Origin of the sequence: Pantoea nemavictus (assembly GCF_037479095.1) — a bacterium.
GTDB classification, from domain to species: Bacteria; Pseudomonadota; Gammaproteobacteria; order Enterobacterales; family Enterobacteriaceae; genus Pantoea; species Pantoea nemavictus.
The window spans coordinates 57,672-115,342 of the sequence record NZ_JBBGZW010000002.1; the positions used below are offsets into that span (position 1 = coordinate 57,672).

Here is a 57,671-nt window from a genome sequence, read left to right on the forward strand (position 1 = left end):
CTGAAACCGGCATCACGCATTGCCGCAATCTGCGCATCAGTAAAACGTCCTTTTGACTGGCAGCCGACCAGCGCCAACATCGCCATCAACAGCAAAATTCTTATCTTCATATCCGTACCTTACTCATTCCCTTGTTTTTGTACATGTTCATATCGGCGCGCTCCAGAATCGACTCTACCGTGTCGCCGTGCTGCGACCAGGCGTAGCCAATGGTCACCGATGTGGTGATCGGCGTGCCTTCCGCAATCACAATCTTATGCTTGATGCTTTCGTGAATCTCTTGCATCAGCAGTTGCAAATGCGCCTCGCTGGCCCGGCTGCTTACCAGCATGGCAAACTCGTCTCCACCTAAGCGGGCGACCAAATCCTGCTGATAAGCCAAAGAGGAGAGGCGTGATCCAATGGCTTTCAGCACTTCATCGCCGGCGGCGTGGCCCCAGTTATCGTTGATGCTTTTGAAGCGATCGCCATCAAGAAACAGCAAGGCAAAACGCTCTTTGGCAAATTGTTGATCGAGTAATCGAGTGAGCTGAGCGACAAACGCCGTGCGGTTCGCCAGACCGGTTAACGGATCTTCCAGCGCTTTGGCGGCCAGCGAGCGATTATCTCGCATTAGCGAGGTCTGCAGCGTCTGCATTTCGCTCAGCAGCGAGTTGAGGTCATCAGAAAATAGCTGGAATTCGCGGGTCGGGCTCTCCGGAATACGTAAGGAAAAATCGCCAGATTGAATCACGTAATGAATCGAGCTGGTGATGTTACGCAGCGTGGCGAGAATGCCGCGATGCAGGAATTCACTCAGCAGGAAGGAGATAATTAAAACGCACAACATACCGCTGGTCAAAATCATCAGCGAGTAGCGAATAAATTCGGCAGCGCCAGTCACGGTGCCTTCCAGCGTCAGCATGCCGACGGTGGCTTCAGAGTGGTTGATATTAACGGTGAGCGGTTTGAGATAAATCCACTCGCGCAATAAACGCGAGAACCAGCCGGTTTGTTCTTGTTGATCATGCCAGTCGACCAGCACGGTATTATCGTCCGTTACCAGTTTCGCTGAGTCGAACATTCCTTCATTGCCCAATCGCGCGATTTTATTATGCGCATCGTAGCTGTCTTCAAATACCGTGGCGGCAGTCAAAGTAGTGCTGAGCGTGGCGGCAATCAACTCGAGATTTCTTTTCTCGTAGCTTTTAATAAACAGCAGGGAAGTAGACGAGAGCAACAGCCAGCACAGCAGTAAAATAACCGCAGAGTTAATGGTGCTAATTTTGCGCAGCGTATTGCGGATCGATGATTTTTCATGACTTAATTTTTCGAATTTCATCTTATTTGCTTCCATTGCGCGACAGCAACAGCACATCCGGACTCACCTTGACGCCGCTGCGGGCAAGCGAATCAAGATTGACGGAGAACAGCGTGTGATCGGTATTGAAGATCAGGCAGAACGCGGCGCCAACAGTACAGTCTGCGTTGTTCTCCGCGAGCGTCAGCACGGCTTTACCCTGGAATTGTTTCGCCAGTTCTAACTGTTGCTGCGGCGACTGGTCGCCGAAATAGACCGCGTCGCAGTGTTGTAACGCCAGTTCGCTTTCATTGGTCAAATAGACCACGCTGAAGGGTGTTGCCGCAGGCGCAGCTTTGGGCAGCAAGGAGAGATGCTGGGCCGAAGAGAATACGCAGAGTTGCGGGGCACGGGTTAATTGCGGCCAATGGGTAAAGCTAATAATGCCGCTGACAATACGGTTGGCTTTATCGTCTTTTATTTCAGCAAAAGCCGCATGAGAAATAAACAACAGCACAAAAACGGCATTAATTAAAATCTTGCAGGCGTGAAGCAGGGAGAGGAGCAAGTCAGCTTGCCGATGATGAAGTTGTTTACATAACATACTGCGTTCCCGAAAGTTCTTCGCAAGGATCAGCGCCTGATTAAGCGCGTAAATATTAACATCGCTGCGCTTAAAAATGTACTGATGCTTCCGTTTGCCATTACTGGCGAACGTTCTTCCTGCGCTGTCGCTTTTACCAGGGAGATTTATGCGCGAAATTATTTTATGGATAACCAGAACAACAGGGCGGGTTGCATCAAAGTGTGATCCAGTACACATTTATTTGCCTGATAACTGATCCCTGTTTCCCACAGGTGAATCGGCGGGTAGTGGGCATTTTAGCCGCTAATACGGGGCTCATCAGGCTAACTCCATTAGCCACGCTTACGTTTCATCCGTGCTAACAATGCGTTTGATGAACATGTTTTTCGATTACGAAACAATTTGACGTATTTATCGGGGTGAGGGTTTTTTACATTCTGGCAGGATACGCAACATTCAGTACATCCTGGTCTTTGTGTCATGCAGTGGTTTTCAAAAAACGCCGTTTTTTTTGCTGTAAAAACCTGTCTGGCCGCCTTTCTGGCACTCTACCTCGCCCTGGAACTCAACCTGGATAAACCCGCCTGGGCCGTCACCACCGTGCTGCTGGCTTCTCAGCTCTATTCAGCCTCGACCATCTCTAAATCGGTGTTTCGCCTGCTGGGCACCTTATTGGGCGGCGTATTCATCTTCTTTATTTTTCCACCGACGGTACAGCATCCGTTGCTGTTCTGTTTCTGCGTCTCGTTATGGGTCAGCGTCTGCTTATATTTGTCGCTGCATGACCGTACGCCAAAAAGTTACGTGTTTATGCTCGCCGGTTACAGCGCGGCGATCATGGGTTTCCCGGAAGTCGCTACGCCGCTGTCCATCACCAGTACGGTGATATCACGCATCGAAGAGATCACGCTCGGCATTGTCTGCAGCAGCCTGGTGCATGCGCTGTTGTTCCCGGTATCGATGCGTAGCCTACTGGAGCAGAGCGTCAGTCACTGGTATCTCAATGCGCGCAAGCTCTGCAGCGACCTGCTGTCCGGTATTCCGGGCGATAATTCGCCCGAGCGCGATGACATTCTGATTCGTATGGCGACCCATCCACAGCAGGTGGAAGTGCTGATTACGCACTGCGTGTATGAGGGCGATGCCGCGCGGCGGTTGATTCGTTTGGTGAGCGTGCAATACCAGCATCTCTCCTATTTAATTCCGACGCTGACGGCGATCGAGATGCGCCTACAGCGCCTATCCACCCTGCAAATCACCTTTCCCGAAAACGTCGCGCACACTTTCCAACTGTTTCTGCACTGGCTTAACGACGGCGAAGCGGTAGGAGAAACCAGCGCGATCCAGCAGACGTTGAGTGGCTGCCAGGCTGAACTCAACGCCGCATGGCAGCAGGGCGCGTTGCCCACGGAAAATTGGCTGCTGTTCACTGGATTAATAGAGCGGCTGGCGGATTTCGTGCGTATTGCCGGGGCGTATCAAAGTGTCGGGGGATTGGTGAGCGATCTTTCTGGCGACACCACGCTGGCGCGCGGCAAACGCACCCACCGCTTTTTCGACAAAGGGCTGATTAGACTTTCGGCGTTAACCGCGTTTTGCGCCACCTTTGGATCCTGTCTGTTGTGGATGGCATCGGGTTGGCGTGATGGCGCATCAGCGCCGGTGATGGCGGCGATTCTCTGCTCGCTTCTGGCGAGCCAGGATACGCCCCTGACATCGATGAAGCTGTTTGTACGTGGCGTTATCGTCGCAATTATTATCAGCGTGATTTATGTGGCGCTGTTGCTGCCACAGGCCACCTCGTTTGAAGCGTTGATGATCTGCCTCGCGCCGGGCCTGATGATGCTTGCATTGATGATCGCCCGTCCCTCCACCAATATGATTGGCCTAAGCGTAGCGATTCAAATTCCCGGCTTTATTGGGCTGGGTCACCATTTGAAACCCGATCTGGTTTTACTGATCAACAATGCCATCGCCACGATGGCGGGCGTGCTGATCGCCGCGATCATCACCGCCATTATGCGCAATAAACGGCCGTCCTGGACCGCGCGCCGTGCGGTGCGACAAGGCCTGCGCGAGCTGCTGCGCTTTATTAAAGAGACCGAGCGTAATGGTTCATCGCTGTTGGGACGACAACGTTTTATTAGCCTGATGCTGGATAAGGTTAACGTGGTGTTGCCGCGTTTACGGCTTGATCCGCATCCGGATATGCGTTCAGCCGGGATGTTGCTCAAAGAAGTGTGGCTGGGCGTCAACAGCTTTGATTATTACGCACGGCATAAAGCGCTGCTGCAGCACTATCAGCTGGATAGCGGACAGATGTTTCATGAGCTGGCGCTGTTTCTGAAGCGACGTCTGAAATCGCTACAAACGCCGCCGCATGCGGATTTACAGGATGAACTGGATTTGCTGCTGCTAATGCTGGAGCAGCTAGCGAAGCGCGATGAACGAGTACTGACGCCGCTGTTTCATCTGTTCAGTATTCGGCTGTATCTGTTCCCGCAGCAAGCCTGGCCAATTGCCACGCCGCGCCAGGCGGAAATCCTGCAGCGACAGCGTTTTGTCGTTGGAGGGGCTTGATCGGGATCTGTAGGGTGCTATGAATAGCCTCCATGTGCGCATCCATGCGCACCCGACAAAATCCTCGTTTATACCCGTAATTAAATCGATTCCAGATTACGTCCGTTGCTGGCGATCACCTGCTTGTACCACCAGAACGATTTTTTGCGAATGCGTTGCAGGCTGCCGTTGCCTTTGTCGTCGCGATCGACATAGACAAAGCCGTAGCGCTTACTCATCTCTCCGGTCGATGCCGCCACTAAATCGATACAACCCCAGGTGGTATAACCAATCAGCGGAATGCCGTCGGCAATCGCTTCACCCATCGCCTGAATATGCTGTCGCAAATAGCTGATGCGGTAATCATCATTAATTTCGCCGTCGGCGTTGATTTCATCGTGGGCGCCTAAACCGTTTTCCACCAGGAATAGTGGCTTTTGGTAGCGGTCATACATCATGTTCATGGTGATGCGCAGGCCGAGCGGATCGATACCCCAGCCCCAATCGCTGCGCTTCACGTGCGGATTGGTCAGTGATTTCACCACGTTGGCGGCGCTGCTATTTTGCTCATTCATTTCTGCCGATGCACAGCGTGAGGCGTAGTAGCTGAAGGAGACGAAATCGACCGTATGCCGCAGCGTGGCGGTATCTTCCGGCTCCATGGCGATCTCAACGCCTTTTTCGCGAAACACCCGAGCCGCATAAGATGGGTAAGCACCGCGCGCCTGCACATCGATAAAGAACAGATTTTCGCGATCTTTCTCCAGTGCCGCCCAGACGTCTTCCGGCTTGCATGACCACGGATAAAAATTACCGCCCGCCAGCATGCAGCCAATTTGATTGTCGGGGTTAATCTCATGGGCGATCTTCGTTACCAGCGCGCTGGCGACCAGCTCGTGATGCGCTGCCTGATATTTCACCTGCTCCGGATTCTCGCCCGGTTCGAACACCAAACCGGCGCCAGAGAACGGGCTGTGCAGCAGGATATTGATCTCGTTAAAGGTCAGCCAGTATTTCACCAGGCCATTGAACTCTTCGAAGCAGGTACGCGCGTAGCGGCTAAAGAACTCAATCATTTTACGATTGCGCCACGAGCCGTATTCCGTCACCAGATGCATCGGCACGTCAAAGTGACTTAGCGTGACCAGCGGCGTGATGCCGTATTTCTGACACTCTGCAAATAGGCTGCGGTAAAAGGCGATGCCTTGCGGGTTCGGGGCTAATTCATCGCCCTGCGGATAAATGCGGCTCCAGGCAATGGAAGTGCGAAATACGGTAAAGCCCATTTCCGCCATCAGCGCGATATCATCTTTATAACGACGGTAAAAATCGATGGCGTCATGACTGGGATAATATTCATCGCTGCGTAACGCAAAACGCTTCTCCAGTCCCAGTTTTACCGGCATGCGGTGCTCACCGTGCGGAATCATATCCACTGTGGTTAAGCCTTTACCGTCTGCCAGATAGCTCCCCTCTGACTGATTGGCAGCTAACGCGCTGCCCCACAAAAATCCTGCTGGAAATGTCACTTCAGACATAAAATTACACCTTGGATAAATTAACGTTGGCTGGCTTGGTCTCATCGACGGCCGCTTTTGGCTGTGCGGCATCCGTGACCGGAATATCTTCGAAGCCAAGAATCAACGTGAGAATGAAAGAGAGCACCACCGACAACACCATGACGCCGCCGACCCAGACAATGCTCATCGGATTGCTGGGATCAAAAAATTGCACGCTGGTAAACAAACCGGGCGAAGCCATTGAGTGGCTGGCCAATCCACCGATACCGGCCACCGCGCCGCAGATAAAGCCGCTGATCAGGCTGGCGATGAGCGGGCGTTTCAACCTTACCGCCACGCCATACAGCGCGGGCTCGGAAATACCGGCGACAATCGCCGAAGCCGCGGCGGCAAATGCCGTCTGGCGCAGCTCAGGGTTTTTGGTTTTAAACGCCACGGCCAGGGAAGACCCGCCGAGCGACAGGTTGGCACCGATTTCCGAAGGCATCACCATGCCTTCTTTGCCGGTTTCGGCGATGGTCTGAATAATGGTGGGGGTAAACACGCGATGCATGCCGGTCATTACCAGCAGCGGCCACAGCGCACCCATGATCGCCACCGATAACCAGCCAAGATAACCGTGAATGGTATACACCAGCGCGGAAATACCGCTACCAATCCAGATGCCGAGCGGGCCAATCAGCACAATGGCGATTGGCGCGGCCACCAGCACGATCAGCATGGGCTTAAGGAAGTTTTTGGTCACCGCAGGTGTGATGCGATCAATCCAGTATTCGATGTGTGACAAAATCCAGGTCATGACCAACGCCGGGATAACCGTGTAGGTGTACTTCACCGCGGTTACCGGGATAGCGGCAAACTCCACCGCCTGGCCTTGCGCCGCTTTGGCCATCAAATCAACAAAGTTTGGATGCACCAGCACGCCGGCGATGGCAATGGCCAGCGACATATTGGTTTTGAATTTCAACGCTGCCGAAGCTGCCACCATAATGGGCAAGAAGAAGAAGGCACCGTCGCCAATCACGTTGAGGATAATGAGCGTCGATGAACCTTTCTCCAGCACGCCGCTCATTTCCAGCATCATCGCCAGCAGCTTCACCATCGATCCGCCGATAATGGCTGGAATCAGTGGCGACATGGTGCCAACCAACGCGTCAAGAATGCCAGCACCGATGCTGCGCAGGGTGATTTTGCGTTTCACCGGCGCGGCGCCATCGCTGTTTGGCGTGCCGAGCTTCAGCACTTCCTGATAGGCGAGGTTAACGTTGTTGCCAATAATCACCTGACACTGTGTGTCGGTGTGCACCACGCCCATGACGCCGGGAATCGCTTTCAGGCTGGCGTTATCGATCTGGCTGCTGTCTTTCACCACGAAACGCAGGCGCGTCATGCAGTGCGTCACCGCTTCAATATTGTTTAAGCCGCCGAGCGCAGCCACGATGGCGCGTGAGACTTCCGCATAATTTTTAGCCATGGATTTTGGGTCTCTGATTTTTTTAAGTAGAGGTACAGCGGTTTTCTGCGCGATTGTTCGCCATGAGAAACCGGTTTCACAAAATCATGAAGATGCCAGATGCATCAGGCAAGAAATTTAAAAACTGTTGGATGAAAGTGTGAAGTTGATCGTTTAACAACGGCAGGGCATGAATCCGTGAGGGTAGAAAAATTGCCGAATAATTCGCAGCTTAGGTAAACTGATGCCATCAGCATGGAAAAAGAGTGAAACATGGCGACCATACTTGAGGTGGCAAAAGTAGCAGGCGTATCGAAAGCGACGGTTTCCCGGGTGCTGTCCGGCAACGGTTACGTGAGCCAGGAAAAGCGTGAGAAGGTGTACCAGGCCATCGCCGAAACCGATTTTCGCCCTAATTTGCTGGCGCGAAACCTGGCGACCAAATCCAGCCAAACCATCGGATTGGTAATCACCAATACCCTGTATACCGGCAGCTATTTCACCGAATTGATGCAGCACTCCGCACGCCTGATGGAACAGCAGGGGCGGCAGTTGTTACTGGTTGATGGCAAACACAGCGCCGAGGAGGAGCGCGCCGCGATCCAGTTCCTGCTCGATCTGCGCTGCGATGGTGTGATTATCTATCCGCGTTTTCTCACTACCGATGAGATGGATAGCATCATTGCACAGCACAAACACCCGATACTGGTGATCAATCGTCGCCTGCGTCAGCACCACAGCTATTGCATCTACTCCGATCAGCAGCGCAGCAGCGCCGCAGCGGTTGAGCAGTTGATTGCCCTCGGACATCGCGAGATAGCTTTTATCACCGGCTCGCTCGATTCCCCGACGGGACGCGAACGACTGGCGGGTTACAAAGCCGCGTTGGAAAAACAGGATATTGCGGTTGATGACGCGTTAATCGTCGAAGGCAAATGGCAGGCGCAAAACGGCATGGCGGCGGTGGAACACCTGTTGGCACAGGGGCGTGCATTTAGTGCGCTGGTAGCGAGTAACGATGATATGGCGGTGGGGGCGCTGAAAGCGTTGTCCGATCACCACATTGCCGTACCGGCACAAGTCGCGGTAATGGGCTTTGACGATATTCCGCTGGCTCCGTTTACCATTCCGGCGCTATCCAGCGTGAAGATGCCGGTGACCGAGATGATTCAGGAAACTATCGAACGCCTGATCTCAATGCTGGATGGTGGCGAAATGCGTAATGATAAAACCTTTGCGGGTGAGTTGATGGTGCGTGAATCGGTAGGTCCCGGCCCTCATAACAAATTGTGATAGTTAAAGCAGAAATTCCGCAGGGATTAATTTTACAGGCGATATTTCTCTCCAGGCCATCTAATGCTTAACTCATAAATGGCCTATTTTATTTTCGCTATCTTAGAAAAAATCATTTAAATGCAATGAGCCTTCTCAATTCGATGCCATAAAAACAAGTTTATCAATGCCACTTTTCAGTGTGAATAACTAAGGCTATTTATTAGGTCTGCTGTTTATTCATGATGTCGTTAATCAGAATTAGTCTTATTGCTTGTAAAACTGCGTCAGGTTAATTTGAGTTATCTTTTTCCGGTCATCTTTCCTGAGGGAATTATGCACGCACGTATAACGCATCTTGATGGAATGCGCGGCTTAGCGATTCTGCTGGTTATTGGTTATCATGCTTATGCGCGATGGCCGGAATTATTACCCTATGTCACGGCAACTCAACATTTTCCAATATTTAACTATGGCTGGCTCGGCGTAGAGTTATTTTTCATGATCTCAGGTTTTGTCATTTTTATGACCCTGGATAAATCAGAGAGCTACCTCAGTTTTCTAAAAAAACGCTGGCTGCGCCTGTTTCCCGCCATGTTTATTGCCAGTATGCTGCTGTTCGCGGTGGGGGGCTTCTTCCCGGAATGGTCGGTGATGACACCGTATGTCAGGAATCTGTTGCCTGGGCTGATATTCACCAATCCAGAAACCCTGACGCAGTTAACCGGGATTGAATTTAAATCAATGGCGGGATCGTTTTGGTCGCTGTATGTCGAAGCGGTCTTCTATCTGATTATCGGTGCAGTCTATTTTACGCTCGGCAGGAAATATTGCTTACCGGCATTATTAGTACCGATGTTGCTGCTTTCCGCGTCCTCGGTTCTTAAATCCTTAGGCCACCCGCTGTTAATCGACATTATATCCAAGTTTGGCTTCATTCATTATGCGTGGTTTATGGTTGGCTGCCTGGTTTATGAGCGCATGCATGCACGCGATAAACTGTTTCATTACGCCATTGTAGGGTTGGCGCTGCTGATTAATTTCAGCTACTTCGTTAAGAATGCGGGAGTCATCACGCTTATTCCTTTGGTGCTGGTGATGCTGTTCTTTATTGTGAGTTTCTACTCTAAGCAGCTGGAGCGCATTCTCTCGCTACGTTTTTTCACCGCAGTCGGCTTCGCAAGTTACGCTTTTTATCTCATCCATGAAAATCTGATGATCGCTACGCTGATTAAGCTCAACGTGCATATTAAAAATGAGTTTGTAATGATGCTGATGCCAATTGTGGTGGCTACCGTGCTGTACTACATCGCTTTCTTAATCACTAAATATGCCGAACCAGCGTTGAGAAATATATTGAAAGGGAAACGTGTTCCGACGGCACCGCAATCGGGGGCTGGAGCATAATCTGTCAGGTGCGCATCACTGCGCACCTGAGCAAAGGATTTAAAACACTTCATCCAGCAGTTGATACATACGTTTGAAAGCACGTTGGGTGACTTCCGGATAGTACTGCGCCACACCTGCGTTATTGGCTTTTGGATCGGTGAACGAGTGTACCGCGCCAGCAAAGCTTACCAACTGCCAATCAATACCTTTGCTGTTCATCTCATTGGCGAACTCTGCCAGTTGCTCACGCGGTACCAGCGGATCGGCAGCGCCATCCAGCACCAGTAGTGCAGCCGTGATGGTGTTGCCCGCATAGCGGCCTTGCGTATCCAGCGTACCGTGGAATGAGACAGCGGCTTTGATATCGGCACCGCTGCGCGCTAACTCCAGCGCGCAGTGTCCGCCAAAGCAGAATCCGATTGCGGCCACATTAGCGGCATCAATTGCCGCGCTGGTTTGCGTCCGCAGCGCGTTAAGCGCGGCCTGCATGCGCGCGACTTCGGCAGGCTGATCTTTCACTTTCATCATCATGGCGCCGGCTTCATCGCCGCTAGTCGGACGCTGGCCATGGCCGTAAAGATCGGCCACCAGCACCACATAACCGTTGGCGGCGATTGTTTTGGCCTGCGTTACCGCATCTTCAGTGGCACCCATCCAGTTTGGAGCAATCAAAATACCCGGCAGCGGCGCATGCTGGTCCGCGTCATACACTAAATACCCTTCGAAAATGTCGTTGCCAACCTGATAAGAAAGAGAAGAAGCGCTGATATTGCTCATTATGTAAACCCGTCGATCATCAATTGAGGAATATTAAGAAGTTACAGATAAATAGTGTTTAAGCAACTGGCGATGAAGTGGACCGCATAAAAGGTTTCGCGCGGTTAAAGCTGATCCTGCAAATAGGTAAAAATCAGGCTGAAATTAATTGCGGATATAAAAAAGCCGGACATTGTCCGGCTTGATTTCGTTCTGGCGTGAATTACAGCGCCATATCCTGCTTGCCTGATTCCGTACGCGGTTTAGCCTGCGTCGGTGCAACAGTCTGGTCGCCCATGTCAATCACTGGCGGTTTGGTCAACTGCAGCGTGGCTGCGGTGTTATCCCAAACTTGCTGCGTCAACGCGGTGTTGCCGTTCAGCTTCTGGCCAAAGCTTGGCACGATAGCGCGAATCTTCTGCTGCCACTCCGGTGAAGCGAACTGTTCTGGGAACAGCTTTTTCATCACATCGAGCGTGATTGGCGCGGCAGTTGATGCACCCGGTGATGCACCGAGCAGAGCGGCCAGCGTTTTCTGCTGATCGGTCACGATTTCAGTGCCCAGTTTCAGCAAGCCACCTTTTTCTGCATCTTTCTTGATGATCTGTACACGTTGACCGGCCTGAATCAGTTTCCAGTCTTCTTTACGTGCGTTCGGGTAGTACTCTTTCAGCGCCGCAAAGCGGTCATCATCATTCAGCATTACCTGACCAATCAGGTATTTTACCAGGTCAAAGTTGTCGATGCCAACATGCGTCATCGGCATGATGTTGCTGGTGGTGGTCGCGCTCAGCAGATCGAACAGCGAACCGTTCTTCAGATACTTAGTAGAGAAGGTCGCGAACGGGCCAAACAGCACCACTTTCTTACCGTCGAGGGTACGTGAATCAATGTGGGGAACCGACATCGGTGGCGCACCCACAGAAGCTTGACCGTACACTTTTTCCAGGTGACGGTTAGCGATTTCTGGGTTTTCGGTCATCAGGAATGAGCCGCCGACCGGGAAGCCGCCGTAGTTGTCTGCTTCCGGGATACCGGTTTTCTGCAGCAGCTTGATCGCGCCGCCGCCCGCACCGATAAACACGTATTTCGCATCAACCGAGCGCTTATCACCGCTCTTCACATCTTTAATGGTCACGTGCCATGAGTTGTCGCCGTTACGCTTAAAATCAGTCACTTCTGCAGAGGTTTCCAGCTTGAAGTTCTGATCTTTTTTCAGGCTACCGATCAGCTGACGGGTGATTTCACCGTAGTTAACATCGGTGCCGACTGGCGTCCAGGTGGCTGCAACTTTCTGATTCGGATCGCGACCTTCCATCACCAGCGGAGCCCACTGCTGGATCTGCTGATGATCGGTAGAAAACTTCATGCCCTGGAATAGGGTGGTTTTCTGCAGCGCATCATAACGTTTGGTCAGGTACTCGACGTTTTTGTCGCCCCAGACGAAGCTCATGTGCGGCGTCGAGTTGATGAACGAACGTGGATCGTGCAATACGCCACGCTGCACCTGTGAAGTCCAGAACTGGCGCGAAATCATGAAGGATTCGTTGATTTCCAGCGCTTTGCTAACGTCGATTGAACCGTCTGCACGCTCAGGCGTGTAGTTCAGCTCCATGTTAGCCGAGTGACCAGTACCGGCATTATTCCAGCCGTTGGACGATTCCAGCGCTACGCCGTCGAGCTTCTCAACCATCAACTGTTTCCAGCCCGGTTGCAGCTCTTGCAGCCAGGTACCGAGCGAGGCGCTCATGATACCGCCGCCGATCAGCAGAACGTCAGTTTTTTCCGGTGCGTCTTCAGCACGTACCGCTGAAGAGACAAGCAGCGCTGCCAGCGAAAGGGCAGACACGATCTTTTTGGTGTGAGTCATTCCAGTCCTACTTATTATGCAATGCAGGTGAACGTTAAAAATTCGGTTTGCACATTAAGAGATTGTTACGAAATGATTAACTTGTTTTTAGTTAATAAAGTATTGGTGTTAATTAATTAACTTACAAAAAAGAAAATAGCGTGAAATATAGGCAGAAGAGGAAATAAAACCGGGATAAACCGCTTAAGCAGCGCGGTTATTCTTTATATCGATAGACGCGACTTAGGTCAAATAAAACCCTCAGACAAATTCATTGATGAGCCGCTAACTAAGCCGCTATGAATGACGGCCCAACAAGATTCAAGGCGATTGTCAGTCGTTCTGCACATTTCATAAAACATCACTCCACGGAGCGTGTTCATTCCCCGCCGACAAACTGTATTACCCTAACGTCTCTAATGACTTGTTTTACACTTTCGCGTGGGCAACGACATGGTTAACAAAACACTGTATGAAAAGCTGATCGATCAGCATCTGGTTCGCAAGTTAGATAATGAAGGGCATGTGCTGCTCTACATAGACCGCTCGATTTTGAATGAATACACCAGCCCGCAGGCGTTTAGCGGCCTACGCGATCACCAGCGTCCGGTGCGTAATCCGGGCACCATTCTGCTCAATGTTGATCACGTTAACCCCACGCGTCCCGCGCGTGATGAAGCGATGACCGATGCCGGCGGGCAATTACAAGTTGATTACTTCCGGCAAAACGCCGCGCATTTCGGTATCGAACTGTTTGATGTGATGGACCCGCGCCAGGGGATTGAACATGTGGTGGCACACGAGCAAGGTTTGGTGATGCCAGGCATGGTGATTGCCGCTGGCGACAGTCATACCACTACCTACGGCGCGTTTGGCGCGCTCGGTTTCGGTATCGGCACCTCAGAAATCGAACATCTGCTTGCCACGCAAACCCTGATTTATCGCACCCTGAAAACCATGTTCGTCACGGTGAGCGGCGAGCTGCCGTTTGGCTGTTCGGCGAAGGACATCATCATGGCGCTGATCGAAGAGATTGGTGCTTCAGGCGCGACCGGTTATGCCATCGAATTTGCCGGTGCAGCGATTGAGGCGCTGAGCATGGAAGGGCGCATGACGCTGTGCAACATGGCGGTTGAGGCCGGAGCGCGCGGCGCGATTATTGCGCCGGATGAAAAAGTTTTTGCCTACATCGCGGGTAAGCCGCAGATGCCGACGGGCGCATTGTGGCAGCAAGCCCTCGCGGAGTGGCGTACGCTGCGCAGCGATGCTGATGCACAGTTCGACAGCCGCATCACCATCGACTGTAGCGATCTCGAACCCAAAGTGACCTGGGGGATTAGCCCGGATCAAGCCAGCGCGATTACCGGCTGCGTTCCCGATCCCGCGCAGGAGAAAGATGCGGTTAAACAGCAAACGCTGTGTACCGCGCTGAAATATATGGGACTGGAACCCGGCACGCCGTTAGCGGAAATTGCCATTACCCACGCCTTTATCGGCTCCTGCACCAACGGTCGCATTGAAGATTTACGCGCCGCCGCCGCGATTGTTGAAGGACATAAAATCGCGCCGCATGTGCGCGGGATTATCGTGCCGGGATCAACTCAGGTACGTCAGCAGGCGGAAGCAGAAGGTTTGGCCGCGATTTTCGTTGATGCCGGTTTCGAATGGCGCCAGTCGGGCTGCTCAATGTGCCTGGCAATGAATGAGGATGTATTAGCGCCCGGCGACCGTTGTGCTTCTGGCACCAACCGTAATTTCCCTGGCCGCCAGGGCGCGGGTGCCCGTACACACTTAATGAGTCCGGCGATGGTTGCCGCCGCCGCGATTGCCGGTCATCTGGTTGATGTCCGCCGTTTCATGACAGAAGAGGTTTAATATGGAAGCTTTCAACCACATAACAGGCACGCTCGCGCCGTTACCGGCGGCCAATATTGACACGGATGTGATCATGCCAAAGCAGTTTCTCAAAGGCATCGATCGTCAGGGTTTAGATCGTGGTGTGTTCTTCGATCTGCGCTTTTTGCCTGACGGCAGCCCGAATCCCGATTTCATCCTCAATCAGCCCGGCTGGGAAAAAGCCTCTTTCTTGCTGGTGGGCGCCAATTTCGGCTGTGGTTCCAGCCGGGAACACGCGGTGTGGGGGCTGAATCAGCTGGGAATTCGCGCCATTATTGGTACCAGTTTCGCCGGCATCTTTGACGACAACTGTCAGCGCAATGGCGTTCTGACGCTGGCGTTAAGCGCAGAAGATTATCAGCGCCTAAGCGAGGTGGCGAACGATCCTGCTAACAACCGCATTACCGTGTCGCTGGAAGAGCAGACCATCTTCTTCAATAATCAACGCATTGCGTTCTCGGTTAGCGCCTTAAAACGCGAAATGTTGTTGGGCGGTGGCAGTGCAGTGGACTGGACGCTGCAGTATGAAGCGGATATCGCGCAGTTTGAAGCACAACACTTTGCACAACGTCCGTGGTTCAAACGCGGCAATACAGTGAAGGATGAACAGCATGAGTGAGATAACAGCGCGCGGCGATTCACCTTTTATCGCAGGCTTTACGCTCAGCGATGTGCGTTTAGCGAACGGCATAACTTTGCGCGTCGCGATGGGGGGCGAAGGTCCACCTTTGCTGTTGCTGCACGGTCATCCGCAAAATCATCTGGCGTGGCGTAAAATTGCGCCGCAGCTGGCACAGAAATACCGTGTCATTCTGCCGGATTTGCGTGGTTATGGTGATAGCGACAAACCGCCGAGCGACGAGACGCATCGTCCCTACTCGAAACGGGTGATGGCAGAAGACATCAGCCAGCTGATTGATGCGTTAGATTTGGAACGCGTCGCCTTTGTTGGCCACGATCGCGGCGCGCGCGTGGGTCATCGCCTGGCGCTCGATCATCCGGAACAACTCTCCAGCTGCGTATTTGTCGATATTGCGCCAACCGCCACCATGTATGCGTTAACCAATAAAGAGTTCGCCACGCGTTATTTTTGGTGGTTCTTTCTGATTCAGCCTTCGCCATTACCGGAGACCATGATCGGTCACGATCCGGCTTTATTCCTGCGTAAGCACATTAATGGCCAATTAAAAACGCCTGGCGCGACGTCAGAGGAAATTTTTAACGATTATCTGCGCTGTTATCAAAATGAAGCGATGATTCATGCGGTGTGTGAAGATTATCGCGCGGCGGCCACCATTGATTTAGAACACGATGCGCAAGACAGCGATAAACGGATTGAATCGCCGTTATTGCTGTTATGGGGAGAGCAGGGCACGGTGGGGCAGCTCTATAACGTGGTTGATACCTGGCTAGATAAAGCGCGTCATGTGCAAGGCCACGCCTTACCTTGCGGCCACTCACCGCATGAAGAAGTACCGGAACTGTTTTTAAGCCAGCTTCAGCGCTTTCTGGATTCTGTGTTATAACCAGCAAAATTTCTCTAACGCTGTGATGGTTATGAAGATACTGCTTGCCGGGAAGAGTTATCAGAAGCCGCTGCAGGGCTGGCCTTCGGTCGAAGATCTGTATGTGTTTATCAGCGTGGCGCGCTATGAAGGCTTTGGCCGAGCCGCCACGGAGCTGGGCCAGTCGCCATCGTATATCAGCAAACGTATTGCCATCCTCGAAAAGCAGCTGGAAACCCGGCTGTTTTTCCGCACCAATCGCGTGATGCGCCTGACGCCCGAAGGTGAAAAGGCGCTGGAGGGCGCGCTGCAGGTGGTGCACGAGATGGACGCTTTCCTGAATAACTTCCAGCAGTGGCGCGGAGAATTAACCGGCGATTTGACCGTCACTTGCTCATTTGGCTTTGGGCAGGATTATTTATCCGATGCGGTGGCAGAATTCATGACGCGCCATCCTTCGCTTAACATCAAACTGATTCTCACCGATCGCGATATCGATTTATTGCAATCAGGAACGGATGTGGATATTCGCGTGGGTGATGATGTCAATCACTCCTATATCGCCAGAAAACTGGCGTCGAATCGGCGTATTCTTTGTGCATCCGCCCGCTATTTAGCGCAATCGCGTCCGCTTGAGACGCTGGATGATTTAATCGATCACAGCTGTCTTATCATTAATGAAAATAACAATACCTTTGGTCATTGGACCTTAACCGATGGCGATAATAAAATCGTTTGTCGGCTGAATAGCCATTACGCATCGAATAGCGGAAAAGTCATTCTCAACTGGGCATTAAAATCACACGGCATTGCATTACGTTCTGCCTGGGATGTGACGCCCTATTTGGCCGAAAATAAACTGGTGCACGTTTTACCGCAGTGGTATCAGGAAGCAAATATCTGGGCGGTTTATACCCAACGCGCTTCTGAATCACCGCGCATTAAGATCTTTATTGATTTTCTCGCTGATTACTTTGCAGAAAAAAGCCTGCCGAAGATGAAAGATTAAGAGTTAATACCCTAAATAATTCCAGATGCAGGAAGGCGGCAAGAACGCGAATCCCCGGGAGCTTATTTTAGTAAGTGACCGGGGTGAGCATACGCGGCTATCGCACCTGCAGCTTGAAGAATGACGGGGATTAGCCATAAGCCACTTTGCTATTGATATGATAGAGAGTCGCTGTGGCTGCCATAACATGTTGACCATCGTGCGCCGGTTCGTGTGACTCGACGTCGGTGATGTGATAACCCACCGCGCCAGCAGCAAGGGCTTTTTGCACGAAAGCGTCATTCAACTCTTCCATCGAGGTGGCCCAGCTGACGGACGTAAATCCTACCGGATGAATCGAAGAAAGTTCACGATGGGTTAAATCAGCGCGAATTAAAACGGGTTTAACAGATTGCGGTGTAAAAATAGAAATTACGTCATTAATTAATTGTTTCATGGCCATTCTCCTCGGAAATAATAGCTGAGCCAATGGCTAAAGCTGCGAATTGTTCAATTGTTGATAAAGCGCTTCACATTCCCTCAATGCTCACGGCAGGTGATGATTGCCGGTAGAGCTAATAAACACCTTTTGAGGTTAAGCGTTTTAGCTTTAATTGCTAATTAGATGTTAAGAAATCTTCAGCCACAACTGACGCAAAGTCTGCGAATATTTTTGCATCTGGTTACATATGGCGGGTTAAAAAAACGGTCGCCATGAATGGCGTAATGACGGCCAGTGATGCACGTTATTTCCTCATCGAAGATTCGGTAGCGGCGCGATTTATCGCGCAATAAATTGCGCCGCTACGATGTGTGCGGATAACTATTTCTGCGTTAAAACTCGCGCTGCCCACCCAACTCGATCACCCGATTTGGTGGAATATTAAATTGTTCATGCGCACGTAACGCATTGCGCTGGCAAAAGTGGAAGATACCGCCTTTTACCCGCATCAATCCTTTGCGCTTTTTCATCACCAGCGTGTCGTGTGAAGTGAAAAATGAGGCTTCATTCACGGTGCAGCCAAATCCTTCCAGCCCGCATAGATGCAGGATTTCTGCCATTGACGGCGTTTCGCGCCAGCCATAATCAGCGGTGACTTGCCAGAACGACGGCGACAGCGGCTTGATGCTTAAACGCTTCTGATTGTAAACGCGCGGCGTATCGGTGGTGCGAATATGCAGCAGCACCACGCGCTTATGCAGCACACGATTGTGTTTGAGGTTGTGCAGCAGCGCCTGTGGAATCTCATGCTCTTTGCGCGCCAGAAAAATGGCCGTACCGGCGACGCGACTGGGTGGATTGGTCTCCAGCGACCGCACCAGCGCCAGCAGGCTGTCAGGATCGTTATTCAGTCTGCGGATCAGACGATTACGCTCGCTGCTCCACACCAGCATTAATCCCATCATACTCAGCGCCAGTAACACTGGCACCCAACCGCCAGAGAGCAGTTTCATTAGGTTGGCGCCGAATAACGGCACATCAATACTCAACATACACAACAGAAAAATCAGCGCCATCGGCAGCGGCCACTTCCAGTTACGCAGCGCCACCACGCCCGCCAGACAGGCCGTGATCACCATGGTTCCGGTTACCACGATGCCGTAAGCAGAGGAGAGCGCCGACGATTGTCGGAAGGCCAACACAATCACCGTCACCGCCACGAACAGCAACCAGTTGACTAACGGAATATAGATCTGACCGGATTCGGTATGCGAGGTGAAGATAATGCGCATCGGCGGCAGGAATCCCTGACGAATCGCCTGATGCGTTAAGGTATACACGCCGGAAATCACCGACTGGGCCGCAATCACCGTTGCCAGTGTCGACAGCACAATCAACGGAATCTGTCCCCAGGCTGGCGCGAGATTAAAGAACGGATTATTGAGAGCCTGCGCATCGGCGATGACCAATGCGCCCTGACCAAAGTAGTTGAGCACCAACGCGGGCATAGCGATCACCAGCCAGGCCAGCCGAATCGGTGCCTTGCCTAAATGCCCCATGTCGGCATACAGCGCTTCCGCACCGGTTACCGCCAACACCACCATGCCGAGCGCAGCGAACGACAGCGCTTTGTGGCTGAGCAAGAACGTCAGCGCATAAGAAGTATTGAGCGCGTAAAGCACGTCAGGATTGAGCAAGATGCCGCGAATGCCTAACAGCGCAATCGAAACAAACCAGACAAACATCACCGGCCCGAATACCTTACTGACCTTTTCGGTGCCATGTTTTTGAATCATGAACAGTAAGGTAAGAATCACTACCGCCAGCGGCACCACATATTTGCTCAGCGCCGGAGAAACCACTTCTATGCCTTCAATCGCTGATAGCACAGAAATCGCCGGCGTGATGACGCCATCACCGTAGAAGAACGCGCCGCCGATTAATCCGGCCAGTACAATGATGTGGGCTGCCTTCGGGCCAACATGCTGGCGAGCCAGTGACATCAGCGTCAGCACGCCGCCTTCACCATCATGGTCGGCACGCATCACGAAGCAGACATATTTCAGCGTCACGATCAGCGTTAAGGCCCAGAAAATCAGCGACAGGAAACCCATCACCGCCGTGGTTGACACCGCGCCATTAGGTAAAATTGAAAGGCACTCTTTGAGGGTATACAGCGGGCTGGTGCCGATGTCGCCAAACACGATCCCCGCAGCCGCCAGCATGCCCGCAGGCAAGGACTGTTTTTCGCTCTGACTCATAAATTTCCTGTTGATGATCAGGTTTGTGGCTAATGAGGGCGAACATACCTGTTTGCGACCTGAGCGAACAGGGGGCGGCGAATTAATAGACAGCATTTTTACGCCGCAGGTCGATATTTTTACGCCATTTTTATATCGCCGCTCATTTTATGATCTGAGCGTAGCTGATTAATCAATGAGGAAGTGAGAAGGATAAGTTATTGCGGAGGGCGGGAAGTCAAGGAAGCCGCGCAAGGTCAGTTTGCGCGGCCTTTTTAGTGGGCGATTACCAGCCTTTAATAATATCGCCTTTGTAGATTTCGTTGGCTTTATCTAACACTTCCTGCGACTGGAAGGCCTGTTTCAGCTTCTGCACATTGGCGCTGTCTTTATTATCATCACGTGCCACGATGGCGTTAACGTAAGGCGAGGCTTTGCCTTCCATAAACATGCCATCACGCGAGGCGGAGAGATTAACCAGCGCGGCAAAATTGTTGTTGATGATCGACACATACACCTGCGGATCGTCCAGCGTGCGCGCCAGCTGCGGCGTATCGACTTCCACGATTTTCAGCTTCTTCGGATTATCGGTGATATCCAGCGTGGTCGGCAGCAGGCCCGCTTCCGGCTTCACTTTGATCAAACCCTGCGCCTGCAGCAGCAGCAGGCTGCGGCCCAGCGTGGTGGCTTCATTGGAGATGGTCACGGTGGCGCCATCCGGCAGCTCTTTCAGCGACTTAATCTTGCGAGAATAGCCAGCGATCGGGAAGACAAAGGTGTTAGTGACCACGGCAAAGTGGTAACCGCGCTCTTTTGATTGCATCTCAAGATACGGCAGGCTCTGGAAGGCGTTAGCATCAACATCTTTATTGAACAGCGCTTCATTCGGCTGCACATAATCATTGAAGGCCACCACATCGACATCCAGCTGATATTTGTCATGCGCAACTTGCTTCACGGTTTCCCACAACGCCTGATCAGGTCCGGTATTAATGGCCACTTTGATTTGATTTTCATCATCTTTATTACAGCCACTAAGCAGTGCGACGGACGCAGCCAGCAGCGTCGTGAGTAAAATTTTCTTCATTGCCCGGATCCCCTCTTAACGTAGGAAACGGACTATAGTGGATATCTAGACGTCTGTACATCCATCGGCGGTGCGTTTGCTTACAATTCGATCAGCCATCCCTTTTTATTGCAGGCAGGAGAGATATCTCTCCGCCGACTGCCGGACGACATGTTGCGCATGCGCGAGGATTTCACGATGCTCAAACGCACCGTAAATCTGCTCAAACGTTAGGGGGGCAAGGCGATGCAGGATGTCGTTCACCGTCGCCGCCGACAGCGGCAGCATATTCGGGTAGCTCCACATAAATGACACGGCATTAGCGCCCGGCGTAACTTGCACAATATCGCCGCTTAGCAGCACGCCGTTGCCGTGCGACCAATGCAACACGCAGCCGCCGGAGAAATGCCCGCCCAGGCGTATCAGCTTCACCTCGGGCACAATTTCCTGCTCATCATTCTGCCAGAGTTTGATATGCGGGCTATCACGCATAATCCATTGGCTGTCGTTAGCGTGCAGATATATCGGCGCATCAAATGCCTCCGCCCAATCTTGCATGCAGCTGTAATAGTGCGGATGGGAAATAGCGATGGCGTGAAGGCCGCCGAGAGCCGTCACGATCGCCTGAGTGGCGTCATCCAGGTTAGCGATGCAATCCCACAGAATATTGCCGTGCGGCGTGCGCAGCAGAAACGCGCGTTGATTAATCGCAAAGGCAGGCACCGTTTGCAGGCTAAATAAGTTGGCGTGATGCTGCTGCCATTTATTGCGATGCGTGCTGAGCAGGCTTTCCAGTGACATCCATTGCTGTCCAGCGGGCGGTACAAATTGCCGCTCGTCTTCACATATTGTGCAGCGATCAATGATGACGCCTTGATCATCATAAGAGGTGCTGCATGCCGTGCAGACTTTGATCATAGTGAACTCCGTGATGGGTTCCGCTAACGGATAAATTCCTATCAGGAGGATAGCAGTGCTTACTCAGATAGTATGTGTTGCAAGCAATGCATTTGAGTTGAAAAAGATAAGGGCGCATGACCCTTTATCAACATGGGCGCGATTAAAGCAACGCTGGAATACTGGCGACTGGGAAGAAGAACTTCAGTTCGTTATCTTCAGGCAGTACTCATGGTTGCATTTACATTGGAGCTTTTCACTGTTGCGGCTGCAGCTGATAAATCCACGCCGTTAAGTGGTCTCCATCGCTGGTGGTGACATCAACGGTCACCCGATCGTAGCCCTCTTCAAACTCATCCAGCATCGGCCAGTGCGGTTCAAGTTGCTCAGAGATGAACAGATAACCTGGCACCTGTGGCCCATTTTGCTGCAAAACGATGCCGGGAAAATCGGCCGCCGCGCCCCAGCCACGCGCGTAGAAGGTCCCGCTAACCGATCCGGCTAGCCATTCACCGCCGATACTTTCCAGAATATGCGCATTGGCGTGGCCTGGCTGCAGTGTTCCATAGACAAATAAACGTTTCATTTTCCCTCGTAAATTCAAGCAAAACAGTCACTCTAATCGTCTGCAGGATTGATGTCATGCGCAGTTAAACGCCAGCACAACACCGCCCAATATGCGATGTGCAAAGCAATGAAAGTGGATATTCTGAAGCACCCGCGATCAGAGGTAAAAGATCAATGTTGAATAGTTCGAGCATTTCTCGCTGCAATATTAAAAGCTATCCGCAATCGACGCAGTTTGATGGCAAAAGGTTTAACAATAAGGTTCCACGCCAGCAGCTGGGATTGGGGAAATTCATTAAGCTGTTCTGGGATTTCACCTTTAACAAGCCGAAAAATACCGTTCCGGATGACGCACTTCCGCTGATCAAGCTTGACGCGCAGCAGCTTGACGCCGCCGCGAATAATAGCGTTTATCGTCTCGGACACTCTTCATTGCTGTTTAAAATGCAGGAAAAGTATTGGCTAATCGATCCGGTATTTACTGAGCGCGCATCGCCATTTAAACGCTTCGGACCGAAACGCTTCCAGCCAACGCCCATTCAGCTGGAAGCGTTGCCGCCGATTGAAGGGATCATTCTTTCGCATGATCATTACGATCATCTGGATTATCACACCATCATGCAGCTTAAAGATCGCGTGCGTTATTTCCTGACGCCGCTCGGCGTGGGCGATCTAATTACCTCGTGGGGCGTAGCGCCGGAGAAAATCACCCAGCTGGATTGGTGGGAGTCCAAAAATATCGCGGGTATTCAATTTGTCGCAACACCCTCCCAGCATTTTTCCGGACGCGGCATATTTGATGGCAATAAACGTTTATGGTGCTCATGGAGCATCATTAGCGAGGAATTTCGCCTGTTCTTTGGCAGCGACTCGGGTTATTTCGATGGGTTCAAACAGATTGGCCATAAATTCGGTCCTTTCGATATGGCGTTTCTGGAAAATGGTGCTTACGACCGCCGCTGGGCCGACATTCACATGCTGCCGCAAGACACGATTAAAGCCTTCTTAGATCTCAACGCGAAATGGCTATTCCCGATTCATAATGCGACTTTCGATTTGGCGTTTCATCCATGGAACGATCCGCTTAATCAAATCGTCGCGTTAGCGCAGCAACAGCAGGTAAAACTGTCGATGCCGAAAATTGGGCAGGGCGTGCAATTTTTGCAGCCGCAGGTAGCGGAAAAGTGGTGGTAAAAGCGCAACCCGATTGCCAGGCAATCGGGTTATTGGGTGAGTTCGTCGTAGAGATTACGCAGCCGCGTGCGTAAAAACAGTACCGCTTTGTGTTTACGCGATAACAGTGCCTGTACGCTGCAACCGCTCTCCTGCGCCAGTTCGTTATAGCTGTAACCGAGCAGTTCGGTTTTCTCGAACACCTCACGCTGCGCGTCGGGCAATTCCGCTAATGCTTCCTCTAGCTCTTCCCACAGCAGCGCCTTGAGATACTCATCTTCAGGCGTTTGCGGCACGCCAAATAAGGTTTCGGCCAGCTCATCTTCAGGAAAATCGCCATCTTCGCCGCCGCTGAAAAAATCGGCCAACGGCAGCTCACGCTTTTTCCGCGCCCGATCGGTCATTTCATTGCGCGCCGCGCGGAACAGCCAGGCGGCGACATTCTCCACCGGCTGCTCCAGCTGCATCAGTTTAAACGTGACTTCCTGCAAGATATCGTCAGCATCATCACGCACTGCGGTACGACCGCGGATAAACGCTTTCAGCTTAGTTCGACAGGCGGTGATCGCCGACATCAGCAGTGAATCCTGCGCCATCACAACTACTCGGCATCGCTGGGTTTGGCAGTATTCGCCTCTGGCTGCGGACGATCGCCGCGATCATCACGACGATCGTGCCAATCGCAACGTCCGTGATGTCCACGGTGATCAAAGCGATCGCGGCGATGCTGCATAAACTCTTCACGCTGCTCCGGCGTCATTTGCATCCAACGCTCGTGCATGCGACGACGCGCCATGCCGAACATGCCAGGACGAAAACCTAAGCCACCAAACAGAATGCGGCACAGTGCCAACAATCCCAGCGCCTGCCAGAAGCCGATGCTTTTGACACCGACAATACCCGGCAGTAGCGCATTCCACAGCGACATCACCAGCAAACCAAGCGCAGCGATAATCACCGCACCCAGCAATAGCGGTTTCGCCAGGCGGTGTCCGCCAAAATGATCTCCACGATGGTGTCTGCGCATATCAAAATCTCTCATTGTTTGTTCCTCATTACATTAACGGATAATCGCTTGTGATGAGGTAGACGAATGAGCGGTGAAGATATTGCTAACTTTTTTTAAAAAAGAGCGTGCTGCCGTTTAAGACGTTCTGCGCTCACGCCAGAAAGCATAGCCACAGACGAGAATAATAAGCGCGGAGGTTAAGGTGTTAATGGACCAAAAGAGGTTTACCAGATACTCGCTAACCATATTCTGCTCTCCACCCGAAAAAGGCGGTGGGTTACTGATTTTAAAGGTAATGATCCACATTACGCTGACTATGACAAAGCGGCCAATTAACCAGGCGATGAGCGGCAGAATAAGTGAGTTAATTTTGCTGAAGTTAGCGTTACGCGTAAGTAATATGAAACAGCCCAACGGCAGCAAATCAGGCACTATATTTGTGGCATAGGAAACAAATAGCTGCCAGCCAGGGATCTCATAGTGTTGGATGACCTGCCACGACAAAATCACCTCGGCAAGTAATGTCCGATAGAGCAATAAAAAGCAAACCAATCCCCATATCGCTGCAATCTTGTATTTTGTGTACATCAGTTAACCATTCCTTAGTTATCGAGCAGGCTACTTTACCTTTATGCTGGATAATCAGTCACGGTTTGATGCCAAATCCTTCCCTGGATTAAGATCCTAATCACCGTTTCGCTTTATCGCGGCGCGGACGAATAACGATATCGGCAATTTGCGTATCCTCAGGACTGTCGACGATAAATCTGACCGCGCGCGCCACGGATGAGGCGTCGAGATACTCTTGCGGATTGATCGGTGCGTGGTTACCGGCGCGTGCGCGTGAAGCCTGATTCATCGGCGTATCGGTTGGACCGGGCGCAACTGTTGCCACGCGCACGCCATGCTCGCTCTCTTCGCTACGTAGCGCATGCGCCAGCGCTGTGAGGGCAAATTTTGACGCAGAATAGACCACGTGTCCGGCCAGCGCCAATGTGCCCGAACCGGAGTTGATAAACACCACTTTACCCTGAGATGCGCGCAGGGCGGGCAAGGTCACACGCGTGAGTTCAGCCGGTGCAATGACGTTAATATTTAAGTGCTGTTGCCACAGTTCTGGCGTAGCAGAGAAGGTAGTACTGAGAATTGATATGGCAGCCGAATGTACCAACACATCGACCCGCTCAAGCGTCGCGGCAAAGGCAGCCACGGCGGCAAAATCCGTGATGTCCAGCGTCAGTGGAATCACATTGGTTATCGACTCTAACGCCTGTAACGTTTGCGGATTACGTCCGATGGCATACACCTGATGATCGCTCGCCAGTAGTTTTACGGTTTCCAGACCAATGCCGCTGTTGCCGCCGGTAACAATCGCAACCGGTAATGTTGATGTTGTCATAAGTCCCTCTCTTGTCATTAATTTCAGGCTAAGGAAAACATCCTGTACAGGCAAATGCCTAAATTGACTTTGTTTATCCAGGTGCACCGTTTAGCGCACCTGTCCAGAGATTCACACCTTTGCTAGCGCACCAAACGTCTGCTTGCCGTTATTGAAGGTCGCCATCACCGGTGCGATGTGCGCCACGGCTTCGGCGGAGCAGCTGGCGTTGACTAACATCATCGTCGCCTTGTCTTGCGCTTTCGGCCATTGCCGCTCGCCCTCGCTGTTCAGCGGTAACACTTCGTTGGTGGCGATGCCTAACGCGCGGCTAAGTGAATACTCATCCGGGCCACGATACAGCTGCGAATAAACGTTGGCCTTTTCCAGCATGCTACCGCTGCCAAAAGGCTGCCAGTGATCGGCGATGGTGTCGGTGCCAGACCACACCGGTACGCCTGCCGCACGCAGCTGGGGCAAGGGCATGATTACGCGGCCAATCGGTACCGTGGTGGCGATGCTGAACTGATGCTCCTTCAGTTGCTCAATCATGGCGGCCAGTTCGTTACCCTGTAACGTGCCCAGTGCGAAGGCGTGGCTGAGGGTGACTTTGCCTTTCAGCTGCGGATTTTCCTTAACTGTTTTCAGCATATAGCGGATCGCTGCCACGCCGTGCGGTTCGGTTTCGTGCAGATGAATATCGATCGGTGCCGCAAAATCGAGCGCAATTGAAAACAGGGTATCCAGCGACTTCTCCATCGCGCCGTCAACGTTAGTGGGATCGAGTCCACCGACATAATGTGCGCCCATTTTCATCGCTTCTCGCATCATGCCTTCCACTTTTGAACGTAATAAACCGTGCTGCGGGAAGGCGACAATGTTGGCGTGAAAATCGTCGCGATGATGGGCAATCGCCTGCTGCAAGTGTTCCAGACCTTGTAACTTACTGACCGGGTCGATATTGCAATGACTGCGCGCTGCGCTGCTGCCTTTGGATTGCAACAGACCGATCAGCTTCTCGGCACGGATTTCAGAGGTGGGCACCAGCTCAGGCAAAATCTGCTCTTCCTGATGAATCATATCGATCACGCTGTGACGCGGCAGCGGCGCGCGCCAGCTTTCACCGTAGAACGTTTTATCAAGATGAATATGCATGTCACGCGTGGCGGGCAGCAGCAGATAACCGGCGGCATCCCACGTGGGCAGACTGCGACTGACACCCGCAGCATGAATGGCGGCAATGTTTCCGGCACTCACTTCGATGTCATACAAACCGGTGCGTGTGGCCGTAATTACCTCATTTTTGCGTATAAACGCCTCTTCCAGTCGCACGTTGCGCAGAAGATAGTGGCTGGCATCAATGCGACTGAGATTGACGGTTTGGCAAGTCTCGGCGGCGAGGGCGCCGCTGCTCATGCCGGCACTGAGTAAGGTGCCAGCTGCGGTAAGCTTCATGCCCGCTGATAGAAAATCCCGGCGATTTCCGGGAGATAAGATGCTCATGGCTAATTCTCCTTGTAGGGGAGAATTACCCTAAAATAGCCGCTTAGCGCGTGCTGCACTATTTTCCACTGCTAGCTATGGCAAAAACTAATGAGTCGAGTGATGGTTACCGTCCGAGATAATCCTCACCTGATGGTGTCCGGCTGCGCTGCTCAAGGTGATCTGGTCGGCGGCACAACGCTCATCATCCAGCCACAGTTGGTAATCCCCTGACGCACGCGTGATATCAATTTCATAAACGCCTTCACCCTCGCGATAGATCACTTTTGCGCCCGGCCACGCCGCCGGTAGACGCGGCCGCAGCTGCAGCTTATCGCCATGGCGGGTGATACCCAGCAGGCTCTCGATGATGAGCTGATAGGCCCAGCCCGCAGAGCCGGTGTACCAGGTCCAGCCGCCTCGGCCTTCATGATTCTCGGCGCTGTAGACATCGGCGGCCATCACATAAGGTTCCACCTTGTAGGTTTCTACATCAGCGGCATTCAGGCTGTGATTGATTGGGTTGATCAGCGCCAGCAGCGCCCAGGCGCGGTCGACCTGGCTCATTTCGGCAAATGCCATGATCGCCCACAGCGCGCCGTGAGTGTACTGGCCGCCGTTTTCCCGAATGCCCGGCAGATAACCACGGATGTAGCCAGGATTGGGGCCAACGCCGTTAAATGGCGGCGTCAGCAGCCTAATCAATCCGTTATCGCTATCGACCAGTTGACGATCGAGCGCCTGCATCGCCGAGGCAGATTTGGCTTGATCGCCCGCGCCCGACAGCACTGACCAGCTCTGGGCGATGGCATCGATACGGCACTCGGCGTTGCTGTGCGACCCCAGCGTTTCACCGCTGTCGAAGTAGCCGCGCAGAAACCATTCGCCATCCCACGCAACCTGGTTGAGCGCGGTTTTTAACTCATCGGCCTGGCGCTGACACAGGCTGGCGGTTTCGGTTTTCCCAAGGCGTTCTGAGAGTGCAGCAAAGCGGGTAAGCACGGTGTAGAGGAAAAAGCCCAGCCAGACACTTTCGCCTTTGCCAGCGATGCCGACCGCGCTCATACCGTCATTCCAGTCGCCAGATCCCATCAGCGGCAGCCCATGCTCACCAAAATTCAGGCCATGCTTGATGGCGCGTAACGCATGATCCCACAGGTTTTCACTCTGTTGGCTGATGTTCGGCAGGCTATACACCGATTCCTCCTCAGCAGGCAGAGGTGGCGCTTCGAGATAGGCAACCTGCAGTTCGAGTAGCGCCAGATCGTCCGTGGCGCTGATGTAATGACAAAGCGCAAAGGGGAGCCAGAGGTAATCATCCGAACAGCGCGTTATGACACCGCGTCCTGAAGGTGGATGCCACCAATGCTGCACATCGCCTTCAATAAACTGTCGCGAGGCACACAACAGCAATTGATCGCGCAGCAGCTGCGGTGCGGCATGGGTGAGAGACAGCGTATCCTGCAACTGATCGCGAAAGCCGAAGGCGCCACCCGACTGATAATAGCCGCTGCGTGCCAGTAATCGGCTGGCCAGGGTTTGATACAGCAACCAACGATTCGCCAGCAAATTCACCGCGCGATCGGGAGTAAACACTGCCACTTTATCTAACAGGCCGCGCCAATGTCTTTTGACTCTCTCCAGCTCGGCTTCCGCGCGATCGGTCGGCAGGAACTGCTGCATTAGCGCCAAAGCCGATCCGCTATCTTCTGCCGCGCCTAAAACAAAGACGAAGGTGCGCGTATCGCCATCAATGAGCGTGGTCAGCGTCTGCAGGCTGGCGCAGGGATCCAGGCCTGCACCGGTATTACCCGAAAGTCCGCGCGCTTGCATCATCGCCGGGTTACGCGTCGAGCCATTACGGCCGAGGCATTCAAGACGATTGCCGCTGAAGGCGATTTGATTGCCCGATGCGGCAAAGAACGCAGTGCGAGTCGAGCCAGCACTGACGTAAGGATTCACCGCAAGGATGGTGCTGCCAGACTCAACGTTCGCCGAGGAGGTCTGTACATGGCGTGCAGACTGGCTTACCAGTTCACCTAACACCCATTCAACGTAGCCGGTAATCGACATATAACGGGTTCTGCCGGATAGGTTGCTGAGCTGAATCAGGGTAATTTTCGCCGCATCTTCACCGGCGACAAAGGTGGTGACGCTGCTACAAATGCCTTGCTCCTGGTGCATAAAGCGGCTGTAACCCATGCCGTGCTGGGTTAAATAATCGCCTTTACCGCGTAGCGGTAGCGGCATCGGCGACCAGACATCGCCGCTCTCTTCATCGCGCAGATAAAAGGCTTCGCCCGAGGTATCGCTTACCGGATCGTTATGCCACGGCGTCAGCCGATACTCATGCGCATTTTCATACCAGCTGTAAGCCTGGCCACTTTCAGAGATCACGCTGCCAAACTGCTTGTTGGCCAGAACGTTACACCAGGGAGCAGGCGTCTGATGCTCCTCAGGCAACAAAATATGATACTCGCTGCCATCCGCGTTATAGCCGCCGGTGCCGTTAAACAGCTGCAGGGTGTCAGGCAGCGTGAGGCTGACGGGCGCAGGCGCGGCATGTTTAGCGGGCAGGAAGTGAGCGGATGGCGGCGTGGGCTGAGGTTTTAATAGCACCGTGAGCTGATCGGCTAAACTGCCGTGACGTCCTTCCAGCACCACGGCCGCCACGCTGAGTAACAGCGTGATGTCCTCAAACACCAGGTGATCGCTTTGGCGGATGAAGATGCCGCCAGGTTTGTCGGTGAGCTGCTGGACATCTCCGCTGGCAATCATCTTAACCAACTGGTTTTGCAGCAGTTGCTGATAGCCTCCTTGCTCACCGTTGAGGATGACTAAATCCACCGTTAGCCCTTTTTGCCGCCAGTATTGATGCGCCTTAATCAAGTTACTTACCAGACTGAGTTGCGTACCGTTTTCAATGCGCACCAGCACAATAGGCAGGTCGCCCGACAGCGAGTGGCGCCACAAGGCGGTCTGGCCCAGACGATTCTGCAGCAAACGTTGACTGTCGCCGCGCATTTCAGGACTGGCAAAAATCACCGCGCTGGCGAGTTGGTTATACAAACTGGCATCTTCAGCGGCAATATTGAGCTGACGCAGCGCCACCTGGCTGTGCGACGCCGCCATTTCAAACACCCGATTGGCGTAGACGTTGTTGCGATACTTCTCAATCAGCGCCAGGCAGGCGGCACGCTGCTCGGTGACGCCATACAGCAGATCGAGCGTGATGGATTTACCGGGCCTGAGCTGAATTTTCTGGCGAATGGAGAGCAGCGGATCAAGCACCGATCCCGCACTGCCGCTGAGGACGCCGCCGGGCGCAACGGCTTGTGGATTGGCGGTGGTATTGCCACGGCCAATAAACTGCGCGCGATCGGTTTCATAGTGGGTGTCGCGCTCGCTCGCGCCATGAATCAGCAGGGCGTGAAACATCCACACCGGCTCGGTTTTGGCTTCGCGCGGACGGCGATGCGTTAGAATCGCCTCAAGCTCGGCAACAATCTCGGTCTGCACGAACAGGTTGCTGAACGCCGGATGCGCCAGATCGCTGGCAGCAGGCGCCAGCACCACTTCGGCATAACTGGTGATATCGATCTCGCGCAGCTGGCGTGAATGGTTGGTCAGAACCAGGCGGCGGATTTCCACATCATCTTCCGGTGATACCACCACATGCAGACGTGCGCTGAGGCTTTCACTGCGCGCCTCAAACTCCGCGCCGGCGTTGGTGAAACGCGCCAGATGCTGCGCCTGTGTAACCCCGCTCGGCTGGAATGTTGGGCTAATTACCTCGCCGGACTGGCGATCGCGGATATAGCAGAAGATACCATGCTGGTTGCAGGTGCCATCCGCGCGCCAGCGGGTTAACGCCAGCCCTTTCCACAGGCTATAGCCGGTGCCGGATTGCGTGACCATCACATGGTAATTGGCGTTCGACAGCAGTTGCAATTGCGGCAGATGCGCGGCCGCACCGCTAAATTCGCGCAGTTCGGGCGCGTCAGAGCGCGGCTTATTATCTGAATTGTCGACAAACTGACGACGCGGCGTATAGAGCTCAATGTCGTCCGGCACTCGCTCTTGCAGCAGTAAGTATGAGGACTGGAAGCGTGCACTCGACATGAAACGCGCCACCATCGGCGCATTGAGTAGCAGATGCGAAATCGCCAGTAATCCCATGCCCTGGTGATGCGCCATGTAGGTTTTAACGGCGACAAATTGCTGACCGCGCGCCAGCCGATGAGCAGTAAAGTCGAGCGCCTCATAAAATCCATACTTACCGCAGGCACCCATTTTTTTCAGCTTCATCAGGTTATCGATGGCCTGAAGCGGCAGCACCATTAACGCCAGCATCGATGCGTAGGGCGCAACGACATGATCATCGCTCAGGCCGCGCTTCAGGCCCAGTTCCGGCGTACCAAACGCTTTGTATTGGTAGTTCTGACTATCATCAAAGGCGGCGTAAGCCGATTCTGACACCCCCCACGGAATCTGCGCGGCTTCGCCAGAGGCGATTTGTTGCTTCACTGCGGATAAGGCCATTTTTTCCAGCAGCGTATCCGGGTACACCGGCATCACCAGATGCGGCATCAGGTACTCGAACATCGATCCGCTCCACGACATCACCGCCGGTTGGTTATCAAGCTGCGTGAATAAACGGCCCAATACGAACCAGCTTTTTACCGGAAGCTGATTGGCTGAGATCGCATAGTAGTGTGTAAGCCGCACTTCGGAGGGGAAAAGATCATAGCTGCCTTTATCGAGCAGGCCGCTGTCGAGGCTATAACCGACGCTGAGCAGCGCGGTGCTCTCAACATAGAGAAAGCGGAAATCCATTTTGGCGTGATCGTCCAGTCGACCTTCCAATTCCAGTAAGGTCGCCATACGTTCCCGCGCCGCCCACATCACCGGAGCCGATTGCTGCGCGTCCAGCTCAGGATAATGCGTACCTAATTCGCTCAGCCACAGAAGTGAAGGCAAGGTGGCAGGCAGCGTATGTTCAGGAGTGATCCAGCTGAAAAACAGCGCCCACTCTTGCTGAAAATCGAGAAGCTGACGGATGAACAATTCAAACCATTTCACCTGCAGCGGCGGCATCTTCATCTGCGCCAGCAAAATTTCACTCAGCGTAATCAGGGCGGAGAGTTGATGAGTGATGGCAGCAGGTGCAGCCTGTTGCAGCACCACAAACTGTTCGGCCACTTCATCCCAGCGGTCATTGCGTTCGGCACCGAGCTGCGTTTTAGCCAGTAACAAGGTGTCGTTTAAGCCAGCCATGATTATCGCCAATGACAGCAGCGGCTGCTGTTTCCACTGCGCCAGTCCAGCCTGCAAGGTTGCCAGATGCGCCGCAAGGTTGCCGCTGTCCACGGTGGAGACGTAGCGCGGCTGCAGCGGTTTAAGCGTGTAGGTGTCATACCAGTTGTAGAGATGCCCCCGAAAATGCTCCATGCGATCAAGACTGTCGAGCGTGGCGAGGGTGCGCGAAATCACCTGTTTCTGCATCACGTAACCAAAATCCCAGGCCGTTAACGTGGCAAGCAGTGACAGGCCAATATTGGTTGGCGACGTGCGGTGCGCCACGGTGGGCTGCAGCACCTCCTGGAAATTATCCGGCGGTAAGTGGTTATGCTCGGCGGTGACGAAATCTTCAAACCACGCCCAGGTATGTCGGGCGCTAGAACGTAAAAACTGCTGCTGCTCAACCGAGAGCTTTTTCTGGCGGGCTTCGGCCGGTTTACTTAAGCGCCATAACAGCCACGGTGTTGCCAGCCAAAGCAGTGCCAGCGGCACGACCAATGCGGTCAATGAGGGGTTAAGCAGGACGGTCAAAAGTGACAGTGCAACGCCGGCCAGCGGATTAATCCACATAGCGCGATAGAAATGACGCAGGGTCGGGACATTTGCGGCACTGCCAGCCGAGGCGCTTTTCCATTCATTCAGAAATTGCCCGCTCACGTTGAGTCGCCACAGCGTGATAATAATCGCTTTCAGCGACCAGTAACTTTCATGCGGTATGGTCGCCAGGGTGAGTCCCGCTCTGCTCAGTCGCGTCAATGCATCGGTGGCGAGGATAGATAAATGATGTTGCCAGGCGCGCTTTTTACTTTTGCGCATGCCCTCAATGCCCAGCGCCAGAATACCAGGTAGTAGCAGGAAGAGGACAATACAACTGAGCCAAAACAGGGGATTAGCTACAGTGGTGAAGCTCAGGCAGATCAGCATCAGCAATGCCGGTGCCACCAGGCTACGTCGCAGGTTATCGAACAATTTCCAGCGCGAAAGCGCGCTGAGCGGATTAGCCTGATGGCCGCCATCTTCAAGACGCACCTGCAGCCGCAACCAGTTAAGTAGCTGCCAGTCACCGCGCACCCAGCGAAAACGGCGCGCGACATCGCTCAAATAGTTGTCAGGGTAATGTTCATACAGCACCACATTGCTGACCACGCCGGATCGCGCATAACAGCCCTCAAGCAGGTCATGACTGAGCACCAGATTTTCCGGGCAGGTATTACGCGTCGCGCGCGAAAACGCTGCCACATCATAGATTCCCTTGCCGACAAACGAGCCTTCGCCAAACAGATCCTGATAGATATCTGATGACATTGAGGAGTAAGCATCATTTCCGGGCACGCTGCTGGAAAGGCGCGCGTAGAGGCCTTGCCCGAACGGTGGAATCTCTTCCGCCAGGCGCGGCTGAAGAATGGCATAACCTTCCACCACGCGGTTTAAGCGCTCATCGAAAACGGGGGCATTCAGCGGGTGCGCCATGATGCCAATTAGCTTGTGGGCGGTTTCACGCGGCAGGATAGTGTCGCTGTCGAGGGTGATGACGTATTTCACCGTGCGCATTTGCGCCTGATTGGCACCGACGATGACGTTAAACATCTCCGCTTCACCCTGCAGCCAGCGATTCAGCGCATGCAGTTTGCCGCGCTTGCGCTCGTATCCCATCCATACGCCCTGCGACGGGTTATGTACCCGATTGCGGTGCAGCAGGGTAAACAGCACATCGTGGTTGGCTTTACTGCTGTAGCGTCGGTTCAGCGCCTCAATTTTCAGCACCGCATAGCCAATGACTTCATCATCCTGCACCTCATGTTCGGCCACGCTGTCGGTGAAATCGGCCAATAGCGCAAACGAAATGTTGTCGAGGGCATTGCCGAGATAGCTGGTTTCCAGCGAGCGTAACAGGGTATCCGTGCCGGTTTTTGTGCTGATCAGACAGGGAATCACCACCAATGTGCGGTCGCCATCGGGCACCGCCTGTTCGAAATTGAGGCGTGGCAAAGGAACCGGATGGCGGGTGCGTGTCGTGACCTCGCTCAGCAGCTGCAGGGCGAGCTGACTGCTGATTAAGATCACCGCTGGCACTAATAAGATCCACAGCACCACAGACATACCGGCGTGATGGGTGACCAGCAGTGTTTCGGCGCTAAAGGCAGTGGTGAGTAGCGTCAGGCTGCCTAACCAGGAGAGAAGCGGCGTCTGACTCAGGTGATGGCGTGCCTGACTCAGCAAGGAACTGCGCGGCTGCAGCTGTTGCTCAAGCTGCGTGCGCCCTTTATCCAGCAAGAAATAACCGATATGTTGCTGGCGCGGCGGCAATCCAGCCTGACGACACAGCGTCAGTGCCTGATTGGCGACGGCAAGCTCATCAAACTGGCTCTGTCGCGCCAACTCCTCTATCACATGGCGATATTGATCGCGGCTGTCAAAGTGCATCTGCGGATAAATCCCCGCCGGATCCTGCACCAACACCTGTTCCACCAGACTCAGCGATTCAACAAAATCCTGCCAGTTGATTTCACCCAGCTGACGGAGTCCGGTAATACTGTTGCTGACGGAAAGCTGGCTCAGCGACAGCTGGCGGTTAAATTGTTCAATCACATCCGCGGTATTACGGCCGGTATTAAGCAGATGTTGTTCAACCCAGGTTAGCGCCAGTGAGTGATTCTGGCCATTGAGCTTGCGCGCCAGTTCAGCGACAAAGGCTCCGGACAACTGCTCATTTTTGTGCGCCATCTCAGCAATTACCTGAATGACGCGGGTGGCATCTTTGGCCGAATGATGAACGATCTCATCAATCCACGCACCCGCCTGGCTTCTTTCCAGATGAATTTCGGCTACGCCCTGGGCAATGCGCGCCAGGTTATCGAGTAATGCAAAGCGCAGCATGGCTGGCAGCGCCCAGAGCTCACCCATTAGCAGCGGGGTAACGCGCTGATAGGCCTGAATAAAGCGTGATAACACCGCCGATTCCAGACGACCGTCGCTGTGGCTGATCATCTCATCAGCAATCGCCTGAATGCGCAGCGTGTGGCTAGGTTCAGTCAACGCGGGCAATCCCTGACCAAATTTGGTCGGCAGTAGTTGGCGCACCATGCGAATCTGCTCTTCGATAATATAGAAATTATCCAACAGCCATTCGCCGGCAGGCGTCAGATTACGCTTATCACCGGTACTTAATATTTCCGCACTTTTTATCAGCGCCTGCTCGTTCTCTGCCAGACGTTGCAATAATTTATAACTTTTCTTCGCTGTAGAGAGGTGATGAGTTTTTGCTAATCGCGCGCCATAATTTTCCATTTGCTGCTCGGAAAAAACATCTGGCCGGTTCGCCTGATAAATGCCGCTTTCATGTAAAAATTCAATACTGGTACGTTCCGTTGCCGGCAGCGTACTACTGTTTATGATCAACCCGGTGGGAAGTTTATTTTTCATAATGGCATCACAAAAAAAATCCAATGGATTATAAAAGCCAACACTATCAACAGGAAATTGACGGCATGAGGGAAGGTGAGGGAAATTAATGATTCTATTGGAAGTATAGCGTTAAATGCATTTAACGTCTGGTTTAAAAAGTAAAACTAAATTTAAAACATTTAACTGAGCGTATTGATGGAGTTGAGTGGTTTTAATCTTAACGTAAAGGGTTTGTCGGCGTGAAAAAAATCTGGTGTGTTAGAATGAGTTATCTGAAAAAGGAAAATAATTATGAGCTGGTTAAACCAATTTTTAGAAACGCTGGGACGCCGCGAGGTAAAAGCGCAATGTCCAGTGTGTAAAAAGTTTTGCTCACAATCCTCAATCAAACAAGCACGCGGTCAGGCAATGTTGTGCCCGCACTGTAAATCGTTATTTATCATGGAAGAATAAATATTATTGCTTCGTCACTTCTGCATGTTAATCGATGAAATGATTCGGCCTGGTATTCAAAATATTGATGAAAAGGTTAAAGCTATGCGCCATATCCTTGAATGGATTGATTTAAATGAACAAGCACCAGGCTATAAGCAGGAGTGTATTGTGCAATTTGAAAGCGGCGAAGTGCAGGGCGGCTGGCTGTATGGCGGCCAGTCGCGTAGCGGTGAGCATATTTTTCTTGAATCGCATGCTGAGTATGAAGTGAGTATGGATGTCGCTTTCTGGATGTCACTGCCACCTGCGCAACCAGAGCAGTTAGCGGCTTTTCCTCCAACGATATGAATATAGTGAAATAATTATTTATCATATTCGATAAATGCACGCTGCGCTTCAGCCTTGTCGACAAATTGAAATGATTGCGGATGTATTAATTTCTCATCACAATACCAAATGTCATTTATACGTTTAAACTTGTCACCCTGATGAAATGATTGATCATTGTCTAAACGCATTACGGCATATTTACCGCTGGTAAAGGCAACTTCATACAAAGAAATTAAACTGAGTGACGATAGAGATCGTTCATGAACGATCTCGCAGCACAGTTCAGGAATGCTACTCTTTTTCATTGTTTCGTCTCCAGATTCGCTTTACCTAAGTCTGGCAATAATTTTAATAATGTGGCGAGTTTATTTTTCAGGCTTCGCTTGTGAATTAACAATTGTTAACCATGATTAAGTCAGGCTTATGTGCCAGCGGGAATGAAGATTATCCCGCACCCACAATTTTATCTGACGATTTAAACGATTATAAAAGGTAATAATATGACGATTAAAACATTACAAGATCTGTTCGTGCATGATTTATCCGATATTTATAGTGCAGAAAAACAGATCACTAAAGCGCTGCCAAAAATGATTCGCGCGGCGACCGACCCCAATCTTGTCGCTGCGTTTAAACAGCATCTGGAAGAGACGCGTGGCCAAATTGAACGTATTGATCAATTGGTTGAGCTTACCGAAGGTGTGCAGATTAAACGCATGAAATGCCATGCGCTGGAAGGATTAGCCGAAGAGGCGCAGGAAATTATTGATGAAGTTGAACAGGGCCCGGTGAGAGATGCTGGCCTGATTGGCGCGGCGCAAAAAGTCGAGCATTACGAAATCGCTACCTACGGGACGTTACGCGCATTAGCGCTGAAACTCGATTATCAGGATGCGGCTAAGTTGCTGGGTGAAACGCTGGAAGAAGAAAAAGCCACCGACGAAAAACTGACGCTGATTGCTGAAGAGCAAGAGTGATTTTAGTGAAAGATAGCTTGCCTTACGCACCTCTGCGTGAGGCTTCTTGCCTTAGATAAAACCCTCGACGCTCCTAACATCGCATGCTGCTAATGACAGCCCTCTCATTGACTCTATCTATGTTCCATCTCCGCTACTTGCGCGATCGTAACGGCATTACTGGGCATATCCTTATTTCACGTGTTAAATAAACTTCCGGTAAAGCCTGATTCAGATCAAGGTATGGCAACAGCGGGTAGCCTACTTTACGCTTCGTAAAGAAATGTCAACCCGGTTGGCACGCAATGACTACGGGAGTGAGAAAAGTGATCAATACAAAATTTTTACGGGGTGCACTGCTGCTGATGGCGATTATTGCAGTTAGCCCGGCACAGGCTATCAGCGCTGCGCATCGTTCTGCCCTTGAACGTTCGGGATGCGACATGCAAACAGAGGCAACCTGGTGCGATATTCACAAAACCAAAGCGCAAAATGAGGCCAATCGTCCTGCTGCTGAGCAGAAAAAAAATACGCAGGAAGCTGAGCGCCCCAAGATCGTTTCCTTTCTGGAATCACGTGTTGTGGCACAACCTAAAGCGCGTGCTTTTGCGGCACTGGTGGAACAGGGTTTCATGCGTGAAAATGATGGCGATTATTTCAAAATTACCGATCGTTCAGCGTGGCACGTGTTGATGACATTCAACGCGGATGGCAAGGTTGCTACCGCAACGCTCAAGTAAGTACCCAAATTCTAATCAGCCAGTTGAAAAATTCGGTTGCGAATTAATGCGTTAATAACTCACTTAATCTCAGTATGCTAATCCTTATTTTCTAAAGCTCAATTCAATTACTGCTGTCGGAACTAAGGATTTACATGCCTGCTAAAGAACACGCCTCCGAGCCCAAAACGTTTTTACGCGCAGGGCGCTTCTTGCTGATGCAGAAACTATTGCGCCGCGATAAAACGCCTGTCGCATTACTGTCATTGGCGGCGCTGGTTGGAATGTTAACCGGGCTGGTGGGGGTTGCCTTTGATAAAGCGGTCAATTATGTGGTGCAGATGCGATTGAGCTTGCTTGATGGCCTGAGCGGCAGTCCGATTCTTACCTTTATCGGCGCTTTTCTGTTATCAGCAATACTTGGTGGAATAGGATATTTTCTGGTGAGACGTTATGCGCCTGAAGCCGGTGGCTCAGGAATACCAGAAATTGAAGGCGCGCTGGAAGAGCTTCGTCCGGTGCGCTGGTGGCGAGTGCTGCCGGTTAAATTCTTTGGTGGGATGGGCGCATTAGGTTCTGGCATGGTATTGGGGCGAGAAGGACCAACGGTACAACTGGGCGGTAATATCGGCGGCATGTGTGTCGATCTCTTCCGCGTTCGCTCGTCTGAGTCGCGGCATACATTGCTGGCAACCGGTGCCGCCGCGGGTTTATCAGCGGCTTTCAATGCGCCTTTGGCCGGGATTCTTTTCATCATCGAAGAGATGCGACCACAGTTTCGTTATAGCCTGATTTCAATCAAAGCGGTGTTTGTCGGCGTTATCGTATCCAGTGTTGTCTTTCGTATCTGTAATGGCAATGAAGTAATCATCAATATCGGTCAGTTACGGGATGCCCCAACCAATACGCTTTGGCTCTATCTGGTGTTAGGCGCGTTGTTTGGTGGTGTTGGCGTGGCTTTCAATCGCGCCATTTTTCTCGCGCAAGACCAATTTCAGCGATTACATAAAGGGCGCATTGCATCGTGGGTAATGTGGGGGAGCTTGCTAGCCGGCTTCTGTGGTTTAATTGGCCTCGTGCTGCCGCAAGCGATTAACGGTGGGGTTACATTTATTCCGGAATTCTCCAGCGGCAGTTACAGTGCGCTGGCACTGTTTGTTGTTTTTGCTCTGCGTACGCTAATCACGATTTGCTGCTTCTCCTCCGGGGCTCCCGGCGGCATTTTTGCACCGATGCTGACATTGGGCACCTTATTAGGCACCTGCTACGGGCAATTATGTATGCAGTGGTTGCCTGGCTTGCAGTTGGAACCGGCAACGTTTGCCGTGGCCGGTATGGGCGCACTGTTTGCCGCTTCGGTTCGCGCTCCGCTAACCGGTATTGTGCTGGTGCTTGAGATGACCAATAACTATCAGCTGATTTTGCCGATGATCATTACCTGTCTGGGGGCAACATTAGCCGCCCAATTTTTTGGCGGTAAACCGCTCTATTCCTCATTACTCGCCCGCACGCTGGCGAAGACAAAGCAGGTTGAAGGTTAAGCTTTGTAAATGCTTTGTTTATGCTGACCAAACTGTTCGCCCAGCCAGACTGAAAACGCCGTCATGGCGGCGCTTTCGCTGCGCGACTGCAATCGCGTAAGCCAATAGCTTCCCAGATTGATCTCCGCATTAAAGGGGCGCACCAGCCGTCCGGTTTGCAGCAAGTGACTGAAGATGTTCACCGGCGCTAACGCTACGCCGGCTTCCTGCATCGCCGCTTCAATCATGGTTAACGACGAATCAAAAATCATCACTGGATGAGCGGGAGAAGGCGGATGCTCGTTGATGCTTTGCAACCATTGGCTCCACTCATCACGGCGAAAAGATCGCAGCAGGGTGAATTTGTGCACATCAGCAGGTTGCTGCAACTGCCGGGCGATGGACGGGCTACACAACGGTGACAACGGGGCGGGGCAAATACACTTAGCCTCGGTGCTGTGCCACGCCCCGCTGCCAAAGCGAATGGTGTAATCGTGACCTTCTGCTGCTGGATCGACGCGATTGTTATGGGTAGAGAGCTGCAGCTCAATATGTGGATGCCGTTGATTGAAGTCATTCAGGCGCGGCAGCAGTAAACCCGTGGCGAAGCTGCCCACTACGCCAACCTTTAATTTTTCACGCATTCTACCCGCTGAAAAGCGATCCAGCGTATCGGCAATGCGATCGAAAGAGTCATTCAACACCGGCAGCAAACTCTCACCTTGCGGCGTCAGCATCAAGCCGCGTGAAACCCGGACAAACAGCGGGCAGCCGAGCTGCTGCTCCAGTGATTTTACCTGCTGGCTCACCGCCGCATGGGTAACGTGCAGTTCAATCGCAGCGTTAGTAAAACTTAGATGACGTGCGGCGGCTTCAAAGGCTCTCAGCGCATTAAGTGGGATATAAGGGCGAGTCACGGCTTTACCTGTAAGATTTTCTTTTATCTGCCACTAAAATTAACCGTTTGTTGCCCGCTGTCAAATTGGGCAAACTGCAGGCGAAATAACCACCCGGAAGACTAATAATATGAAATTGATTTCTCGCACCCTGCTAGCGTCGCTGCTGGCATCAGTTAGCGCAATCAGCATGGCCGCCCAACCTGAGGTTGAAGCCAGCGTGAGCCAGATCATCAAACCCCTGATGCAACAGCAAGCGATTCCCGGCATGGCCGTAGCGGTGATAGTGAAAGGCCAGCCTTACTTTTTCACCTGGGGCCTGGCGGATACACAACACCCGCTTCCGGTTACGGCAGACACGCTGTTTGAACTCGGATCGGTAAGTAAAACCTTCACCGGTGTCTTGGGCGGCGTGGCCGTAACCAAAGGCGAAATTAAGCTTAGCGATGCTGCTAACACATACTGGCCGGCACTTAATGCACCGCAGTGGCGTCCTATCACGCTATTGCAACTGGCGACCTATACCGCAGGCGGCCTGCCGTTACAGGTTCCCGATGCGGTCACTAACGAAGATAAGTTGGTGAATTTCTATCAACAGTGGCAGCCGCAATGGCAGCCCGGCGCCACCCGACAATATGCCAATAGCAGCATCGGTCTGTTTGGTTTACTGGCGGTGAAACCCAGCGGGCTGTCATTTGAACAGGCGATGCAACAACGCGTGTTGACGCCGCTGAAGCTCGATCACACTTTTATCAACGTGCCGCAAAAAGAGCAAAAACGGTATGCATGGGGCTATCGCGACGGCAAGCCGGTGCGCGTTTCGCCTGGCATGCTGGACGCCGAAGCCTATGGCGTAAAATCGTCGATAAAAGATATGGCGCGCTGGATGCAGGCCAATATGGATCCGCAGCAGGTTGAGGACAAAACTTTGCAGCAGGCTCTCGAGTTAGCGCAAACGCGTTTTTACCGCACCGCGGCTCTCTATCAGGGATTGGGCTGGGAAATGCTGGATTGGCCTGGCCAGGCAGCAATGACGGAGAAGGGCGCAGACAATAAGGTAGCGCTCGGCGCGCAGCCGGTATTAGATGCCAGGCCACATCCACGCGTGAACGCATCATGGGTACACAAGACCGGCGCCACTGGCGGCTTCGGCGCTTATGTCGCCTTTATCCCAGAGAAGCAGTTAGGTATCGTCATGCTGGCCAATAAAAATTACCCGAACACCGAGCGGGTAAAAGCCGCGATGCAGATTTTAACGGCGTTGCAGTAAGCGTGAAGGGGGCGAATTATCGCCTCTTTTTTTACCAACTACAGAATGTCTTGCAGTCCAGCTTCCAGCCGATCCAGCGCAAATAAAATACCGTAGCGACGCGCATTTTCCGCAGCGGGCAGCGGTAGCCAGATATCAGCCTGACTAGCGAGATCCAGCGATGCTGAACAGAGCGCAATCACCGTTGTTTTTTGAATATGCGCATGGTGTACCGCACTGAGCATGTGGCTGTTTACGGCGGCAGGCGCGAGAATCAGCAGGAGGTCATCCGGCTGCAAACGACTCAGCGTCATGCTGAGCAGATTGTCATCCTGAATCCAGGCAATGGCCAATCCGGCCTGATGCAGTCGCTGATGAACTTCAGCCACCAGCGGCGTTTGTGGCCCCGATGCACCAATCAGTAATACGCTTCTGGCCCGGCGCAACGTATCCGCCGCACGCTGCCAGGTGGTGGTGTCTGCCAGCGCGTATTGCTGCATCAGTGCCTGATTGATTGCCTCAAGTGGTGCAATGGCCTGGGTGCTACGTAACTGCGAAGCCTGTGCCAATCGCATGCGTAAATCGCGGATATCTTCGCAACCCAGTGAACGAGCAAAGCGGGTGATGGTGGCGGCGCTCACCTCGGCGCGTGTGGCGAGCTGCTCGATGGTGGCTGAAGCCGCAAACGCCGTGTCGCCCAAAATCGTTTCGGCGACGCGCTTCTCCTGCTGACTGAGCGAGGCATGCCGCTGACGGATGACGGCAATAAATTCACTGTCCTGCTGCTGGCTCGCTTTAAGCACCTGATGCAAAAAATCATCGAGATCGCGACAACCCGCCGACGCCGCAAAGCGACGCAGCACTTCCTGGCTGACGCCCGCCTGTGCGGCAAGGTCATCCATGGTGACGTGCGCACTGGCTTTAAGGTTTGCCAGAATAAAACGCGCCAGTTTCGATTCCGGCGCATCCGCGCGCTCCGACTGCTGCCGCAACTGCCAGACAATATCCATCAGATCATCACTCCCTCAATAGCGAATGCCCATCATGCATGAAATTATTTTTCATGTTGAGGTTTTTTTCATCTTTCTGGAAGGCTATTAAGCAACTAATCGGTATTTAGACAGTTAAATTACGGTTAAGATCACACTGATGAAAAATATTTTCATGTCATTTTTAAGGGTTAACCAATTGAATATTAATGCTTAAAATCTTTTTCATTAGAAAATCCTCTGCCTCCAACCACTTTACAGCCTCTCTGAGACAGGTCTTAAATGCCCATGACGAATAATCGGAGGAGAAGTTATGCGCATCGTACTTTGCTGTGCTGCAGGTATGTCGACCAGCATGCTGGTTAATAAAATGCAGAGCGCCGCGCTAGGACGCGGGCTGAAAATTGATATCAAAGCGGTACCGGTAGCGGAGTTTGAACGTATTCTGCCGGATGCCGACGTAGTTTTGCTGGGCCCGCAGGTCCAGTTTGAAGCGCCCAGACTTAGCGCTATCGCCGCACCGCTGGGCAAATCTGTTGCCGTCATCGACATGATGGATTACGGCATGATGCGTGGTGAGCAGGTGCTCGATAAAGCGCTGGCGTTACACGCCTCCTAACCTTCCGTTTTACCCAATCCGACTGATATGACACGGCCCAGTGCTGTGGGGGATTTTGCATGTCTGAAACCGTGGCAATCGAGTTTGAAGAAGAAATTATGCTGCTGTTGGTGCATGCCGGTGCGGCGCGCAGCGCAGCAATCAGCGCGCTGCGTCTGGCGCGGGAAGGGTTGTTCAGCGAAGCACAGCAGCAGCTGGCGGCAGCGAACGCGAGCATCAGCGCTGCGCATCAGCAGCAAACCGCGTTGATAAGTCTGGATGAAGGCAGCGGCAAACTGCCGGTAACCCTGATCCTGGTGCATGCCCAGGATCATCTGATGAACGCCATGTTGATACAGGATCTGGCGGGCGAAATCATTGAACTCTACCGCCGCACTGCGGCAGGAGGAATAGATGCTTAAGATGGCAATTATTGGTGGTGGCAGCAGCTATTCACCGGAGCTGGTAGAAGGGATTATCAATCGTTATGCGCAATTGCCGGTCACCGAACTGGCGCTGGTGGATGTGGAGCAGGGGCGTGAAAAGGTTGAGATTATTGCCGATCTCACGCGCCGCATGCTGCAGCAAAACGGACTGGAACAGGTAAAAGTCAGCGTGCATTTTGCACTGGATGAGGCGATACGTGGCGCCAGTTTTGTCCTGACGCAGCTGCGCGTTGGCCAGTTAGCCGCGCGCGCTGCGGATGAGCGGCTGGGACTAAAATATGGTCGCCTCGGGCAGGAAACCACCGGCGTTGGGGGTTTTGCGAAAGCGCTGCGCACCATTCCGGTGATGCTCAACATTGCGCGCAAAGTCGAAGCGCTGGCGCCTGACGCTTTTATTATCAACTTCACCAATCCGGCAGGCATCGTTACCGAAGCGGTATCGCGCTATAGCAAGGCGAAGATCCTTGGCCTGTGTAACGTGCCGGTCAACATGCATCACATGATTGCCGACATGCTCGACGCGCCTTGGGATGATGTGCAGCTGCGCTTTGCTGGGCTGAATCATCTGGTGTGGGTACATCAGGTGACGTGTCGCGGTGAGGATGTTACCGCCCAGGTGATTGAGCAGCTGTGCGACGGCCAATCGCTAACCATGAATAACATCAAAGATATGCCGTGGTCACCGCAGTTCCTGCGAGCCCTCAAGGCCATTCCGTGCCCGTATCATCGTTACTACTGGCAAACACCGCAGATGCTGGCGGAGGAGCAGGAGAAAGCGCAAAACACGCATGAAGGCACGCGCGCTGAGCAGGTGATGAAAGTGGAAGCCGAGCTGTTTGCCCTGTATGCCGACCCGCAGCTGGCGCATAAACCGGAGCAACTCAGTTTCCGTGGCGGTGCATATTACTCGGAAGTGGCGGTCGAACTGATCAGCGCCATTCACAACAACAGCGGCAAAAATTTGGTAGTGAACTGCCGTAATGCGGGCGCGATTCATGGTTTGCCAGAGGATGCGGTGGTGGAAGTCAATTGCCTGGTGGATGCTCAGGGCGCTCATCCGCTGGTATTTGGTGAACTGCCACCGCTGTTGAATGGCCTGACGCAACAAATCAAATCCTTTGAGCGCTTAACCATTGAAGCGGCGGTGCATGGCGATCAACAGCAGGCGCTGCTGGCGCTGGTTGGCAACCCGTTGGTCGGTGATGTCACCACGGCCGAGGCGTTGCTGGAAGAAGTGCTCACCCTGAATCAGCCGTGGCTCCCGCAGTTCGCCACGCCATAGTCCGTTGCGCCATTGAGCCAGAGGTATACCTATGTCTAACCATACTTTTATAGACCGTTATGTCTTGCCCGCCGCGCTGAAAGTTGCCGGTCAGAAGCATGTGCTCTCCGTGCGTGACGGCATCATTCTTAATATGCCGTTTATGCTAATTGGCAGTTTCTTCCTGATCTTCGCCTATTTGCCGATTCCGGCATGGGGCCATTTGATGGCGGATCTGTTTGGCGACACGTGGCGCAACAAACTGCTGTATCCGGTGCGCGCCACCTACGACATCATGGCGCTAATCTCCAGCTTCGGTATTGCCTATCGCCTGGCGGAGAAATACCGCACCCTCGATCCGCTGACCAGCGGGGCGATGGCCTTAGTAGCATTTGTGATGACCATTCCGCAGCAAACGCTGTTCGCTCCCGTTGAAGGTGCGCCCACGCAGTTGGTGACGGGCGTGCTGCCAATTTCGTTGATTGGCAGCCAGGGATTGTTTGTGGCAATTGTGATTGCGCTGCTTTCAACCGAAATTTACCGCTTTGTGCATGGCCGTAATCTGGTGATTAAGATGCCAGAAGGCGTGCCGCCCGCGGTAGCGAAATCCTTCCTCGCGCTGGTGCCTGGTTTCTGCGTGCTGGCGGTGGTGCTGGTGATTCGTCTGGTGGTGGAGGCATCGCCGTTTGGCGATATCAACAATCTGATTGCCACCGTCATTGGTTTGCCGATGCATCACGTCGGCGGTACGCTGCCTGGAATGATTTTCTCAGTACTGCTAATTGGTATTCTGTGGACGTTGGGATTGCACGGCGATGCCATTGTGCTGGTGTTTATTCAGCCGGTTTGGTTGTCTAACATGAGTGAAAATCTTGAGGCGTTTCAACACAACCAACCGATCCCACACATCTTCACTCAGCAATTTTATGATTTATGGATTGCACCGGGCGGTACCGGTGCGTTGCTGGGGCTGGTAATTTTTATGCTGATCCGCGCACGCAGTCGTCAGATGAAGCAACTGGGTAAGATTGCCGCACCAGCCGCGTTGTTCAATATTAGCGAACCTCTGGTGTTCGGTATTCCGCTGGTGATGAACCCGTATCTGTTCCTGCCCTTTATTTTGACGCCGGTGGTGTTAGTCATTGTCTCCTGGGCCGCGATGAGCAGCGGTTTAGTTGCGCCTCCCGCCGGTATTGCGCTGCCATTTACCACGCCGATTTTCGTTAGCGGGTATCTGGCAACCGGCGGGCATATTTCCGGCACCGTGCTGCAGGTGGTCAATCTAACGATTTCGCTGGTGATCTACTACCCATTCTTCCGTGTATGGGATCGCCTGAAGTTCCGCGAAGAGAAAGAGAGTCAGCAATTAAGCGAGACGGTCGCGGGAGATACGGTAACACCATAAAGGGTATTGCAGAGGCGCAGTAATTCGCGCTTCTGCAATTTAATGGTGGAGAACGGGCTTAACTCCAAAGGAGTAATAATCATTATTTGTGACTAATTTACAATTCTCTTTGCTCTCTAACTATCACGCAACTGACTGTTCTGGATGACTTTATTTTAACTGCTTAAATTAGCAGCGTTTTTTTACAAAGATAATTCTGTACTCTCAATGTGCATTTGTATATTTTTGTCATCCGGCGCGAACGAGAAAATATCCTTCGTGCTAAACCTCACAATATACTTACTTTCAGCAGGCTCTCTTGATAGATATTTTCTACTCCTTAAAAAATGCTTTCCTCCTATTACCACCTATTCGGTTGTTAAAAAACCTTCGAACCACTGCTAAGCGCGACGTCCGCTTAACGGTGCCTGAATGTCTTAACTGAACAGAAAACGCCGTAATCACGCCGTTCACGACGATTTTGATTTAATTAGCACTCCACTTAATACTGGTATTAATTTACCAGGGAGCAGTCATGCAAAAAAATAATATTAGCACCGATTTTGTTAGCTATTTTAACTGTGGTTCAGTGCATTTAAAATCCGAGGCTGAAATTCTCGGCTCGGTTATTCGAACCCTGATTGCGGACAAGAAGAGCGTCACCAATAAGAACATTATTATGCATCTTATTGCTGAACTGGAAAGCTCGCAAGACCGCGCTCTGCAGGAGTGTTTACGCAGTGCGCTGCAGATTGTCGTCGGGCGAACGCCGGACGATGCCGGTATTTAATATTGCGAGGAAGATAATCGTAAAATTAACATATTGGCTTTAAGAAGATGTTTTTTCCTGAATCAGGATTAATCTGACAGTAACACACCACGGTAATTGGGTTATGATAACTGGACAGACCAGGTTTAACTGGCAAGATCCAACCCCCAAAAATAAGCGATAATTAGATGAACTACAGCAATTTTGAAGCAAAGGTCAGCTTTTGGCCGCATATGCATTTCACCGCAATCGAAATGGCGCAGTGCGGCGAATTTTATGAAATATATGCCACCGATTTGAGTCGTCTTAGCAAGAGCAAGCTCTTCCTGGGCCGCACACATGATAAGCATCTGGCGGATACTTACTGCAAACATTTCGAAGAGTGGTTACCTAAAGTTAATCGCGCCATGAAATTGCGTACGGTTGCACCCTTAGCGTTAGGTAAGATTGCGCAAACCTTCACTAGCCAATGTGATTTGGAAACGCTGCCTGGCCAGGTTGATGCGAGTCGTAATAGCAACCATTGGTAAGTGGTGGCGGAAACATTACACCAGCGGTGCAATTTATTTGATTATGCATAAATCGCGCCGCTGCAAAAAATAGCCTGTTTAACTCTGCAATATCACCCATTTCACTTCAGACTTTCCCTCAATAATAGCCAGCGATTAACGCTTCGCTTATTAAACTCATTCCACTTGTGCGTCCTTATCTGGTGCAAATCTCACCCTTTTGCACCGGCAAAATGCATAACCTGCGCTTATTACCGCTAACAAATTTCATTTATTTCATGCACCTGAAAATATGGCACGGTGGTTGCTAATCGATTGGTAGAGATGTTGGACCAATTAAGGCAATGCCATGCAGATACCGGTTGAGCTTCATCCTATTTCCACCCCGCGCAGCGACACGCTGATTCTTGATGCGCTCACGCGTTATATGGCGCAGTCCGGTGCACAGCCCGGCAGCCGTTTACCGCCTGAGCGGGTGCTGGCAGAGAAGCTTGGTGTGAGCCGCAATACGGTGCGGGAGGCGCTAAAACGTTGGGAAGCGTTAGGCATTATTCTGCGCAAGAAGGGCAGCGGCACCTTTCTGCAGGCTGAGGTCGGCATTAATGACAGCTTTTTATCGCTGCGCTTTAAAAATGACTCAACCAACATGCTGCACGCGCTGGAAGTGCGCCGCATTATCGAATCTGAATCCTGCGTGCTTGCCGCCCAGCGAGCGACGACAGAAGACCTGCATGCCATTGAGCAGCGCCTGGAGGAGATGGAACGGGTGCATCTGGCGATTGGCTCAGCCGGGCCAGAAGACTGGGCATTTCATGCCAGTATCTATCGCGCGGCGGGTAATCCACTGCTGCTGCAAATGCTCAACGGCATCTATGACTCGTTTCACGCCTTTTTCGAATCCCCACCGGAACAGGCGCTGTTTTCTGACTCTTTCCCACTGCACCGCGAACTCTTTAACGCCATCCGCCAGCGCGATTGCGCGGCGGCACGCGCTATCTGCCATCAAATTCTCGATATCACCGAACGCGACATGAAGGATGTGATTAATGCCAAACGATAAACCGCTTGCCCAGCAAACGCTGCTTACCCACGATCGGCGCCATGAAAACGGCGCGGTGACCACGCCGATTTACCAATCCTCGCTGTTCACCTTCAGCGATTACGACAGCATGATTGCGCGCTTTCGCGGCGAGAGCGATCAGCCGCTCTATTCGCGCGTCGATAATCCGACGGTAAAGGAGCTGCAGGAGAAAATGGCCGCGCTGGAAGGCGGCGAAGCCTGCCTGGCCTTTGGCAGCGGCATGGCGGCGATCAGCAATGCCATTCTCAGTGTGGTGGTGCCGGGGCAGAAAGTGGTGTGTGTCAATCACGTTTATCCCGATACCTACCGCTTCTTGCGTGGCTTCTGTCAGCGCTTCGGCATTGTTACCGAATTTGTTGATGGCGATGATGAGGCCGCAATCCGCGCCGCGTTGAGCGACGCCAGCCTGCTGTATCTGGAGAGCCCGTCCAGCTGGGTAATGAGCGAACAAAACCTGCATAAGCTCGCCGGGCTGGCGCGTGAAGCGGGCGTAATTAGCATCATTGATAACAGTTGGGCGTCGCCCATTTTCCAGCAGCCGCTGCTGTGCGGTATCGATATCGTGGTGCACTCGGCATCGAAATACATCAGCGGCCACAGTGATGTGGTCGCCGGCGTGGTGATCGCCAGTCAGCTGCTCATCAACAACATTACCCGTTCTATCAGTCCTTACCTTGGCGGCAAGCTGTCGGCACATGAAGCGTCGCTGCTGATGCGCGGCCTGCGCACCTTACCGTTACGTATGAAGCAGCATCATCAGAGTGCGCTCACCCTTGCGCAAAAACTGGCTGTACATCCACTGGTAACGGCGGTGTGCCATCCGGGATTGCACCCGCAGCCGTGGTCCACGCTGCGCGGTTACAGCGGTCTGTTCGCCTTCGAGGTGGCTGAGCAAGTGGATATTCCGCAGCTGTGTAACGCGCTGGAACTGTTCCATATGGGCGTGAGCTGGGGCGGATTTGAAAGCCTGGTGATGCCGGCGATCTCGGTGATCAATCAGGCCAATGAATTTAACTCGGCGGTCGATTTTGGCGTCTCGCCACGGCTGATCCGCATTTCGGTGGGCCTGGAAGAGACCGACGATTTGTGGGCCGATTTGCAGCAAGCCCTTGCCAGCGCTAACCGCGCGTAATCAATTACTGGAGAAATGTCATGACAACACGTTTTGCCCTGAAAGCGCTGGTTTTAGCCGTTGGTCTAAGTGCCGCCATGAGCAGCCTCGCCGCCAAACTCACGGTAGTGGAGGTGATCACCAGCCCGCCGCGCACGGCGCTGCTGCAAAAAATGCTTGATGAATATAAGACACAGCATCCAGGTACCGAGATCGAACTGATCTCCCTGCCGTGGGGCCAGGCGTTTGAAAAACTCGGCACCATGTTGCAAAGCGGACAGGTGCCGGATGTGGTGGAGATGCCGGACACCTGGCAAGGCCTGTATGCCAGCAACAATATGCTGGAAGACCTTGAACCACGCCTAAAAAGCTGGGATGCCACGTCGCAGCTGACGGATAAAACCTTGGCCATGGCGCGCGCCGCGAACGGTAAAGCCACCATGGTGCCGTATGGCTTTTATCTGCGTGCGCTGTTTTGGAATAAAAAACTGTTTCAGCAGGCGGGCCTGAGCGAGCCGCCGAAAACCATGGAGGAGTTCGCCAGCGATGCGCAGCGCATCAGTCAGTTAGGCAACGGCATCAGCGGTTATTGCATGCGCGGCGGCGTCGGTGGCACCAACGCCTGGATGATGTTTATGGCGGCGATGAATGGCTCGCCGGAGTTCTTTGATAAACAGGGCAACAGCACGCTGACGCAGCCGGGCGCGATCAAAGGTGCGCAGCTGCTGGTGGATATGTATCAAAAAGGTGGCGCCTCGAAAGACAGCGTCAACTGGGGCTTTAATGAGATCGTCTCGGGCTTCTACTCCGGCAAGTGCGCGATGCTCGATCAGGATCCGGATGCGCTGATCGCCATCAAAAACAGCATGGCGGCTGATGATTTCGCCGTAGCACCGATGCCGGTAGGTCCATCAGGCAAAGCCTTCCCGACGATTGGCTATACCGGCTGGTCGATGTTCAAGCAGGGCAAGCAAAAGGATCTCGCCTGGCCGCTGATAACCTTCCTCAGTGACAAAACCAACAACCTGGCGTGGTCGAAATTTGTTGGCACATTGCCGATCTATAAAGGGGCCGAGCAGGACCCGTTCTATCAGACGCCACAGTTCGCCGGCTGGTTTAAAGAGCTGAACGATCCTAACTATGTGCCGCTCACCATGCCGACCCACCTCAAAGGCTGGGGCTACTTTAACTCGGTGATTGTGAAAGAGAGCAGCCAGGAAACCCTGCTGGGAGAAAACGACACCGAGAGCATGGTGAAAGATTGGGCGAAATATCTCAGCAAAGAACAGCAAGCCTGGCTGGCTACCCAGTAATCCCTGAACACGCGGAGTTCAAATATGATGCTTGATACTTCCTTGCCTAACAGCACTGCTCGCGCCCGGCGCCTGCGCTGGACGCGGTTGGCTGAGCCGTGGTGGTACTTGTCGCCGGGCCTACTGCTGATCGCGCTGTTTATCTTTGTGCCGATGGCGATCGGCATCTCGTACGCCTTTCAGAGCATAAATCTGCTCAATCCGCTGGAAACCGGTTGGGTAGGCTGGGACAACTTCAGCGAGATGTTTGATGACCGGCGCTTCTTTAAAGCGCTGGGCCACACGTTGAACTGGACGCTGAGTTCTCTGTTGTTGCAGTTCTTATTCGGTCTGGCGCTGGCGTTGCTGCTCAATCGTGAATTCCGCATGCGTCGCTGGGTGCAGGCGCTGGTGTTTTTGCCGTGGGCGGTGCCGGCGTTTCTCTCCGGGCTGACCTGGTCATGGCTGCTCAATCCGGTCGTGGGGCCGCTGCCGCAGTGGCTGAGTGATTTGGGGGTGCTGAGCGAGCCCTATAATATTCTGTCGGATCCGCAGCTGGCGATGTGGGGACCGGTAATCGCCAACGTCTGGTTTGGCATCCCGTTCTTTGCCATTACGCTGCTGGCGGCGTTGCAATCGATCCCTAAAGATCTCTACGAAGCGGCATCGATTGACGGCGCCAGCGGCTGGCAGCAGTTTCGCCGCGTGACGCTGCCGTTTCTCGCGCCGATGATTGCCATCACCGTGATGTTACGCACCATCTGGATCGCCAACTTCGCCGATCTGATTGTGGTGATGACCGACGGTGGGCCAGCAGGCTCGACCTCGATTCTCTCCAGCTACATCTTCACCACCGCCTATCGCAAGCTCGATTTCGGCTATGCCTCGGCGATGGCGGTGTTTCTGTTACTGCTGATGACCTGTTATGCGCTGGTGTTACTGCGCATACGCCATCAGCTGTTGAAATAAGGAGCGACCATGCGATTGTTACCGCTGATAGGGCATCGTCTGAGCATTGCGGCTTACCTGGTCTTCGCGCTGTTTCCGCTCTACTGGATTATCAAAATCTCCGTTACGCCGGATAAATTGCTGTTCAGTCAAGGCGTCACGCTGCTGCCGAGCGGCGTGACGCTCGATCACTTCCGCAAGGTGTTAACCGACAGCGATTTCCCCACGTTTTTCAGCAACAGCCTGATTGTTTCGTTCAGTACCGCGCTGCTGACCACGCTGATTGCCGCCGCAGCCGGCTACGCGTTTTCCCGCTTTCAGTTTCGCGGCAAAGTGCTCATTGCCGGGCTGCTGCTGTTTACGCAGATGTTCCCGCTGGTGATGATCATTGCCCCGATCTACAAGGTGATGGCGCCGCTGGGCCTGACCAACAGTTTGCTGGGTCTGATTCTGATCTACACCGCGTTCAACGTGCCGTTTGCCACGTTTCTGATGCAGTCCTTCTTCGATGCCATTCCGAAAGATCTGGAAGAGTCGGCGATGCTGGAAGGCTGTACCCGTTTTCAGGCGCTGTATCGCGTACTGATGCCGTTAACGCTGCCGGGCATGGCGGCCACGCTGGGCTTTGTGTTCACCGCCGCGTGGAGTGAGCTGCTGTTCTCGCTGATGCTGATCAATAAAAATGAAGTGATGACTTTCCCGGTCGGGCTGCTGAGTTTCGTGTCGAAGTTCGCCGTTTCGTGGGGCGAAATGATGGCGGCGGTGGTATTAGCGTTGATTCCCGCGTGTCTGTTCTTCGCCTTTATTCAACGTTATCTGGTTCAGGGACTCACCGCCGGTGCGGTTAAGGGGTAAATGATGGCTGAAATTACGCTCAAACAGATCGACAAGCGCTATGGCAACGTAGAAGTCCTGCGCGATATTAACCTCACCATTAAAGATGGCGAATTCGTGGTGCTGGTTGGCCCCTCCGGCTGCGGGAAATCTACGCTGCTGCGTACCATCGCCGGACTGGAGCTGGCGAGCGGCGGTGATATCCGCATCGGTAATCAGCTGATGAACGATGTGGCACCGAAAGATCGTGATATCTCGATGGTGTTTCAAAGCTACGCGCTCTATCCACACCTGACGGTGGCGCGCAATATGGGCTTCAGCCTGGAGATTCAGAAGCGTCCACGGGCGGAGATTGAAGAAAAAGTGAAGCGCGCGGCGGATATTCTCAGCCTGACGCATCTGCTCGATCGCCGACCGAAAGAGTTATCCGGCGGCCAGCGCCAGCGTGTGGCAATGGGACGCGCCATCGTGCGCCAGCCACAGGTTTTTCTGTTCGATGAGCCGCTGTCGAATCTTGATGCACAGCTGCGTGGGCAAATGCGCGTCGAGATTAAGAAACTGCATCAGCAGATGAACAACACCATTGTCTACGTCACGCACGATCAGGTTGAAGCCATGACGCTGGCTGACCGCATCGTGGTGCTCAACAACGGTGTCATTCAGCAGGTCGGTACGCCGCTGGAGCTGTATGACACGCCGGCGAATAAGTTTGTTGCCAGTTTTATCGGCTCACCGTCCATGAACTTCATCCAGGGCGTGATGACGCAAGGTGGCGTGCGTATCGGCGACAGCGCGCAGCTACCGCTGAATGTTGACTGGGCGGCGCAACCGACCGGACGCGCTGTGATTTACGGTATTCGCCCGGAGAATATCGCTATTGCTGCAGCGGGAACCGCCGATACGCTGCCGCTGGAGGTATCGCTGGTGGAACCGACCGGTTTATCCGAACTGATTCATGGTTCCCTATTGGGGCACGACATCATGCTGTTCACCACCCAGCGCTCCGGCGCACAGGCGGGCGATATCCTGCCGGTGACCCTGGATGCTGACCGCGCGATGTTATTCGATGCCGATTCGCAAAAGCGGCTATGATTGCCCCGGCACTCATTACGCGACGAGAGGGTAAACACCGATGACAGCAGCAACGCCCGGCATTCTGATCCTCGCCGCGGGGAAAGGAACGCGCTATATCGCCAGCGGCGGTAGCGGAAATAAGCTGCTCGCCAGGCTGGACGACCAGACCACTACGGTGATTGAAACGGTCATCGCCGAGGCTAAGCTGAGCGGGCTGCCGGTGGCGCTGGTGACGCGACCGGAATATCAGGCGGTGCAACAGCATGCGGCTAAGGCTGGCGTACAGCTGATTGTTTGTGACAGTCGCGGCAGCGGTGAAACGATTGCCGCTGGGGTAGCGATGACCGGGATGTGGTCGGGTTGGATCATCGCGTTGGGTGATATGCCGTGGATTACTGCAGAACATTACCAGCAGGTATGGCGCGCGCTGGAGCAGTGCGCGCCACAAGTGCGACTGACGCATGATGGTAAACCCGGCCATCCGGTCGGCTTTAGCCACGCATTTGCTGATGCGCTGCGTCAGCTGCGCGGTGATGAAGGTGCGCGATCGCTATTGCACCCTAAACTGCTGCTGAGCTTGCCCGCAGATGCCCGGGTGCAACGGGATATCGATAGCCTGTGAACGTGGTTAATCAACCGCTTCAAGGCGCGCGGCAGCCACATCGGCAATAATTGATAACGCCAACGTGCGCGCATCCCGCGCCTGAGCGAAAATGCCGATGGGCGCTTTGATGCGCGCAATCTGCGACGGGCTAAAGCCCAGCGTCAGCAATTTTTCTGCCCGTCTGACGTGGGTGCGCTGGCTGCCCAACGCGCCGATATAGAAGGGCGTGGATCGTAGTGCGGCTAATAACGCCGGCAGCTCGCGATCGAGATCGTGATACAGCAGAATCACCGCCGTAAACGCATCAATAGCCTGCGCCTTAACTTCATCACCGGACTGCACGTCGTAGCCAGCAGCCTGAGCAATGGACGCGGTTGCCTGCGCCTCAACGGAACGGCCATACACCACAATGCGGGTGTTAGGTTGATATCGCATCATGAAGGCATCATCCTGCCAGCCGGTCGGCTGCGCGGCGTCAACGCGAGTGAGCCGCTGGAAGGAGGGTAGATAACACAACGTGGCGGGGTTTCGCTGTGCCAGCGATTCCAGCACCTGATGTAACGGCTGGGCCGCGCGCAAGCGGTGAAATAACAGCGTAATGCCGCCCCCGCATGGCAGCACAATATCCAGATAGGGCGATCCTTCGCCATAGCTGACCAGGCGATCTTTGCCGCTGGCCATGACTTCCAGCGCTTCGTAAGCCGCCGCCGCTTCGACGCAGCCACCCGATACGTAGCCGCAATAGCGCCCATCTGCACGCACCACCATCTGCGCACCTAATGCTCTGGCCGCACCGCCGCGAATCTCCACCAGCGTGACCAGCACCGCCGCGATGTCGGCGTCGAGTGCCTCAGCGGCAAACCGCAGAATGGCTGCGCTGTCGTCGGTCTGCAAAGCCTGCTGCGGCTCTATCCGCGGTTGCACATCCTGATCAAACAAAACCTGTTGCAAGCTGCATCTCCTGTGCGGACGTTTAGGCCAGAGCGGGAAGGCCCATCAGCAATTTATCCAGCGTGACCGGATATTCGCGCACGCGCACCCCGGTAGCGTTATAAATGGCATTCACAATCGCCGCACTGACGCCACATAACCCCAGTTCGCCCACGCCTTTGGCCTTCATTGGCGAGGAGATCGGATCGGTGTCGTCGAGGAAAATCACTTCCTGTTCAGGGATATCGGCATGAACCGGCACTTCGTAGCCCGCCATATCGTGATTGACGAAAAAGCCCAGACGTTTATCGACAATCAGCTCCTCCATCAAGGCGCCGCCCAGCCCCATCGTCATGGCACCGATTACCTGGCTGCGCGCCGTCTTCGGATTGAGAATGCGCCCGGCGGCGCAAACCGCCAGCATGCGTCGCACGCGCACTTCCCCGGTGGCGACATCGACGCCCACCTCGACGAAATGCCCGGCAAAAGTGGATTGCTGGAACTGCTGATCCAGATCGCCAAACTCAATGCTGTCTTCCACCGAAATGGTCTCTTCTGCGGCAGCCGAGGCCAGCGACGCGCTGTGCTGGCCATCATGTACCCTGCCATCGCTGAACGTGGCCGTTTGCGCATCAAATCCCAGCCGGGCAGCGACCGCTTCGCGGAGCTTCACGCAGGCGGCGTAAACGCCGGAGGTTGAGGTGTTGGCTCCCCATTGCCCGCCGGAACCGGCTGAGACAGGAAAACTTGAATCGCCCAACCGCACGACAACCTGCTCGATCGCCACACCCATCATCTCCGCCGCCGTTTGCGCAAGAATGGTGTAGCTGCCGGTACCGATATCGGTCATGTCGGTTTCAACGGTAACGATGCCGCTCGCATCCAGCTGCACGCGCGCGCCTGAGGTCGTCACCATGTTGTTACGAAAGCCTGCCGCTACGCCCATGCCAACCAGCCAGCGGCCATCCCGAACGGTAGCCGGTTGCGCCTGACGGCGATGCCAGCCGAATCTCTCCGAGCCGGTGTGCAGGCATTCGACTAATTGGCGACGTGAGAAGAAGCGTTCGGGATGTGCCGGATCCACCTGGGTATCGTTAAGGATGCGAAACGCAACCGGATCGATGCCGACTTTTTCTGCGATCTCATCAATGGCGATCTCCAGCGCCATCAGTCCTGGCGCTTCGCCAGGTGCACGCATGGCGTTACCTTCGGGCAGATCGAGCTGCGCCAGACGCAAGCCGGTAAAGCGGTTAGCGCCGGCGTACAGCAGTTCGGTCTGCTGCACGGCGGTTTCAGGTGTGCCATCCAGCAGATTGCCCGACCAGCTCTCATGCGCAATCGCCGTAATGTGGCCGGTGTGATCGGTGCCGATGCGGATATGCTGAATGGTTGCCGGGCGATGGGTGGTGTTATTGGCGATCAGCGGCCTCGGCAGCATCACTTTAACCGGACGCTGGATAGCACGCGCGCCTAATGCCGCCAGCACCGCATCGCTGCGCAGGAACAGCTTGCCGCCAAAGCCGCCGCCAATGTAAGGCGAAATAATGCGGATGTTTTCTAACGGCAGATTGAGCGTGGCGGCCAAATCGGTACGGCACCAGTCGATCATCTGGTTTGAGGTCCAGACGGTCAGTTTATCGCCGGTCCAGCGCGCCATCGAGGCATGCGGTTCCATAGCGGTATGGCTTTGATCCGGCGTGGTGTAGTGCGCGTCCAGCGTCACC

50 protein-coding genes (2 of these 50 cut by a window edge) are annotated in these 57,671 nt (G+C 53.3%); 27 read left to right on the forward strand and 23 right to left on the reverse strand.

Annotated features, from left to right (window positions below):
- The 3 genes in view from yfiB to yfiR are tightly spaced (at most 1 nt apart) and all read right to left on the reverse strand, a layout consistent with a single transcriptional unit that may run on beyond the window.
- Positions 1 to 110, reverse strand: partial view of an outer membrane lipoprotein YfiB gene (gene yfiB, locus WH298_RS20090; protein ID WP_049851659.1) — the beginning only. The gene continues 364 nt to the left of window position 1, outside the view; the window shows 110 of its 474 coding nt (coding positions 1-110); the start codon lies at positions 108 to 110; its stop codon lies beyond the left edge, outside the window.
- Complete coding sequence (dgcN, locus tag WH298_RS20095) at positions 107 to 1,321, reverse strand: diguanylate cyclase DgcN/YfiN (RefSeq protein WP_007890109.1); 1,215 nt, start codon at positions 1,319 to 1,321, stop codon at positions 107 to 109. The genes yfiB and dgcN overlap by 4 nt, the downstream gene beginning before the upstream one ends.
- Before the next feature lies 1 nt (position 1,322).
- Positions 1,323 to 2,102 carry a regulatory sequestration protein YfiR gene (gene yfiR, locus WH298_RS20100; RefSeq protein WP_180823786.1) on the reverse strand — a complete coding sequence of 260 codons (780 nt, stop codon included), beginning with the start codon at positions 2,100 to 2,102 and terminating at the stop codon, positions 1,323 to 1,325.
- Positions 2,103 to 2,345: 243 nt separating this feature from the next.
- Between yfiR and WH298_RS20105 the strand changes: the two genes are divergently transcribed.
- Positions 2,346 to 4,445 carry an FUSC family protein gene (locus WH298_RS20105; protein WP_180823787.1) on the forward strand — a complete coding sequence of 700 codons (2,100 nt, stop codon included), beginning with the start codon at positions 2,346 to 2,348 and terminating at the stop codon, positions 4,443 to 4,445.
- Positions 4,446 to 4,525: 80 nt separating this feature from the next.
- Here WH298_RS20105 and WH298_RS20110 read toward each other — a convergent pair whose 3' ends face one another.
- Positions 4,526 to 5,962: a 6-phospho-beta-glucosidase gene (locus WH298_RS20110; RefSeq protein ID WP_180823788.1), complete on the reverse strand. Its 1,437-nt coding sequence runs from the start codon at positions 5,960 to 5,962 to the stop codon at positions 4,526 to 4,528.
- A gap of 4 nt (positions 5,963 to 5,966) precedes the next feature.
- Positions 5,967 to 7,418: a PTS cellobiose/arbutin/salicin transporter subunit IIBC gene (gene ascF / locus WH298_RS20115; RefSeq protein WP_180823789.1), complete on the reverse strand. Its 1,452-nt coding sequence runs from the start codon at positions 7,416 to 7,418 to the stop codon at positions 5,967 to 5,969.
- Between the two features lie 252 nt (positions 7,419 to 7,670).
- On the opposite strand from ascF, the gene WH298_RS20120 reads away from it, so the two are divergent.
- Complete coding sequence (locus WH298_RS20120) at positions 7,671 to 8,690, forward strand: LacI family DNA-binding transcriptional regulator (protein ID WP_180823790.1); 1,020 nt, start codon at positions 7,671 to 7,673, stop codon at positions 8,688 to 8,690.
- A 249-nt stretch (positions 8,691 to 8,939) separates the two neighbouring features.
- Positions 8,940 to 10,076 carry an acyltransferase family protein gene (locus tag WH298_RS20125; RefSeq protein WP_238344493.1) on the forward strand — a complete coding sequence of 379 codons (1,137 nt, stop codon included), beginning with the start codon at positions 8,940 to 8,942 and terminating at the stop codon, positions 10,074 to 10,076.
- Positions 10,077 to 10,115: 39 nt separating this feature from the next.
- On the opposite strand, the gene WH298_RS20130 is transcribed toward WH298_RS20125, so the two are convergent.
- Both WH298_RS20130 and mqo read right to left on the reverse strand, forming a co-directional pair.
- On the reverse strand, positions 10,116 to 10,835 hold the full coding sequence (locus WH298_RS20130) for a dienelactone hydrolase family protein (protein ID WP_180823791.1): 720 nt from the start codon (positions 10,833 to 10,835) through the stop codon (positions 10,116 to 10,118).
- Between the two features lie 202 nt (positions 10,836 to 11,037).
- On the reverse strand, positions 11,038 to 12,684 hold the full coding sequence (gene mqo / locus WH298_RS20135; protein ID WP_049851650.1) for a malate dehydrogenase (quinone): 1,647 nt from the start codon (positions 12,682 to 12,684) through the stop codon (positions 11,038 to 11,040).
- A gap of 432 nt (positions 12,685 to 13,116) precedes the next feature.
- Between mqo and leuC the strand changes: the two genes are divergently transcribed.
- The 4 genes from leuC to WH298_RS20155 are packed head-to-tail and all read left to right on the forward strand — an operon-like array spanning position 13,117 to position 17,073.
- The gene (gene leuC, locus WH298_RS20140) at positions 13,117 to 14,538 is read left to right on the forward strand and encodes a 3-isopropylmalate dehydratase large subunit (RefSeq protein WP_180823792.1); all 1,422 of its coding nucleotides are present in this window, start codon (positions 13,117 to 13,119) and stop codon (positions 14,536 to 14,538) included.
- A 1-nt stretch (position 14,539) separates the two neighbouring features.
- Positions 14,540 to 15,178 carry a 3-isopropylmalate dehydratase small subunit gene (gene leuD / locus WH298_RS20145; protein WP_180823793.1) on the forward strand — a complete coding sequence of 213 codons (639 nt, stop codon included), beginning with the start codon at positions 14,540 to 14,542 and terminating at the stop codon, positions 15,176 to 15,178.
- Positions 15,171 to 16,085 (forward strand): alpha/beta fold hydrolase, encoded by a 915-nt coding sequence (locus tag WH298_RS20150; RefSeq protein WP_180823794.1) that lies wholly within the window; start codon positions 15,171 to 15,173, stop codon positions 16,083 to 16,085. Before leuD ends, WH298_RS20150 begins: the two co-directional genes overlap by 8 nt.
- Before the next feature lie 31 nt (positions 16,086 to 16,116).
- Positions 16,117 to 17,073, forward strand: coding sequence for a LysR substrate-binding domain-containing protein (locus WH298_RS20155; RefSeq protein WP_180823795.1), 957 nt, complete (start codon positions 16,117 to 16,119; stop codon positions 17,071 to 17,073).
- A 130-nt stretch (positions 17,074 to 17,203) separates the two neighbouring features.
- Here WH298_RS20155 and WH298_RS20160 read toward each other — a convergent pair whose 3' ends face one another.
- From WH298_RS20160 to WH298_RS20180, 5 genes are all read right to left on the reverse strand, one after another.
- Positions 17,204 to 17,509, reverse strand: a complete 306-nt coding sequence (locus WH298_RS20160) for a YdgH/BhsA/McbA family protein (RefSeq protein ID WP_007890096.1) — start codon at positions 17,507 to 17,509, stop codon at positions 17,204 to 17,206.
- Between the two features lie 377 nt (positions 17,510 to 17,886).
- Entirely contained in the window at positions 17,887 to 19,755 is a 1,869-nt protein-coding gene (kup, locus tag WH298_RS20165; RefSeq protein WP_180823796.1) for a low affinity potassium transporter Kup, read from the reverse strand.
- A 265-nt stretch (positions 19,756 to 20,020) separates the two neighbouring features.
- Positions 20,021 to 20,821: a MetQ/NlpA family ABC transporter substrate-binding protein gene (locus WH298_RS20170; RefSeq protein ID WP_009128061.1), complete on the reverse strand. Its 801-nt coding sequence runs from the start codon at positions 20,819 to 20,821 to the stop codon at positions 20,021 to 20,023.
- 105 nt (positions 20,822 to 20,926) lie between these two features.
- On the reverse strand, positions 20,927 to 21,718 hold the full coding sequence (locus WH298_RS20175; RefSeq protein ID WP_180823797.1) for an MBL fold metallo-hydrolase: 792 nt from the start codon (positions 21,716 to 21,718) through the stop codon (positions 20,927 to 20,929).
- Between the two features lie 235 nt (positions 21,719 to 21,953).
- Positions 21,954 to 22,283, reverse strand: a complete 330-nt coding sequence (locus WH298_RS20180) for a gamma-glutamylcyclotransferase family protein (RefSeq protein ID WP_180823798.1) — start codon at positions 22,281 to 22,283, stop codon at positions 21,954 to 21,956.
- A 155-nt stretch (positions 22,284 to 22,438) separates the two neighbouring features.
- Between WH298_RS20180 and WH298_RS20185 the strand changes: the two genes are divergently transcribed.
- The gene (locus WH298_RS20185) at positions 22,439 to 23,458 is read left to right on the forward strand and encodes an MBL fold metallo-hydrolase (protein ID WP_180823799.1); all 1,020 of its coding nucleotides are present in this window, start codon (positions 22,439 to 22,441) and stop codon (positions 23,456 to 23,458) included.
- A 29-nt stretch (positions 23,459 to 23,487) separates the two neighbouring features.
- Here the strand turns inward: WH298_RS20185 and WH298_RS20190 are convergent, their stop codons facing one another.
- From WH298_RS20190 to WH298_RS20215, 6 genes are all read right to left on the reverse strand, one after another.
- Positions 23,488 to 24,033 (reverse strand): RNA polymerase sigma factor, encoded by a 546-nt coding sequence (locus WH298_RS20190; protein WP_009128046.1) that lies wholly within the window; start codon positions 24,031 to 24,033, stop codon positions 23,488 to 23,490.
- Positions 24,034 to 24,038: 5 nt separating this feature from the next.
- Entirely contained in the window at positions 24,039 to 24,479 is a 441-nt protein-coding gene (locus WH298_RS20195) for a hypothetical protein (RefSeq protein ID WP_180823800.1), read from the reverse strand.
- Positions 24,480 to 24,581: 102 nt separating this feature from the next.
- Positions 24,582 to 25,034: a hypothetical protein gene (locus tag WH298_RS20200; protein ID WP_180823801.1), complete on the reverse strand. Its 453-nt coding sequence runs from the start codon at positions 25,032 to 25,034 to the stop codon at positions 24,582 to 24,584.
- 100 nt (positions 25,035 to 25,134) lie between these two features.
- Positions 25,135 to 25,845 (reverse strand): SDR family oxidoreductase, encoded by a 711-nt coding sequence (locus WH298_RS20205; RefSeq protein WP_180823802.1) that lies wholly within the window; start codon positions 25,843 to 25,845, stop codon positions 25,135 to 25,137.
- A 111-nt stretch (positions 25,846 to 25,956) separates the two neighbouring features.
- Positions 25,957 to 27,327 carry an amidohydrolase gene (locus WH298_RS20210; RefSeq protein WP_180823803.1) on the reverse strand — a complete coding sequence of 457 codons (1,371 nt, stop codon included), beginning with the start codon at positions 27,325 to 27,327 and terminating at the stop codon, positions 25,957 to 25,959.
- An 87-nt stretch (positions 27,328 to 27,414) separates the two neighbouring features.
- Positions 27,415 to 36,030: a GH36-type glycosyl hydrolase domain-containing protein gene (locus WH298_RS20215; RefSeq protein WP_180823804.1), complete on the reverse strand. Its 8,616-nt coding sequence runs from the start codon at positions 36,028 to 36,030 to the stop codon at positions 27,415 to 27,417.
- A 273-nt stretch (positions 36,031 to 36,303) separates the two neighbouring features.
- Here WH298_RS20215 and WH298_RS20220 point away from each other — a divergent pair, with 273 nt between their 5' ends.
- Entirely contained in the window at positions 36,304 to 36,465 is a 162-nt protein-coding gene (locus WH298_RS20220; RefSeq protein ID WP_162838739.1) for a YnfU family zinc-binding protein, read from the forward strand.
- Positions 36,466 to 36,489: 24 nt separating this feature from the next.
- Complete coding sequence (locus WH298_RS20225; RefSeq protein WP_235440737.1) at positions 36,490 to 36,795, forward strand: hypothetical protein; 306 nt, start codon at positions 36,490 to 36,492, stop codon at positions 36,793 to 36,795.
- A 14-nt stretch (positions 36,796 to 36,809) separates the two neighbouring features.
- Here the strand turns inward: WH298_RS20225 and WH298_RS20230 are convergent, their stop codons facing one another.
- A complete protein-coding gene (locus WH298_RS20230; protein ID WP_009128033.1) occupies positions 36,810 to 37,082 on the reverse strand; it encodes a hypothetical protein in 273 nt (90 codons plus the stop codon).
- 195 nt (positions 37,083 to 37,277) lie between these two features.
- Between WH298_RS20230 and WH298_RS20235 the strand changes: the two genes are divergently transcribed.
- The 3 genes from WH298_RS20235 (at position 37,278) to clcA (ending at position 39,993) form a co-directional block, all read left to right on the forward strand.
- On the forward strand, positions 37,278 to 37,754 hold the full coding sequence (locus tag WH298_RS20235; RefSeq protein WP_009128031.1) for a YciE/YciF ferroxidase family protein: 477 nt from the start codon (positions 37,278 to 37,280) through the stop codon (positions 37,752 to 37,754).
- A gap of 296 nt (positions 37,755 to 38,050) precedes the next feature.
- On the forward strand, positions 38,051 to 38,473 hold the full coding sequence (locus WH298_RS20240) for a hypothetical protein (RefSeq protein ID WP_180823805.1): 423 nt from the start codon (positions 38,051 to 38,053) through the stop codon (positions 38,471 to 38,473).
- Between the two features lie 134 nt (positions 38,474 to 38,607).
- Positions 38,608 to 39,993 (forward strand): H(+)/Cl(-) exchange transporter ClcA, encoded by a 1,386-nt coding sequence (clcA, locus tag WH298_RS20245; protein ID WP_180823806.1) that lies wholly within the window; start codon positions 38,608 to 38,610, stop codon positions 39,991 to 39,993.
- Here the strand turns inward: clcA and ampR are convergent.
- The gene (gene ampR / locus WH298_RS20250; RefSeq protein WP_180823807.1) at positions 39,990 to 40,889 is read right to left on the reverse strand and encodes a LysR family transcriptional regulator AmpR; all 900 of its coding nucleotides are present in this window, start codon (positions 40,887 to 40,889) and stop codon (positions 39,990 to 39,992) included. The genes clcA and ampR overlap by 4 nt on opposite strands.
- A gap of 109 nt (positions 40,890 to 40,998) precedes the next feature.
- On the opposite strand from ampR, the gene ampC reads away from it, so the two are divergent.
- Entirely contained in the window at positions 40,999 to 42,138 is a 1,140-nt protein-coding gene (gene ampC, locus WH298_RS20255; RefSeq protein WP_191322289.1) for a class C beta-lactamase, read from the forward strand.
- 38 nt (positions 42,139 to 42,176) lie between these two features.
- On the opposite strand, the gene WH298_RS20260 is transcribed toward ampC, so the two are convergent.
- Positions 42,177 to 43,127: a MurR/RpiR family transcriptional regulator gene (locus tag WH298_RS20260; protein WP_202883445.1), complete on the reverse strand. Its 951-nt coding sequence runs from the start codon at positions 43,125 to 43,127 to the stop codon at positions 42,177 to 42,179.
- 292 nt (positions 43,128 to 43,419) lie between these two features.
- On the opposite strand from WH298_RS20260, the gene WH298_RS20265 reads away from it, so the two are divergent.
- The 13 genes from WH298_RS20265 to WH298_RS20325 all read left to right on the forward strand — a co-directional run bounded on the left by WH298_RS20265 (position 43,420) and on the right by WH298_RS20325 (position 55,035).
- Positions 43,420 to 43,725: a PTS sugar transporter subunit IIB gene (locus WH298_RS20265; protein WP_049851631.1), complete on the forward strand. Its 306-nt coding sequence runs from the start codon at positions 43,420 to 43,422 to the stop codon at positions 43,723 to 43,725.
- Between the two features lie 59 nt (positions 43,726 to 43,784).
- Complete coding sequence (locus tag WH298_RS20270) at positions 43,785 to 44,126, forward strand: PTS lactose/cellobiose transporter subunit IIA (protein ID WP_180823808.1); 342 nt, start codon at positions 43,785 to 43,787, stop codon at positions 44,124 to 44,126.
- Entirely contained in the window at positions 44,119 to 45,432 is a 1,314-nt protein-coding gene (locus WH298_RS20275) for a 6-phospho-beta-glucosidase (RefSeq protein WP_180823809.1), read from the forward strand. Before WH298_RS20270 ends, WH298_RS20275 begins: the two co-directional genes overlap by 8 nt.
- Positions 45,433 to 45,463: 31 nt before the next feature.
- Positions 45,464 to 46,816 carry a PTS cellobiose transporter subunit IIC gene (gene celB / locus WH298_RS20280; RefSeq protein WP_049851628.1) on the forward strand — a complete coding sequence of 451 codons (1,353 nt, stop codon included), beginning with the start codon at positions 45,464 to 45,466 and terminating at the stop codon, positions 46,814 to 46,816.
- A gap of 514 nt (positions 46,817 to 47,330) precedes the next feature.
- The gene (locus WH298_RS20285; protein WP_180823810.1) at positions 47,331 to 47,585 is read left to right on the forward strand and encodes a biofilm development regulator YmgB/AriR family protein; all 255 of its coding nucleotides are present in this window, start codon (positions 47,331 to 47,333) and stop codon (positions 47,583 to 47,585) included.
- Positions 47,586 to 47,752: 167 nt separating this feature from the next.
- Entirely contained in the window at positions 47,753 to 48,094 is a 342-nt protein-coding gene (locus tag WH298_RS20290) for a hypothetical protein (protein WP_180823811.1), read from the forward strand.
- 328 nt (positions 48,095 to 48,422) lie between these two features.
- A complete protein-coding gene (locus tag WH298_RS20295; RefSeq protein WP_009128014.1) occupies positions 48,423 to 49,133 on the forward strand; it encodes a FadR/GntR family transcriptional regulator in 711 nt (236 codons plus the stop codon).
- On the forward strand, positions 49,120 to 50,286 hold the full coding sequence (locus WH298_RS20300) for a PLP-dependent transferase (RefSeq protein WP_180823812.1): 1,167 nt from the start codon (positions 49,120 to 49,122) through the stop codon (positions 50,284 to 50,286). The genes WH298_RS20295 and WH298_RS20300 overlap by 14 nt, the downstream gene beginning before the upstream one ends.
- 20 nt (positions 50,287 to 50,306) lie before the next feature.
- Positions 50,307 to 51,578 carry an ABC transporter substrate-binding protein gene (locus WH298_RS20305; protein WP_049851624.1) on the forward strand — a complete coding sequence of 424 codons (1,272 nt, stop codon included), beginning with the start codon at positions 50,307 to 50,309 and terminating at the stop codon, positions 51,576 to 51,578.
- 24 nt (positions 51,579 to 51,602) lie between these two features.
- The gene (locus tag WH298_RS20310) at positions 51,603 to 52,526 is read left to right on the forward strand and encodes a carbohydrate ABC transporter permease (RefSeq protein ID WP_180823813.1); all 924 of its coding nucleotides are present in this window, start codon (positions 51,603 to 51,605) and stop codon (positions 52,524 to 52,526) included.
- Positions 52,527 to 52,535: 9 nt separating this feature from the next.
- Positions 52,536 to 53,360, forward strand: a complete 825-nt coding sequence (locus WH298_RS20315; protein WP_049851622.1) for a carbohydrate ABC transporter permease — start codon at positions 52,536 to 52,538, stop codon at positions 53,358 to 53,360.
- Positions 53,361 to 53,363: 3 nt separating this feature from the next.
- Complete coding sequence (locus tag WH298_RS20320) at positions 53,364 to 54,431, forward strand: ABC transporter ATP-binding protein (RefSeq protein ID WP_180823814.1); 1,068 nt, start codon at positions 53,364 to 53,366, stop codon at positions 54,429 to 54,431.
- 40 nt (positions 54,432 to 54,471) lie between these two features.
- A complete protein-coding gene (locus tag WH298_RS20325) occupies positions 54,472 to 55,035 on the forward strand; it encodes a nucleotidyltransferase family protein (RefSeq protein ID WP_180823815.1) in 564 nt (187 codons plus the stop codon).
- A 6-nt stretch (positions 55,036 to 55,041) separates the two neighbouring features.
- Here WH298_RS20325 and WH298_RS20330 read toward each other — a convergent pair whose 3' ends face one another.
- Entirely contained in the window at positions 55,042 to 55,968 is a 927-nt protein-coding gene (locus WH298_RS20330) for an XdhC family protein (RefSeq protein WP_180823816.1), read from the reverse strand.
- Between the two features lie 22 nt (positions 55,969 to 55,990).
- Positions 55,991 to 57,671, reverse strand: partial view of an aldehyde oxidoreductase molybdenum-binding subunit PaoC gene (gene paoC / locus WH298_RS20335; protein WP_180823817.1) — the 3' portion only. Its footprint extends 518 nt past the window's final position; the window shows 1,681 of its 2,199 coding nt (coding positions 519-2,199); its start codon lies off the right edge, out of view — the gene reads right to left on this strand; its stop codon occupies positions 55,991 to 55,993.

Coding starts and splice junctions, on each gene's coding strand:
- dgcN (WP_007890109.1), bottom strand. CDS start 1,321: ATGAAATTCGAAAAATTAAGTCATGAAAAATCATCGATCCGCAATACG.
- yfiR (WP_180823786.1), bottom strand. CDS start 2,102: ATGTGTACTGGATCACACTTTGATGCAACCCGCCCTGTTGTTCTGGTT.
- WH298_RS20105 (WP_180823787.1), top strand. CDS start 2,346: ATGCAGTGGTTTTCAAAAAACGCCGTTTTTTTTGCTGTAAAAACCTGT.
- WH298_RS20110 (WP_180823788.1), bottom strand. CDS start 5,962: ATGTCTGAAGTGACATTTCCAGCAGGATTTTTGTGGGGCAGCGCGTTA.
- ascF (WP_180823789.1), bottom strand. CDS start 7,418: ATGGCTAAAAATTATGCGGAAGTCTCACGCGCCATCGTGGCTGCGCTC.
- WH298_RS20120 (WP_180823790.1), top strand. CDS start 7,671: ATGGCGACCATACTTGAGGTGGCAAAAGTAGCAGGCGTATCGAAAGCG.
- WH298_RS20130 (WP_180823791.1), bottom strand. CDS start 10,835: ATGAGCAATATCAGCGCTTCTTCTCTTTCTTATCAGGTTGGCAACGAC.
- mqo (WP_049851650.1), bottom strand. CDS start 12,684: ATGACTCACACCAAAAAGATCGTGTCTGCCCTTTCGCTGGCAGCGCTG.
- leuC (WP_180823792.1), top strand. CDS start 13,117: ATGGTTAACAAAACACTGTATGAAAAGCTGATCGATCAGCATCTGGTT.
- leuD (WP_180823793.1), top strand. CDS start 14,540: ATGGAAGCTTTCAACCACATAACAGGCACGCTCGCGCCGTTACCGGCG.
- WH298_RS20150 (WP_180823794.1), top strand. CDS start 15,171: ATGAGTGAGATAACAGCGCGCGGCGATTCACCTTTTATCGCAGGCTTT.
- WH298_RS20155 (WP_180823795.1), top strand. CDS start 16,117: ATGAAGATACTGCTTGCCGGGAAGAGTTATCAGAAGCCGCTGCAGGGC.
- WH298_RS20160 (WP_007890096.1), bottom strand. CDS start 17,509: ATGAAACAATTAATTAATGACGTAATTTCTATTTTTACACCGCAATCT.
- kup (WP_180823796.1), bottom strand. CDS start 19,755: ATGAGTCAGAGCGAAAAACAGTCCTTGCCTGCGGGCATGCTGGCGGCT.
- WH298_RS20170 (WP_009128061.1), bottom strand. CDS start 20,821: ATGAAGAAAATTTTACTCACGACGCTGCTGGCTGCGTCCGTCGCACTG.
- WH298_RS20175 (WP_180823797.1), bottom strand. CDS start 21,718: ATGATCAAAGTCTGCACGGCATGCAGCACCTCTTATGATGATCAAGGC.
- WH298_RS20180 (WP_180823798.1), bottom strand. CDS start 22,283: ATGAAACGTTTATTTGTCTATGGAACACTGCAGCCAGGCCACGCCAAT.
- WH298_RS20185 (WP_180823799.1), top strand. CDS start 22,439: ATGTTGAATAGTTCGAGCATTTCTCGCTGCAATATTAAAAGCTATCCG.
- WH298_RS20190 (WP_009128046.1), bottom strand. CDS start 24,033: ATGGCGCAGGATTCACTGCTGATGTCGGCGATCACCGCCTGTCGAACT.
- WH298_RS20195 (WP_180823800.1), bottom strand. CDS start 24,479: ATGAGAGATTTTGATATGCGCAGACACCATCGTGGAGATCATTTTGGC.
- WH298_RS20200 (WP_180823801.1), bottom strand. CDS start 25,034: ATGTACACAAAATACAAGATTGCAGCGATATGGGGATTGGTTTGCTTT.
- WH298_RS20205 (WP_180823802.1), bottom strand. CDS start 25,845: ATGACAACATCAACATTACCGGTTGCGATTGTTACCGGCGGCAACAGC.
- WH298_RS20210 (WP_180823803.1), bottom strand. CDS start 27,327: ATGAGCATCTTATCTCCCGGAAATCGCCGGGATTTTCTATCAGCGGGC.
- WH298_RS20215 (WP_180823804.1), bottom strand. CDS start 36,030: ATGAAAAATAAACTTCCCACCGGGTTGATCATAAACAGTAGTACGCTG.
- WH298_RS20220 (WP_162838739.1), top strand. CDS start 36,304: ATGAGCTGGTTAAACCAATTTTTAGAAACGCTGGGACGCCGCGAGGTA.
- WH298_RS20225 (WP_235440737.1), top strand. CDS start 36,490: ATGTTAATCGATGAAATGATTCGGCCTGGTATTCAAAATATTGATGAA.
- WH298_RS20230 (WP_009128033.1), bottom strand. CDS start 37,082: ATGAAAAAGAGTAGCATTCCTGAACTGTGCTGCGAGATCGTTCATGAA.
- WH298_RS20235 (WP_009128031.1), top strand. CDS start 37,278: ATGACGATTAAAACATTACAAGATCTGTTCGTGCATGATTTATCCGAT.
- clcA (WP_180823806.1), top strand. CDS start 38,608: ATGCCTGCTAAAGAACACGCCTCCGAGCCCAAAACGTTTTTACGCGCA.
- ampC (WP_191322289.1), top strand. CDS start 40,999: ATGAAATTGATTTCTCGCACCCTGCTAGCGTCGCTGCTGGCATCAGTT.
- WH298_RS20260 (WP_202883445.1), bottom strand. CDS start 43,127: ATGGATATTGTCTGGCAGTTGCGGCAGCAGTCGGAGCGCGCGGATGCG.
- WH298_RS20265 (WP_049851631.1), top strand. CDS start 43,420: ATGCGCATCGTACTTTGCTGTGCTGCAGGTATGTCGACCAGCATGCTG.
- WH298_RS20270 (WP_180823808.1), top strand. CDS start 43,785: ATGTCTGAAACCGTGGCAATCGAGTTTGAAGAAGAAATTATGCTGCTG.
- WH298_RS20275 (WP_180823809.1), top strand. CDS start 44,119: ATGCTTAAGATGGCAATTATTGGTGGTGGCAGCAGCTATTCACCGGAG.
- celB (WP_049851628.1), top strand. CDS start 45,464: ATGTCTAACCATACTTTTATAGACCGTTATGTCTTGCCCGCCGCGCTG.
- WH298_RS20285 (WP_180823810.1), top strand. CDS start 47,331: ATGCAAAAAAATAATATTAGCACCGATTTTGTTAGCTATTTTAACTGT.
- WH298_RS20290 (WP_180823811.1), top strand. CDS start 47,753: ATGAACTACAGCAATTTTGAAGCAAAGGTCAGCTTTTGGCCGCATATG.
- WH298_RS20295 (WP_009128014.1), top strand. CDS start 48,423: ATGCAGATACCGGTTGAGCTTCATCCTATTTCCACCCCGCGCAGCGAC.
- WH298_RS20300 (WP_180823812.1), top strand. CDS start 49,120: ATGCCAAACGATAAACCGCTTGCCCAGCAAACGCTGCTTACCCACGAT.
- WH298_RS20305 (WP_049851624.1), top strand. CDS start 50,307: ATGACAACACGTTTTGCCCTGAAAGCGCTGGTTTTAGCCGTTGGTCTA.
- WH298_RS20310 (WP_180823813.1), top strand. CDS start 51,603: ATGATGCTTGATACTTCCTTGCCTAACAGCACTGCTCGCGCCCGGCGC.
- WH298_RS20315 (WP_049851622.1), top strand. CDS start 52,536: ATGCGATTGTTACCGCTGATAGGGCATCGTCTGAGCATTGCGGCTTAC.
- WH298_RS20320 (WP_180823814.1), top strand. CDS start 53,364: ATGGCTGAAATTACGCTCAAACAGATCGACAAGCGCTATGGCAACGTA.
- WH298_RS20325 (WP_180823815.1), top strand. CDS start 54,472: ATGACAGCAGCAACGCCCGGCATTCTGATCCTCGCCGCGGGGAAAGGA.